This is a genomic window from Rhodobacter sp. P1_C2, from assembly GCF_056406375.1.
The window spans coordinates 1-56,451 of record NZ_JBFUAG010000012.1; the positions used below are offsets into that span (position 1 = coordinate 1).

Annotated in this window: 53 protein-coding genes and 3 pseudogenes (1 of these 56 only partly in view); 14 read left to right on the forward strand and 42 right to left on the reverse strand. The window is 61.1% G+C overall.

The window, feature by feature from the left end; genetic code table 11:
• Together AC1DZT_RS18995 and AC1DZT_RS19000 are read right to left on the reverse strand one after the other, a co-directional pair.
• Window positions 1–345 (reverse strand): aldehyde dehydrogenase family protein (locus AC1DZT_RS18995; RefSeq protein WP_478008219.1); only part of this gene is annotated, 345 nt, incomplete at its 3' end.
• A 51-nt stretch (window positions 346–396) separates the two neighbouring features.
• On the reverse strand, window positions 397–1,314 hold the full coding sequence (locus AC1DZT_RS19000; RefSeq protein ID WP_478008220.1) for an NAD(P)-dependent oxidoreductase: 918 nt from the start codon (window positions 1,312–1,314) through the stop codon (window positions 397–399).
• A gap of 217 nt (window positions 1,315–1,531) precedes the next feature.
• On the opposite strand from AC1DZT_RS19000, the gene AC1DZT_RS19005 reads away from it, so the two are divergent.
• On the forward strand, window positions 1,532–2,914 hold the full coding sequence (locus tag AC1DZT_RS19005) for an MmgE/PrpD family protein (protein WP_478008221.1): 1,383 nt from the start codon (window positions 1,532–1,534) through the stop codon (window positions 2,912–2,914).
• 70 nt (window positions 2,915–2,984) lie between these two features.
• On the opposite strand, the gene AC1DZT_RS19010 is transcribed toward AC1DZT_RS19005, so the two are convergent.
• Genes AC1DZT_RS19010 through AC1DZT_RS19025 form a run of 4 tightly spaced genes read right to left on the reverse strand, consistent with a single transcriptional unit; the run spans window position 2,985 to window position 7,645 of the window.
• The gene (locus AC1DZT_RS19010) at window positions 2,985–3,761 is read right to left on the reverse strand and encodes a glucose 1-dehydrogenase (RefSeq protein WP_478008222.1); all 777 of its coding nucleotides are present in this window, start codon (window positions 3,759–3,761) and stop codon (window positions 2,985–2,987) included.
• A 55-nt stretch (window positions 3,762–3,816) separates the two neighbouring features.
• On the reverse strand, window positions 3,817–5,058 hold the full coding sequence (locus AC1DZT_RS19015; protein WP_478008223.1) for an ABC transporter permease subunit: 1,242 nt from the start codon (window positions 5,056–5,058) through the stop codon (window positions 3,817–3,819).
• Window positions 5,024–6,592, reverse strand: coding sequence for a sugar ABC transporter ATP-binding protein (locus AC1DZT_RS19020; RefSeq protein WP_478008224.1), 1,569 nt, complete (start codon window positions 6,590–6,592; stop codon window positions 5,024–5,026). The genes AC1DZT_RS19015 and AC1DZT_RS19020 overlap by 35 nt, the downstream gene beginning before the upstream one ends.
• A gap of 45 nt (window positions 6,593–6,637) precedes the next feature.
• Window positions 6,638–7,645, reverse strand: coding sequence for a sugar ABC transporter substrate-binding protein (locus AC1DZT_RS19025; RefSeq protein WP_478008225.1), 1,008 nt, complete (start codon window positions 7,643–7,645; stop codon window positions 6,638–6,640).
• Between the two features lie 614 nt (window positions 7,646–8,259).
• Here AC1DZT_RS19025 and AC1DZT_RS19030 point away from each other — a divergent pair.
• The gene (locus AC1DZT_RS19030; protein ID WP_478008226.1) at window positions 8,260–9,885 is read left to right on the forward strand and encodes an MFS transporter; all 1,626 of its coding nucleotides are present in this window, start codon (window positions 8,260–8,262) and stop codon (window positions 9,883–9,885) included.
• Between the two features lie 24 nt (window positions 9,886–9,909).
• Here the strand turns inward: AC1DZT_RS19030 and AC1DZT_RS19035 are convergent, their stop codons facing one another.
• Both AC1DZT_RS19035 and AC1DZT_RS19040 read right to left on the reverse strand, forming a co-directional pair.
• Window positions 9,910–11,553 carry an aldehyde dehydrogenase family protein gene (locus AC1DZT_RS19035; protein ID WP_478008227.1) on the reverse strand — a complete coding sequence of 548 codons (1,644 nt, stop codon included), beginning with the start codon at window positions 11,551–11,553 and terminating at the stop codon, window positions 9,910–9,912.
• Between the two features lie 120 nt (window positions 11,554–11,673).
• Window positions 11,674–12,519, reverse strand: coding sequence for a fumarylacetoacetate hydrolase family protein (locus AC1DZT_RS19040; protein ID WP_478008228.1), 846 nt, complete (start codon window positions 12,517–12,519; stop codon window positions 11,674–11,676).
• A gap of 317 nt (window positions 12,520–12,836) precedes the next feature.
• Between AC1DZT_RS19040 and AC1DZT_RS19045 the strand changes: the two genes are divergently transcribed.
• Complete coding sequence (locus AC1DZT_RS19045; protein WP_478008229.1) at window positions 12,837–13,595, forward strand: HpcH/HpaI aldolase family protein; 759 nt, start codon at window positions 12,837–12,839, stop codon at window positions 13,593–13,595.
• Between the two features lie 63 nt (window positions 13,596–13,658).
• Here AC1DZT_RS19045 and AC1DZT_RS19050 read toward each other — a convergent pair whose 3' ends face one another.
• The 3 genes from AC1DZT_RS19050 to AC1DZT_RS19060 all read right to left on the reverse strand — a co-directional run bounded on the left by AC1DZT_RS19050 (window position 13,659) and on the right by AC1DZT_RS19060 (window position 17,586).
• Window positions 13,659–14,873 carry an ABC transporter permease gene (locus tag AC1DZT_RS19050; protein WP_478008230.1) on the reverse strand — a complete coding sequence of 405 codons (1,215 nt, stop codon included), beginning with the start codon at window positions 14,871–14,873 and terminating at the stop codon, window positions 13,659–13,661.
• The gene (locus AC1DZT_RS19055) at window positions 14,870–16,438 is read right to left on the reverse strand and encodes a sugar ABC transporter ATP-binding protein (protein WP_478008231.1); all 1,569 of its coding nucleotides are present in this window, start codon (window positions 16,436–16,438) and stop codon (window positions 14,870–14,872) included. Before AC1DZT_RS19055 ends, AC1DZT_RS19050 begins: the two co-directional genes overlap by 4 nt.
• Window positions 16,439–16,593: 155 nt before the next feature.
• Window positions 16,594–17,586, reverse strand: a complete 993-nt coding sequence (locus AC1DZT_RS19060) for a sugar ABC transporter substrate-binding protein (RefSeq protein ID WP_478008232.1) — start codon at window positions 17,584–17,586, stop codon at window positions 16,594–16,596.
• A 663-nt stretch (window positions 17,587–18,249) separates the two neighbouring features.
• Here AC1DZT_RS19060 and AC1DZT_RS19065 point away from each other — a divergent pair.
• Window positions 18,250–19,149, forward strand: a complete 900-nt coding sequence (locus AC1DZT_RS19065; protein ID WP_478008233.1) for a LysR family transcriptional regulator — start codon at window positions 18,250–18,252, stop codon at window positions 19,147–19,149.
• 288 nt (window positions 19,150–19,437) lie between these two features.
• Here AC1DZT_RS19065 and AC1DZT_RS19070 read toward each other — a convergent pair whose 3' ends face one another.
• The 6 genes and pseudogenes from AC1DZT_RS19070 to AC1DZT_RS19095 all read right to left on the reverse strand — a co-directional run bounded on the left by AC1DZT_RS19070 (window position 19,438) and on the right by AC1DZT_RS19095 (window position 22,947).
• Window positions 19,438–20,124 carry a hypothetical protein gene (locus AC1DZT_RS19070; RefSeq protein ID WP_478008234.1) on the reverse strand — a complete coding sequence of 229 codons (687 nt, stop codon included), beginning with the start codon at window positions 20,122–20,124 and terminating at the stop codon, window positions 19,438–19,440.
• A gap of 15 nt (window positions 20,125–20,139) precedes the next feature.
• Window positions 20,140–20,541: a cytochrome P460 family protein gene (locus AC1DZT_RS19075; RefSeq protein WP_478008235.1), complete on the reverse strand. Its 402-nt coding sequence runs from the start codon at window positions 20,539–20,541 to the stop codon at window positions 20,140–20,142.
• Window positions 20,542–21,369: 828 nt separating this feature from the next.
• Window positions 21,370–21,516: a transposase domain-containing protein gene (locus tag AC1DZT_RS19080; RefSeq protein ID WP_478008355.1), complete on the reverse strand. Its 147-nt coding sequence runs from the start codon at window positions 21,514–21,516 to the stop codon at window positions 21,370–21,372.
• Between the two features lie 33 nt (window positions 21,517–21,549).
• A pseudogene (locus AC1DZT_RS19085) lies at window positions 21,550–21,939 on the reverse strand (IS66 family transposase); the annotation flags it as partial.
• Window positions 21,940–22,055: 116 nt separating this feature from the next.
• Window positions 22,056–22,567: pseudogene (locus tag AC1DZT_RS19090) on the reverse strand (IS66 family transposase).
• A 41-nt stretch (window positions 22,568–22,608) separates the two neighbouring features.
• Window positions 22,609–22,947 (reverse strand): transposase domain-containing protein, encoded by a 339-nt coding sequence (locus AC1DZT_RS19095; protein ID WP_478008236.1) that lies wholly within the window; start codon window positions 22,945–22,947, stop codon window positions 22,609–22,611.
• 139 nt (window positions 22,948–23,086) lie between these two features.
• Between AC1DZT_RS19095 and istA the strand changes: the two are divergent.
• Both istA and istB read left to right on the forward strand, forming a co-directional pair.
• A pseudogene (gene istA, locus AC1DZT_RS19100) lies at window positions 23,087–24,449 on the forward strand (IS21 family transposase).
• Window positions 24,439–25,233, forward strand: coding sequence for an IS21-like element helper ATPase IstB (gene istB, locus AC1DZT_RS19105; protein WP_478008237.1), 795 nt, complete (start codon window positions 24,439–24,441; stop codon window positions 25,231–25,233). The pseudogene istA and the gene istB overlap by 11 nt, the downstream one beginning before the upstream one ends.
• A gap of 224 nt (window positions 25,234–25,457) precedes the next feature.
• Here istB and tnpB (AC1DZT_RS19110) read toward each other — a convergent pair whose 3' ends face one another.
• From tnpB (AC1DZT_RS19110) to AC1DZT_RS19220, 23 genes are all read right to left on the reverse strand, one after another.
• The gene (tnpB, locus tag AC1DZT_RS19110) at window positions 25,458–25,622 is read right to left on the reverse strand and encodes an IS66 family insertion sequence element accessory protein TnpB (protein ID WP_478008238.1); all 165 of its coding nucleotides are present in this window, start codon (window positions 25,620–25,622) and stop codon (window positions 25,458–25,460) included.
• Window positions 25,613–25,849, reverse strand: a complete 237-nt coding sequence (tnpB, locus tag AC1DZT_RS19115) for an IS66 family insertion sequence element accessory protein TnpB (RefSeq protein WP_478008239.1) — start codon at window positions 25,847–25,849, stop codon at window positions 25,613–25,615. Before tnpB (AC1DZT_RS19115) ends, tnpB (AC1DZT_RS19110) begins: the two co-directional genes overlap by 10 nt.
• A complete protein-coding gene (locus tag AC1DZT_RS19120; RefSeq protein ID WP_478008240.1) occupies window positions 25,846–26,172 on the reverse strand; it encodes a hypothetical protein in 327 nt (108 codons plus the stop codon). Before AC1DZT_RS19120 ends, tnpB (AC1DZT_RS19115) begins: the two co-directional genes overlap by 4 nt.
• A 402-nt stretch (window positions 26,173–26,574) precedes the next feature.
• On the reverse strand, window positions 26,575–27,858 hold the full coding sequence (locus AC1DZT_RS19125; protein WP_478008241.1) for a TRAP transporter large permease: 1,284 nt from the start codon (window positions 27,856–27,858) through the stop codon (window positions 26,575–26,577).
• Window positions 27,858–28,463 carry a TRAP transporter small permease subunit gene (locus AC1DZT_RS19130; RefSeq protein WP_478008242.1) on the reverse strand — a complete coding sequence of 202 codons (606 nt, stop codon included), beginning with the start codon at window positions 28,461–28,463 and terminating at the stop codon, window positions 27,858–27,860. The genes AC1DZT_RS19125 and AC1DZT_RS19130 overlap by 1 nt, the downstream gene beginning before the upstream one ends.
• Before the next feature lie 70 nt (window positions 28,464–28,533).
• Window positions 28,534–29,592: a TRAP transporter substrate-binding protein DctP gene (gene dctP / locus AC1DZT_RS19135; RefSeq protein WP_478008243.1), complete on the reverse strand. Its 1,059-nt coding sequence runs from the start codon at window positions 29,590–29,592 to the stop codon at window positions 28,534–28,536.
• 895 nt (window positions 29,593–30,487) lie between these two features.
• Window positions 30,488–30,673, reverse strand: coding sequence for a transposase (locus tag AC1DZT_RS19140; RefSeq protein WP_478008244.1), 186 nt, complete (start codon window positions 30,671–30,673; stop codon window positions 30,488–30,490).
• Window positions 30,674–30,850: 177 nt separating this feature from the next.
• Window positions 30,851–32,245, reverse strand: coding sequence for a conjugal transfer protein TraH (locus AC1DZT_RS19145; protein ID WP_478008245.1), 1,395 nt, complete (start codon window positions 32,243–32,245; stop codon window positions 30,851–30,853).
• Window positions 32,245–33,102 carry a conjugal transfer protein TraF gene (locus AC1DZT_RS19150; protein ID WP_478008246.1) on the reverse strand — a complete coding sequence of 286 codons (858 nt, stop codon included), beginning with the start codon at window positions 33,100–33,102 and terminating at the stop codon, window positions 32,245–32,247. The genes AC1DZT_RS19145 and AC1DZT_RS19150 overlap by 1 nt, the downstream gene beginning before the upstream one ends.
• The gene (locus AC1DZT_RS19155; RefSeq protein WP_478008247.1) at window positions 33,095–33,508 is read right to left on the reverse strand and encodes a TlpA family protein disulfide reductase; all 414 of its coding nucleotides are present in this window, start codon (window positions 33,506–33,508) and stop codon (window positions 33,095–33,097) included. Before AC1DZT_RS19155 ends, AC1DZT_RS19150 begins: the two co-directional genes overlap by 8 nt.
• Window positions 33,509–33,519: 11 nt before the next feature.
• On the reverse strand, window positions 33,520–35,214 hold the full coding sequence (gene traN, locus AC1DZT_RS19160; protein ID WP_478008248.1) for a conjugal transfer protein TraN: 1,695 nt from the start codon (window positions 35,212–35,214) through the stop codon (window positions 33,520–33,522).
• Window positions 35,215–35,228: 14 nt separating this feature from the next.
• Window positions 35,229–35,996, reverse strand: a complete 768-nt coding sequence (trbC, locus tag AC1DZT_RS19165; protein WP_478008249.1) for a type-F conjugative transfer system pilin assembly protein TrbC — start codon at window positions 35,994–35,996, stop codon at window positions 35,229–35,231.
• Window positions 35,981–36,967 (reverse strand): conjugal transfer pilus assembly protein TraU, encoded by a 987-nt coding sequence (gene traU, locus AC1DZT_RS19170; RefSeq protein WP_478008250.1) that lies wholly within the window; start codon window positions 36,965–36,967, stop codon window positions 35,981–35,983. The genes trbC and traU overlap by 16 nt, the downstream gene beginning before the upstream one ends.
• Window positions 36,964–37,620, reverse strand: a complete 657-nt coding sequence (locus tag AC1DZT_RS19175; RefSeq protein WP_478008251.1) for a hypothetical protein — start codon at window positions 37,618–37,620, stop codon at window positions 36,964–36,966. Before AC1DZT_RS19175 ends, traU begins: the two co-directional genes overlap by 4 nt.
• On the reverse strand, window positions 37,599–38,147 hold the full coding sequence (locus AC1DZT_RS19180; protein ID WP_478008252.1) for a S26 family signal peptidase: 549 nt from the start codon (window positions 38,145–38,147) through the stop codon (window positions 37,599–37,601). Before AC1DZT_RS19180 ends, AC1DZT_RS19175 begins: the two co-directional genes overlap by 22 nt.
• 146 nt (window positions 38,148–38,293) lie before the next feature.
• Window positions 38,294–38,767, reverse strand: coding sequence for a TrbI F-type domain-containing protein (locus AC1DZT_RS19185; RefSeq protein ID WP_478008253.1), 474 nt, complete (start codon window positions 38,765–38,767; stop codon window positions 38,294–38,296).
• Window positions 38,764–41,238: a TraC family protein gene (locus AC1DZT_RS19190; RefSeq protein ID WP_478008254.1), complete on the reverse strand. Its 2,475-nt coding sequence runs from the start codon at window positions 41,236–41,238 to the stop codon at window positions 38,764–38,766. Before AC1DZT_RS19190 ends, AC1DZT_RS19185 begins: the two co-directional genes overlap by 4 nt.
• Window positions 41,235–41,684: a TraV family lipoprotein gene (locus AC1DZT_RS19195; RefSeq protein WP_478008255.1), complete on the reverse strand. Its 450-nt coding sequence runs from the start codon at window positions 41,682–41,684 to the stop codon at window positions 41,235–41,237. The genes AC1DZT_RS19190 and AC1DZT_RS19195 overlap by 4 nt, the downstream gene beginning before the upstream one ends.
• Entirely contained in the window at window positions 41,681–42,988 is a 1,308-nt protein-coding gene (locus AC1DZT_RS19200; protein WP_478008256.1) for a TraB/TrbI/VirB10 family type IV secretion system protein, read from the reverse strand. Before AC1DZT_RS19200 ends, AC1DZT_RS19195 begins: the two co-directional genes overlap by 4 nt.
• Entirely contained in the window at window positions 42,985–43,719 is a 735-nt protein-coding gene (locus AC1DZT_RS19205; RefSeq protein WP_478008257.1) for a TraK domain-containing protein, read from the reverse strand. Before AC1DZT_RS19205 ends, AC1DZT_RS19200 begins: the two co-directional genes overlap by 4 nt.
• A complete protein-coding gene (locus tag AC1DZT_RS19210) occupies window positions 43,716–44,291 on the reverse strand; it encodes a TraE/TraK family type IV conjugative transfer system protein (RefSeq protein ID WP_478008258.1) in 576 nt (191 codons plus the stop codon). Before AC1DZT_RS19210 ends, AC1DZT_RS19205 begins: the two co-directional genes overlap by 4 nt.
• Window positions 44,291–44,581 carry a type IV conjugative transfer system protein TraL gene (gene traL, locus AC1DZT_RS19215; RefSeq protein WP_478008259.1) on the reverse strand — a complete coding sequence of 97 codons (291 nt, stop codon included), beginning with the start codon at window positions 44,579–44,581 and terminating at the stop codon, window positions 44,291–44,293. The genes AC1DZT_RS19210 and traL overlap by 1 nt, the downstream gene beginning before the upstream one ends.
• A 111-nt stretch (window positions 44,582–44,692) precedes the next feature.
• Window positions 44,693–45,073 (reverse strand): hypothetical protein, encoded by a 381-nt coding sequence (locus tag AC1DZT_RS19220; RefSeq protein ID WP_478008260.1) that lies wholly within the window; start codon window positions 45,071–45,073, stop codon window positions 44,693–44,695.
• A 307-nt stretch (window positions 45,074–45,380) separates the two neighbouring features.
• Here AC1DZT_RS19220 and AC1DZT_RS19225 point away from each other — a divergent pair, with 307 nt between their 5' ends.
• The 8 genes from AC1DZT_RS19225 to AC1DZT_RS19260 all read left to right on the forward strand — a co-directional run bounded on the left by AC1DZT_RS19225 (window position 45,381) and on the right by AC1DZT_RS19260 (window position 54,905).
• Window positions 45,381–46,076, forward strand: coding sequence for a helix-turn-helix transcriptional regulator (locus AC1DZT_RS19225; RefSeq protein WP_478008261.1), 696 nt, complete (start codon window positions 45,381–45,383; stop codon window positions 46,074–46,076).
• Between the two features lie 231 nt (window positions 46,077–46,307).
• Window positions 46,308–47,675, forward strand: a complete 1,368-nt coding sequence (gene repA / locus AC1DZT_RS19230; protein ID WP_478008262.1) for a plasmid partitioning protein RepA — start codon at window positions 46,308–46,310, stop codon at window positions 47,673–47,675.
• 28 nt (window positions 47,676–47,703) lie between these two features.
• Window positions 47,704–48,603, forward strand: coding sequence for a ParB/RepB/Spo0J family partition protein (locus AC1DZT_RS19235; protein WP_478008356.1), 900 nt, complete (start codon window positions 47,704–47,706; stop codon window positions 48,601–48,603).
• Window positions 48,604–48,790: 187 nt separating this feature from the next.
• Window positions 48,791–49,885, forward strand: a complete 1,095-nt coding sequence (locus AC1DZT_RS19240) for a helix-turn-helix domain-containing protein (RefSeq protein WP_478008263.1) — start codon at window positions 48,791–48,793, stop codon at window positions 49,883–49,885.
• Window positions 49,886–50,004: 119 nt separating this feature from the next.
• Window positions 50,005–52,191, forward strand: a complete 2,187-nt coding sequence (locus tag AC1DZT_RS19245) for a ParB/RepB/Spo0J family partition protein (protein ID WP_478008264.1) — start codon at window positions 50,005–50,007, stop codon at window positions 52,189–52,191.
• A gap of 99 nt (window positions 52,192–52,290) precedes the next feature.
• Window positions 52,291–52,764, forward strand: coding sequence for a hypothetical protein (locus AC1DZT_RS19250; protein ID WP_478008265.1), 474 nt, complete (start codon window positions 52,291–52,293; stop codon window positions 52,762–52,764).
• 387 nt (window positions 52,765–53,151) lie between these two features.
• Entirely contained in the window at window positions 53,152–53,316 is a 165-nt protein-coding gene (locus tag AC1DZT_RS19255; RefSeq protein WP_478008266.1) for a hypothetical protein, read from the forward strand.
• 1,184 nt (window positions 53,317–54,500) lie between these two features.
• Entirely contained in the window at window positions 54,501–54,905 is a 405-nt protein-coding gene (locus AC1DZT_RS19260; RefSeq protein WP_478008267.1) for a single-stranded DNA-binding protein, read from the forward strand.
• A 134-nt stretch (window positions 54,906–55,039) separates the two neighbouring features.
• Here AC1DZT_RS19260 and AC1DZT_RS19265 read toward each other — a convergent pair whose 3' ends face one another.
• Window positions 55,040–56,254 (reverse strand): NnrS family protein, encoded by a 1,215-nt coding sequence (locus AC1DZT_RS19265; protein WP_478008268.1) that lies wholly within the window; start codon window positions 56,252–56,254, stop codon window positions 55,040–55,042.
• Window positions 56,251–56,451, reverse strand: partial view of a 5-formyltetrahydrofolate cyclo-ligase gene (locus tag AC1DZT_RS19270; protein WP_478008269.1) — the 3' end only. Its footprint extends 459 nt past the window's final position; only the last 201 of its 660 coding nucleotides appear in the window; the start codon falls outside the window, past its right edge — the gene reads right to left on this strand; it ends in the stop codon at window positions 56,251–56,253. Before AC1DZT_RS19270 ends, AC1DZT_RS19265 begins: the two co-directional genes overlap by 4 nt.

Below are 56,451 nucleotides of genomic sequence, written 5' to 3' on the forward strand. Positions count from 1 at the left end.
GAAGGTGGCCGAGCGTTCGATCTCGTTGCGCACCTCGGTCAGGGTCCGGCCGGATTCCAGCACGAAGATCGGCGCGATCGCCTCGGCCCGTTCACGCACCAAGGCCGCCGCCCGGCGCATCAAAGCCGCGCGCGCCGAGGGCAGCGTCTTGCGCCAGACCTCAAACCCGCGCGCCGAAGACTGCAAAGCCGCCTCCAGATCCGCCGCACTCGCCCGCGGCACGGTGCCCAGAATGGCCTCCGTCGAGGGATTTTCCACATTGGCCAGCACTGGACGGTCGTAAATCCACTCCCCATCAATCAAAAGACCAATGCGCGGATAGGGCGTCAGGGAAAGGTCGGTCATCGCGGGAGACTTTCTTCGGTTCCAGGAAAGAGGGGCTATTCGAGGGTTCGGCTAAAGCCCGTCCAGGTATGACAGCACTTCAACCTCGGCGATCTCGGCGGCGCGGGCGCGCTGGCCCCAGGTTTGCGCCCCAATGTGGGGGGTCAAGACGACATTTGGCAGAGCGGCCAATCGGGCCGGCACCTGCGGCTCGGTCTCCAGAACATCCAGGGCCGCACCGGCAATGGTCTTCTGCTCCAGTGCTGCGATCAATGCGGCGGTGTCCACAAGACTGCCACGGCCGACATTGACCAGCCGGCCCTTCGGCCCCAAAGCGGCCAGAACCGGCGCGTCGATGACATGGTGCAAATCATCCGAGCCCGGCACCGCCAGCACAAGAACATCGCTCGCCGCTGCGAGCTCGGCCCAGCTGCCGTACAAGACCGCCCCCGTGCTCCGATTGGAGGCGCGGTCCAATCCGGCGATCTTCATGCGCGACACCGTCGCCCGTGCGGCAATGGCCTGGCCGATGCGACCGCTTAACCCCGCGATGCCCATCGTAATGCCGACAAGACTTTCGCCCAGATCAAACCGCATGGTCTCCCAAGCGCCGTTGCGCACGAAAGCATCGGCCTGCACCAGCCGCCGAAACAGCATCTGCGTCAGAACCATAGCCAGATCGGCGACATCATCGGTCTGGGTCTCTCCGATCGAGCGCAGCTTGATGCCGCGCGCGGCCAGAGCGCCGAGGTCGAGTTTATCCTGACCGACGCCTTGCGAAACCACGAAGCCAAGGTTTGGCAGCCGATCCAGCATGGCCGCAGTGCAGCCACGCGACGCGCTCGTCATCAACACGCGGATTCGCCGGCGCTCGGCCTCTGTCAGCGCGAGGATGGCATCGACAGAGTCCACGATCCGCAGGATGCCGTGGCCCTGCAGTTTGGGGTAGGACATGCCCGCGAGGGCGGGAAAACCGAGTACCGTCTGCATCTGATTGGCTCCCGTATCCTTCCATGATCCTGTCGCGAACCTAGAGGCCAGGATCATGATCCGCAACGCAGCCACCCGCCTGTGGCTCTTCGGGCTAGAATGTTTTGTTATAGGGGGCTCCCCTCGTCAGCCGCAGCGTCCGATGGGGAGATGGAGCAAAGCGGCGGGTGCGGTATGAAGGCTCAACGCCTCGCCCTCTTCACAGGATAGCCTTGCCATGATCGATAGCCGCGACATCGTCCATCACTTCGCCGACCATGCGGCTGGCCTCAGCTTCGACGACCTTTCGGACGAGGCGCGCGAGGCGGCGAAGAAAAGCATTCTGGACACGTTGGGGGTGATCCTCGCTGCAAGTGGCATGGAACCTGCTGTGCGCGGTGTCATCGACATGGTGCGCGAAGCTGGAGGGACGCCGCAAGCCACGCTTCTGGCCTTTGGGGGCAAGGCCCCGGCGATCATGGCGGCGCTGGCCAATGGAGCGCTGGCCCATTGCCTTGATTATGACGACCAGACACCCTGGGGGCAGCATTGTGCCAGCTCGATCATTCCCGCGGTTTTTGCCTTGGCCGAGCGGCGCGGCGGCGTGACGGGACGTGAGTTCATCACGGCTGTGGCTGTGGGTCAGGACATCTTCGCCCGACTGCGCTGCAACGTGGCCTGGAAGAAGGACTGGAACCTTTCGACCGTGCTGGCCGTCTTTGCGGCGACGGCGGCGGCGGGACGAGTGGCGGGGCTTTCAGCGGCGCAAATCGGGCATGCCATCGGCATCGCCTCGATGCAGTCCAGCGGCATCATGGAGATGGTCGCCGGACGCGGCAGTGATCTGCGTGGCATGTATGCTGGCTTTTCCGCCAAGGGCGCGGTGCTGGCGGTGCTGATGGCCGAAAAGGGCATCTCCGGCATCGACCGGATGTTTGAAGGCAAATACGGCTTCTTTGCCACCTATTTCGGCGAAGGCTATGAACGGCAGGCCATGTTGGCGGGCCTTGGCACGGATCTTCTGGGCAGCGGCACGCTTTACAAACGCTGGCCCTGCGTCGGGACGGCACATAGCCATATGAAAGCGGCCATCGACATCGTGACCGAGAACGCTTTGAGCGTCGATGACATCGCCGAGATCAAGCTGCATGTCGGCGACTACCACGACCTGATGTGCCAGCCTTTGGCGGAGCGCCGGACACCTGCCACCCTCGCGGATGCCAAGTTCAGCCTGCCTTTCCTGGTCGCAGTGGCAACCGTCCGGCGCGGCATGAGCGTTGCGGATTTTTCAAGCGCGGGTCTGCACGACCCCGAGATCCTCGCCGCCGGGCGCAAGATCAGCCTTGTCTCCGATCCCAGCCTGGATTGGAAACTGGAGCTGCCACCCGGTCGGGTGGAGATTGTAGCCAAGGATGGCCGGCGCTGGCTGGTAGAGGGTAAAGCCGTGCCGGGCAATTCCGACAACCCGATGAGCTGGGACGATATCTGCGCCAAGTTCCGCGAATGTGCCGCAGTTTGCGTTACGCCGCTGCCCGCCGACAAGGCGGCACTGGCCAAGACCTTGGCCCAAAGCCTGGAAACCCTCGAGGATGCAACGGTCTTGATCCGAAGCCTGGCCTGAAAACACTCTGGGCGGGATGGAGGCTTCCATCCCGCCCAAAATCTCGGCCATCGCAAATGGCAACCCTGGGTCAAATGCCGGCGGTCTGCGCGCCATCTGCCACCAAGGCGTGACCGGTGATAAACCCGCCCGACTCCGAGCACAGGAACAGAACGGTCGCGGCGATTTCCTCGGGGCGGCCCATGCGACCGACGGGTTCCTGCTTGATGATCCGGGCGCGCCCCTCTTCGGTGCCCCCGGTGTAGCGGGCGATCATCGGGGTGTCGATGATCCCGGGGCAGAGAGCGTTGACCCTGATTCCCTGGTCGGCATATTCCAAGGCCGCGACTTTTGAGGCGACCGTGACGCCGAATTTCGACGCGCAATAGCCCGACTGGTTGCGGATCGCTATAACCCCTGCCCCCGACGAGGTGTTGACGATAGCGCCGCCGCCGTTCTTCAGCATCAGGGGAATCTGATGCTTCATGCAGAGAAAGACGCTTTTGAGGTTCACGCTCAGCACGCGGTCCAGCATCTCTTCGGTCAGGTCCACAATGGAGGCGCCGGGCTGTTCGATCCCGGCATTGTTGAAGGCCGCATCCAGGCGCCCAAAGGCCGCAACCGTCTGATCCAGCGCGGATTTGATATCGGCCGACTTGGTCACATCACACCGCACCGACAGCACCTTGGCATCCAAGGCCGTCAACTGGTCTGCGGTCTCTGCCAGACCAGCGGCGGAAATGTCGGCGATCGTCACACTTGCGCCGGCTGCGGCAAAGGCCAGGGCGGTTGCGCGTCCGATGCCACTGCCAGCGCCCGTCACGAATGCGACTTTTCCCGTGAAATCGAAGGTTGGAGCTTGGCTCATATTGCAGTCCTCAAGGTTGGATGCCCGGAGCCATTGGCCCCGGGCGGGGTGTTTGTCACTGTGTCTTGGACTTGCGAGCCTTGCCGCCTACCGTATAGATCCCGGCCGCGACGACAACGACGATGCCCTCGACCAGACCTTGCCAGTTGGCACCCAGGTTCAGGATATTGAACCCGTTGGTCAGCGAGTAGAGCAACAGCGCCCCCGCCAGCGTCTTGATCACGCTGCCGGCCCCGCCGAAGAGCGAGGTTCCGCCCAGAATGGCCGCGGCAATGACCGTCAACTCGGCCCCCTGCAGACCTGCCGGGTTGATCGACCGCAGGCGGCTGGCGAACAGAACGCCGGAAAAGCCCGCCGCACCGCTGCACAGCACGAATGCCATCAGCTTGTAGCGCATCACGTTGATGCCCGAGAGGCGCGCCGCCTCGGCATTGCCGCCCGCAGCATAAAGCCTGCGGCCCACCATGGTGAAGTTCAGGACGAACCAGACGATCGCCGTGAAGATCCCCATGTAGATGACCGGATTGCGCAGGGTCACTTCGCCGCCAGAGGCCACGGCCACGGTCAGCAGAGCAAGCCCGCCGACAACCATCCCCGGCGCAGTGGCGCGCAGTGGCTTTTTGGCACTGCGGGACCTGATCGCATCAACCACCCCGAGCGCGACCAGCAGCATGCCCACCGCAATGACCAACCAGTAGCCATTGATCTTGCCGGTTTCGAAGGCTTTCATCGTTGCAATGACGCCCGGATCGGACACTGCGATGGACCGCCCGCCGGAATAGATCAGCACCAACCCGCGCACCGCCGTCATGGTTCCAAGCGTGACGATAAAGGCGTTGATGCCAACATACTGCACGATCACGCCGTTCAGCAGCCCCATCCCCATGGCCACAACCATGGCCAAGGCGGCAGCGGGCCAGAACCCCAGCGCATCGGCGTTGCCGATCAGTACGGCAGCAGCGAGAGCCGCTACCGATGCGACGGAAAGGTCAAAGTTGCCGCTGATCAGGATAACCGTCATCGCAACGGCCATGATGCCAATCAGCGAGGATTGATAGATCACATTGGTCAGGTTCGTGACGCTCAGGTAGTTTGACTGGCCGGTATAGGTGGTGATTGCCGCCAAAACTCCGATCAGCAGCATCAACGCGTAGTAGACACCCATTTCGCGCAGGCCAAACACCCGCCGCCACTCGGTTTTCGATGTCGCGGGTGGGCGCTGGTCTTGGGTCAGTGCTGGTATTTCCATAGCCGTGGTCATGTCAGTTTCCCGCTTGCGAAGGGTGGTCAGTGTCATGGATCGCGCAGTCTTCGACGGCGTTCTTGCCGCCGGCGAGCAGAAGCAATTCATGTTCGGATGTCTCAAAGGCAGCGCGCTCGGCGATACATCGGCCATCGCGCATCACCAGAATGCGATCGGCCACCGCCAGGAGCTCTTCAAACTCGGAGGAGACGATGATCACCGATTTGCCCGCGTCGGCAAGTTTGCGGATCAGGCGCAGGATGTCCGTCTTGGCCCCGATATCGATGCCCGCCGTGGGCTCGTCGAGCAAGAACAGCTTCACATCAGAGAACATCCATTTGGCGATCGTCACCTTCTGGGCATTCCCGCCGCTGAGCTCGCTGACAAGAATGTCAGGTGAGCTGGCTTTGATCCCCAGCATCCTGATGGCGTCCCAACCGCGAGCGCGCTCGCGCTCAGGTCTGGGCAGCATTCCCAAGGCAGAGACGCCTTGCAGGGCGGTCAAGGTTGTGTTCCGCCAAATCTCGAAATCGGGCACCAGCCCCTGGCCCATCCGGTCTTCGGGCACCAGCCCGATCCCCGCATCGACCGCAGCCCCCGTGGTGCGACCGACCGGCTTTCCGTCCAGGATGACAGCACCGGTGGCGTGCTTGTCGGACCCGAAAATGGCGTGAAGAAGCTCGCTGCGCCCCGATCCCAACAGGCCGGCCACACCGATCACCTCGCCAGGCGCCAGGCGCAGCGAGATCGGCTGAAGCCTGCCCGGAGAGGCGAGGTCGCGCAACTCAAGACGCAAAGGCGCGTCTTTTGGCGAGTGGGCGTTTGGGGCGCGCCGTCCGGCCGCGCGTTCAAGCGCCACGATCTGCTTGCCCACTATGGCCTCGGCCAATTGGTTTTCATCCAGATCGCAGGTGTTGGCGCGCAAGACGGCCTGACCATCGCGCAGAACTGTGACCTGATCGGTCAAGGCCATCACTTCATCCAGGAAGTGCGACACAAACAGGATCGCCTTGTTCTCACCCTTGGATAACTTGCGCACCGTAGCATAGACCAATTCGCGTTCATCGGTCGCCAGCGAGGCGGTCGGCTCGTCCATGACAATCAGGTCCGCCCCGGTGCCGAGGGCCTGCAGGATCGACACCATCTGCCGCTCGCCAATCGAGAGATCGGCGACAAGAGCATCCGGATCAGGCCAATAATTGACCCTCTGGCACAGGGCCTCAAACTGCCTTCGGATCGCCGCCGAACGCCGCCAATGGCCGCCGCCGCCCAGAAATACGTTCTCCAGCACGGAAAGTGTGGAAACCAGCGGGATATGTTGGTGGATGGTCGCGACACCCATGTCATTGGCCGCCTTGGGGCTGGTCCAACTGACCGGCAGGCCACGCCAGATGATCTGGCCGCCCGAGGCCGGAAAGGCCCCGGACAGGATCTTGATCAATGTGGACTTGCCGGCGCCATTCGCGCCAAGCAGCCCGTGAACTTTGCCCTGCGCGATTTCCAGGTCGACACCGCGCAGAGCAACCGTGGCGTTGCCGAACGTCTTTGCGACGGATCGCAGAATCATGATTGGGCTTTGCTGATCCATCGCTTCAACGCTCCTCCTTGTTTCAGATCAGATGGGATTTACAGATCACCACTGCTCGGGGCAGGCGTCGATCGTTTCCTTGGTGATCTGCGGCATGTCATAGGTCACATAACGGGCCTTGGGCGTTTCAGGCTTGGTCACAGCCTCGTACATGGCCTGAAACATTAAGGCGCCCAAGAGCTTGGGGCGGGTGCAGACAGAGCCGTACATTTCGCCAGCCAGAATGGCGTCGTGGCCAAGCTTGGAGCCGCCGCCCGTCGCAATCAAAGGCACCTTGGCGCTGACTGCGTCAATTGCACGAGCGCAACCGATCGCCATGTCGTCGGCCTGGCTGAAGATCAGGTCCAGATCAGTATGGGCCGTCAGGAAGTTCTGACAGACCGACTCGCCCTGTTCCGGGGTCCAGTTGGTGGGCTGTTCGGCCACAATTTCATACTTGGCTCCAGCCTTGTCCAGCGCAGCCTTGAAACCATCGGTGTCGAGCTTGACGACAGCATAGGCCGGATCGCCCTGAACGATCGCGATCTTGGCGGTGCGGTCTTTCGGCAGCAAGCCGACAGCCATTTCGCCAGACGCATAACCGGCCTTGAAATTGTCGGTGGCCACGAAGGCGGACAGGCCGGGATAGGGATCGTTAACTGCGCGCTTATTGGGATCACCGACCTGAGCGGCGATGGCCACTGCAGGCATGCCGGCGGCGTTGATCTTGTCCACAAAGGATTCCGCCACAACCGAATCCAGCGGCAGGAAGCCGATGGCATTGACCTTCTGAGTGATCAAATCGTCGATCGAGTTGCCTTGCTTTTCCACGCTGCCTCGCGGGTCAAGCACGACGGTCTTCACACCCGCCTTGTCCGCCGCCTCTTTGAAGCCTTCGGCCGTCGAGACGTTGTAGGGGTACTCTAGGCTCGCCGGCACATAGCCGAAGACGAGGTCCTCGGCCTGAGCGGCACCGGCAAGCAAGAATGCTGCGGCCATAAGCGTGGTGGAACAGGCAAAAACTTTGGCGACGCTTTTTTTGATGGGGCTGGCGCCCATGAACGTGATGTACATTTTCTTCTCCCTTTGACTTGCGCGTGTGATCGTTACTGGCTGGCCACTAAACTGCCCGCCAGGCATGCCCTTTCGTGCGGGGCCTAATGCTCCGCCTCGTTCTCTAAAGTTCTCCGGCCTTGCAGCTATTAACCGATGGATCTTTGCCGCCCTTCGGCACAAAGATGCGTCTTGGCAGATACCGCCCCGCTCGTGCTGAACATATCCGCCGTGATCTCTCTCCCGTCGCTGGGCTAACATGACAACTTCGGTTCACATAGAGGTCTGCCGCACCCACCACCTCGTGGTTATAATAAAATTCTATATGGTAATTTGCGCAACGCACGCGGCATCGGACGTCGATTGCGGCCAACCGACAAGATCCTGAAGGAAGCTACGGGCATTTTCTGAAAACTAACCTGTTGATAAATAGGCATACTTATGAGGTTTGGCATATTGTCTTATGCCGCACCCATTATAATTTTTTTCTATACCATAGGCCGCCGAGAACACGCCTCAAACGGAACCGGGATTGCGACACAGCACGCAATATGCGCGCAACTCAGGTACTTCACATTGCAACGCCCCAGACCGAAGAGCCGGTCTGGCTAGACGAAAGCAAGGAATAGAAGCACATGACGAAGCCCTCGCTCTATGCCCCCCTCGCCATTCGCGATTATCGCATGCTCTGGATTGGCGGGCTGGTTTCCAATTTAGGGACCATGGTGCAATCCGTCGGGGCCGGGTGGCTTATGGCAACGATTTCCACCTCGAACGACATGGTCGCCTTGGTGCAATCCGCGACGACGCTACCGGTCATGTTGTTCTCCATCGCGGCAGGCGCCCTTGCTGACAGCTATGAGCGGCAGCGCGTCCTGATGGTCGCGCAGCTTTTGATGATGGCCACCGCGACCGTGCTGGCATGGGTCGCCTTCAATGGCGAGATCACGCCCTGGCTGCTCTTGGCCTTCACCTTCCTGATGGGATGCGGAACGGCGTTGCACACACCGTCCTGGCAGGCCTCCGTGGGCGATGTGGTCCCCCGTGAGGATATTTCGGCGGCCGTAACGCTCAACAGCATGGGTCTGAACCTGACGCGCAGCGTTGGGCCAGCCTTGGGCGGTCTGATTGTCGCCACGGCGGGGGCGGCAGCGGCTTTTGCCTTCAATGCCTTGAGTTTTCTGCCAATGATCCACGCCCTGGTGCGCTGGAAACCGAAATCCAAGGAAAACGCGCTGCCCCGCGAGGATTTCCGCCGTGCCATGTCCTCTGGCCTGAGCTATGTCGCCATGTCGCCCAACCTTTTGTCGGTGATTGCGCGGGGGGCGGTGTTTGGGCTTGTGGCCATCTCGATCCTTGCCCTGCTGCCGGTGGTCGCGCGCGACCTCGTTCATGGCGGAGCCGCCGTCTACGGCTTGTTGCTGGGTGCCTTCGGGATCGGAGCCGTTGGCGGCGGGCTATCCAATTCGCGGATGCGGCGTCTGTTTAGCAACGAAGCGATCGTGCGCGGGGCTTTCATCGGGGTGGGCGCCAGCGCCGTACTCATAGCCCTCAGCCGCGACGTCTGGCTGACATGCCTGTTCCTTTTGCCGGCGGGGGCAAGCTGGGTGCTGGCGCTTTCCCTTTTCAACGTCGCGGTGCAGTTGTCAACTCCGCGCTGGGTTGTGGGGCGGACATTGTCGATCTACCAGACGGCCTCTTTCGGGGGGATGACGGCGGGCGGCTGGCTTTGGGGAGCCTTGGCTGAGGTTTATGGCGCTTCGACCGCGCTGCTGGTTTCCGGGGCCGCTGCCCTGTCGGGTGTGCTGATCGGCTTTCGCTATGCCTTGCCGGGTCTGGCGTCGCTCAATCTGGACCCGTTGAACCAGTTCAAGGAACCGTCTCTGCTGCTTGATCTGCAACCGCGTAGTGGCCCCATCTTGATCACGGTCGAATATGCAATCGAACAGGACAATGTCCAGAAATTCCTCGATGCCATGGCAGAACGGCGGCGTATCCGCATCCGCGACGGGGCGCGCCAATGGTCGCTGTTGCGCGATCTTGAAAACCCCAGCCTGTGGAAGGAAGCCTATCACTTTCCGACCTGGGTCGAATATGTGCGGCACAATCAACGCCGCACGCAAGCGGATGCCGAGATTTCAGAGAGGCTGCTTGCGCTGAACGCCGGCGGAAAGCGGGTCGTCGTTCAGCGAATGATCGAACGCGATACCGTCCCGCCACGGGACGATATCGCGATCAAACCGCACTTGCACCTGCCCTAGGCCACCGATGCGCACTGGCCCGGCTTACGCCATCGGCAACTGGTGGGCCTCGTCTTCAAACCCGTAGACGGATTTGACCTCGAGATATTCCTCCAGCCCGAAGACCCCCATTGAGCGCCCGATGCCGGATTGCTTGTAGCCGCCCATCGGCGTGAAAGAGTTTGTGTTGGCCCCGTTGAAGGAAATCCGGCCCGCCCGCAAACGGCTTGCAAAGTCATAGCCCCGGTTGCGGTTCTCGCTGAACACATAGCCTCCCAGGCCAAAGATCGAGTCATTGGCAATCTGCAGGGCCTCTTCTTCAGTCTTGTAGGGAATTACCGACAGAACCGGACCAAAGATCTCCTCCCGGGCAATCGTCATCTCTGGGCGGACATCGACAAAGACCGTCGGTTTGACAAAAAAACCTCGGTTCAGGCCATCCGGTCGCCCGAGCCCCCCTGCGACAAGTCGCGCGCCCTCGGTGATGCCAGACTGGATATGAGCCTGAATGCTGTCGAACTGGGCCTCATGGACCACCGGACCCAAGGTCGTCTTTGGGTCCAGCGGATTGCCGATCTGGTAAGAGTTCACCTCGTCCACCAGATAGGGAATCACCGTTTCGACCTGGCTTTCATGCACCAGCATCCGGCTTGGCGCATGGCAGGATTGGCCCGAGTTGCTGAAGCAACGCTGGATGTTCCAGCGCGCCGCCTTTTCCAAATCAGCATCCTGCAGCACGACATTGGCTGATTTGCCACCCAACTCAAGACAGACCCGTTTCACTGTTCGGGCAGCGGCCTCGCCGACCTTGATGCCAGCCCCGGTCGACCCGGTGAAAGAGATCATGTCAACATCGGGATGGTTCGACAGCGCCTCACCCACCACCCGGCCCTTCCCGACCACAAGGTTGAAAACGCCTGGCGGCACGCCTGCTGCCTCCATCACCTCGGCCAGAAGGATACCGCTGAGCGGGGAGGCGTCGGACGGTTTCAGCACCATTGTACAGCCCGCAGCGATCGCATAGATCGCCTTGATGACCGAGGTCTGGATCGGCCAATTCCACGGCGAGATCAGGGCGCAGACGCCGATAGGCTCGCGGCGGATGATCGTATCGGCAAGCTGGGTTTCAAAGGCATAGGTCTTCAGCAGATCGCGCGCCACTTTCATATGGCCGGCCGGGCCGCTCACTTGGGCGCGAAAGCTGACGGGGATCCCGACCTCTTGGGCGATCAACTGGGAAAACGCCTCTGAGCGCGCTTCATAGGCGGCAATGATCCGGTCGAGCAGGGCAATGCGCTCCCCCACGAAGGTGGTTGAAAACGTCACAAAGGCCCGTTTTGCGGCAGAAACGGCCAGATTGACCTCTTCTACACCGCCGCCCGAGGCGATGGTTGCGTAAGCGTCTTCCGTGGTGGGATCAATCAAGGAGCGCTGACCAGCGGCCTCGGGTGCAACCCATTTGCCATCAATGTAGAACTGACCGAAGTGTTTCACGTCTTGTCCCTCCCCTTTTGGTTTGCTGGACGGCTTGTGTAATGTCACAGGGGCGAACCTTGGCAAACACGCCGCATCGCCGCGCCGCAGATCGCTATAACAGTTACCTATAGGCAGGCGCTGCGTCGATGCAGACCGCTTTGCATCTGGCGGAAAGATCAATTGCACCGCCCCATGCTTGACGCAGCCGGTCATCCGCTTTTTCACATCGGCCCGAAATCGCCCGGGCCAATCCCAAGTTCCGATGGGGGAGCGCCACCGGACCTTGGGGGCTTCACAGCGCTACGGACGCCGCCCGTGGCTACTGTTAGAAGGTCAGCCGAAGCTGTTGCTCAGCGTCCCGATGCCAGAGATCGTGACCTCGACCCGATCCCCGGCTTTCAGGAAGCGCGGCGGGTTAAAACCGATGCCGACACCCGCCGGTGTCCCAGTCGAGATGACATCGCCGGGTTCCAGTGCCAGCCCCGCCGAAATCGTCGCAATCAGGCTCGGAATGCTGAAGATGAGGTCGCTGGTATTGGCATTCTGCCGAAGCTCACCGTTCACCCGGCACGCGATGTCAAGGGCGTCCCCCTTGATCTCATCCACCGAAACGGCCCAGGGCCCCATCGGGCAGAAGGTGTCCAGCGCCTTGCCCATGAACCATTGTTTGTGATCCTTCTGCCGATCTCGGGCTGTCACGTCATTGATGATCGTATAGCCCCAGACATGACCCCAGGCGTCGGACTCGGCGATATTGCGCCCGGGCTTGCCGATGATGACGGCTAGTTCGGCCTCGTAGTCCACCGCATTGGTGACGCCGGGGTGCATGTCAACCACAGCATCCGGTCCGATGACAGAACTTGGCGGTTTGGTGAAGATTGCCGGATAATCGTCGACGGGTTTGTCTTTGCTTGCCCCGGCCTCAAAACCGCTTTGCGAGAATTCTTTGGCATGTTCGCGGTAGTTCTTGCCAACGCAAAAGATGTTGCGCTGCGGCACGATGGGAGCCAGCAGGGTGAGCCCAGCAAGGGGACGCGGGGCTCCGGGTTCCACGGCTGCGCCTTCGATCAGCTGCTGCAACCGGGTGATTTCAGCAGGCAAGGGCCGGACCGTTCCGGCTGTGTCATCAACGAGGCAGAGACGCGGAGCGCCGTTCAGGACTACGCGGGCAATTTTCATGGAGCCACCTTTCTTAAAGGTTAGAGAAGACCGCCGCCCTCGCGGGCGGCAGAAGGGTTCAGAACGTGGGCAAGGCCACGGTCCGAATTCGGTTGGCGTCAGTTAAGGTCAAACCGTGATATTCTGAAATCCTCGGAAAATGCGGCCTATAACATCCGGTTATTCCATCTGGCAGTGAACCTGCAGCCACGCTTGATTACCCGGGGCTGGAAATTCAGGGTCTCATCCAGAAAAGCCGCCCTTGCTGCGGCCTCAAACAGATCGGAACCACCATGCGCCCTGCCCCTTCCCCCCAACCCAACGCGATGAAGGCCCGAATGGCTTCCGGCGATCTGACGGTCGGCATGATCGTCCGCCTGACCCGGGCGGTCGAGATCGCGGCCATCGGCAAAAGCGCGGGCTTTGACTGCCTGTTCATCGACCTCGAGCACAACAGCTTCTCGCTCGACACCGTCAGCCAGATTTCCCTGACAGCCACCGCGCTTGGCCTCACACCCCTGGTGCGCGTGCCGAGCCTGGAACCCGGCGAGATCGGCCGCGCGCTTGAGGCCGGAGCGCAGGGCATCATCGTGCCCCATATTGAAACCGCAGATCAGGCCCGCGCCGCAGTGGATGCTGCGCTTTTCCCGCCCATGGGCAACCGCTCCTTCGTAGCGACCAGCGTGCACACGCTGTTCCAGCCGGGCAAAGCGGCCGAGATGATGCCGCGCCTCAACGCCGAAACCTTGGTGATGGGTGTCATCGAGTCGGTGCGGGCGCTTGAGAATGTGGATGAAATCGCGGCCGTTCCGGGGTTGGACGTTCTTTTGGTCGGCACAAATGACCTGAGCAACTCCATGGGTCTTTTCGGTCAGCTCGATCATCCTCGCGTCATCGAGGCCTATGAGACGGTCGCCGCTGCCTGCAAGGCGCATGGCAAACATCTGGGCGTCGGCGGTCTGGTTTCACGCCCGGATCTTGCGCGGACATTGATCGCCCGGCTGGGCGCAACCTATGCCACAGCGGGCAGTGATGCGGCCTTTTTGCTGAATGGCTCCACCGCGGCCTGCACCGCGTTTCGGCAGGGCAACCAGTAAAACAAACCAAGACAGGGCATCCCGGTCCATTGACGCCGGAATGCCCTGAAGCTTTTTGGATCCTCAGCCGCCGGTCTTGGATTTGCTGCGCTTGTCACCGATAGTGTAGATGGCGGCAGCGGCCACGACGACACATCCTTCGATCAGACCCTGCCAGTTGGCGCCGAGATTGAGGATGTTAAACCCATTGGTCAGGCTGTACAGCAACAAGGCACCAGCCAGGGTCTTGACCACGCTCCCCGCGCCGCCGAAGAGCGAGGTGCCTCCCAGAATAGCCGCCGCAATGACAGTCAATTCGGCCCCCTGAAGGCCCGAAGGGTTCATCGACCGCAGCCTGCTGGCGAAAAGGATGCCCGCGAATCCGGCCGTCATGCTGCAAAAGACAAAGGCCAGGAGCTTGTATTTTGTCACGTTGATTCCCGATAGGCGCGCCGCCTCGGCATTGCCACCGACAGCATAGAGCCGGCGTCCGATCTTGGTGAACCTCAGTGTGAACCAGACAACGGCGGTGAAGACCGCCAGATAAATGACCGGGTTGCGGATCGCCAGATCCCCACCCGAGGCCCAAGCGATGAAGCCAAGGAAAGCACCTCCGGCGACATAGCCAAGCGAGGCTGGCCTCAAGGGGCGTTTGCCCCCGATGTCCCGGATGCCGCCATAGATGCCAAAGGCAAGCAAGAACAAAGCCACAGTCAAGATGAACCAGAATCCATTGTGAACACCGCTCTCAAATGACTTCATGACATCCGTCACATCGGGCGTGGTTACAGCGACGGAACGGCCGCCCGTGTAAAGCAGGATCAACCCGCGCACTGCCGTCATCGTGCCAAGCGTGACAATGAAGGCGTTGATGCCGACAAACTGAACGATGGCGCCATTCAGCAGGCCCAGTAACATGGCGGCCCCCATGGCGAGGGCCGCAGCGGGCCAGAACCCGAGCGCGCCTGCATTGCCGACCAGAACCACCGCCGAGAAGGCGGCCACTGAAGCCACCGAGAGATCAAAGTTGCCGCTGATCAGGATGACAGTCATCGCAACCGCCATCATCCCAATCAGGGATGTCTGATAGATTACGTTCAAAAGATTCTGCACGCTCAGGTAGTTATCCTGTCCGATGTAGGTTGTGATGGTGGCCAGCGTGGCGATCAGCAAGGCAAGAGCGTAGTAGACCCCCATTTCCTGCAGGCCAAGAGCCTTGCGCCAATTGGAGCGGGAGGGCATGGCTTGCGGCCCCGGCATCCCGGTGGTTTCAACACTTTGATTTTTACCCGCGCTCATTCGCCTGCCCCACCGTTCATTTCACTCTGTCTTTCCATTGCGGGTCTCTGTTCCCCTGCCCCGCGGCCACCAGCCAGTAACAGCAACTCGTGCTCCGATGTCTCGGCGGCGGATCTCTCTGCGACGCAACGCCCATCGCGCATCACCAGAATTCGGTCGGAAACGGCCAGGAGTTCAGCAAATTCCGACGAGACGATAATGACCGACCGGCCTTCGTCTGCCAGTTGCCGGACCAGGCGCAGAATGTCGGCCTTGGCACCGATATCAATGCCCGCCGTAGGCTCATCCAGCAGGTACAATTTCACGCCACTGAAGAACCAGCGGCCGATCGTCACCTTTTGCGCATTGCCACCGCTGAGATCTCTGACCAAGATGTCGGGAGAGCTTGCCTTGATCGACAGCATCCGAATTGCTGTCCGGCCACGCTCGCGTTCCAGCGCTTCGGACAGAACGCCCCCAAGGCCACAGACGCTGTCCAGCGCAGGCAAGGTGATGTTGCGCCAGATTTCAAAATCCGGGACGATACCCTGTCGATTGCGATCTTCGGGGACGAGTCCGATACCTGCGGTAACGGCGGCACCTGTCGAGCGGCCATAGGGTTTTCCGTCCAGAAGAACCTCTCCTGTCGCCGAAGTATCGGCACGAAAGATGGCGTGCAGCACTTCGCTGCGCCCTGATCCCAGAAGGCCAGCAAGACCCACAACCTCTCCCGGAGCGACCTCCAGCGTCAGCGGCTTCAGCTTGCCAGGAGATGCCAGGCCCCGCAGCGTCAGGCGCGCCACAGTAGTATCGGCGCGCTTGACGGCTTGGTGTCTTGGCGCATGCTCCAGTGCGGCAACCTGCTTGCCCACGATGGCTTCGGCGATCAGGCTTTCATTCAGGTTGCAGGTCTCGGCGGTCATGACGACAAGCCCATCGCGCAAGACCGTCACCTGATCGGTCAACGCCATGACCTCATCAAGGAAATGCGAGACGAATAGGACGGCTTTGTTCTCGACCTTGGACAGTTGTTTGACAGCTTTGTAGACCAGATCTCGCTCGTCGAGCGCCAGTGACGCCGTTGGTTCGTCCAAAACGATCAGATCGGCCCCCGTGCCCAAAGCCTGAAGGATCGCCACCATCTGTCGCTGGCCGATGGACAAGTCACTGACCGCGATGCCGGGGTCCAGCCAATAGCCCATGCGCTGGCAAAGCCCATCGTAGCGCTTGCGAAGATCGGAGGACCGCCGCCACCAGCCCTTGTCGTCCAGAAAGACGTTTTCTAGAATGGTCAGCGTCGGCACCAGGGGAATATGCTGGTGAACCGTAGCAACACCCATGTCATTTGCGGCTTTCGGGCCGTCCCAATGGGCCGATTTGCCGCGCCACAGGATGTCCCCTTTGGAGGCGGAATAGGCGCCTGACAGGATCTTGATCAATGTGGACTTGCCCGCGCCATTGGCCCCCAGCAATCCGTGGACCCGGCCGGGCGCGATTTCGAGGTTCACACCCCGCAGCGCTACCGTTCCGTTTGCGAAAGTCTTCTCGACGCCGCGCAATTGCATGATTGGCTCTACGCCCAGCATAGGTTTCTCCACCTCATGGCTCGAGGCCCTCCAATGTCATTCGGTTTGGCCACCGACATGCGGCCCAACAAAGGGTGGGTTTGGACATTACACTCTGGAAAGAAACGACGCTCTTTAAAGCGCCGCCCTTTCGCGATTTTGCAGTCAGGCAAAGCTCACCACTTGGGGCAGCTGTCCACGTTGTCCTTGGTCAGGGCAACCATGTCGTAGGTGATGTACTGGCCCTTCTTGGCGGCCTTGGGATCTTTGGCAGCTTCAGCGAGAGTCTCGGCCGAGAGTTTGCCAATCAACCCCGGCTGCGTGCAAACAGAAGCTTCGATCTCGCCGGCCTTGATGGCGACAGCCCCAAGGGCTGAACCACCGCCGGTTGCGATCAGACGGGCCTTGGACCCAGCGGCAGCGATGGCCTTGGCACAGCCAAGGGCCATGTCATCCGCATGGCTGAAGATGGCGTCGAGGTCGGGATTTGCGGTCAGTGCATTCTGGCAGATGCGCTCACCCGAATCCGGGGTCCAGTCCGACGGCTGAGACGACACGATCTTGTACTTGATCCCGCCTTCTTTCAGCGCGGCTTCAAAACCGTCCTCGCGCTGTTTGACGACAGCAAAGCCCGGCGCGCCTTCGACGACCGCGATTTTGACCTCACGGTCTTTTGGCAGCACGCTGGCGGCATAGGCACCAGCCACATGCCCTGCAATAACGTCCTGAGTCGATACCATCGCATTCAGGTTCGGATAGGCATAGTCGACCGGGTTCACGTTCGGGTCGCCCACCGGCACAGCGCTGGCCACAACGGGAACCCCGGCTTCAGAAATCTTGTCGACCAGCGCCATGATGGCAACCGAGTCATTCGGCATCAGGGCGATGCCCGAGACACCCTGCGACAACAGATCGTCAATCTGATTGGCCTGAGTATCCATGCCCATTTTCGAGTCCAGGATGACAGCCTTGTCGCCCGCCGCCTCGACCGCCGCCTTGAACCCATCGGCCAGCACGACATCGTAGGGGAATGCCATGCTGTTGACGATCATGCCGTAAACCTTGCCTTCGGCCAAGACCGGACCGGCCAGAAGAGCCGACGAGGCAAGTACGCCTGCGGCCAGTTGGGCCGCGACTTTTGATGCGAAATTCATAATAGTTTCCTCCATTTGCGGCGCTCCTTACAGATGCAGCCGCCCTCCCCTTGTAGCTATTCTTCGCGACAGCGCTGCTACTTCACGCCATTCGCCGGATGTTGTGAACACCGCGGCCAATCTGGCCTCCTCCCGGTGCAAGACCACAACCCTCCGAAACCTCCGCACTTTCCGAGTTTTCGGCAAACCTGCCGTTTGCGCATTACGGCCACTGACTTCGCTCATCCCGTCTGAGGCAGGACATCATGAAACCAGCTCCCAGAACGCTATCATTGCGCCGCCTTGGCGGTAGCTGCATTCTGTGAAAACCACTTTCTCGCATCTCGCAAAGCGTCGAGCGCTGCACGCCGCAAAAGCCGCCTGACCCGCCTGTTTCATTCAGTTGATCGTCACTTGGCCGATCAGCAAGAACAGAGATAGGTTCCTCGAAACGTGAACCGACATGTAGATTGGTTTTTGCGATTTTTAAGCCTAATGCGCCCCCAACATATCTTGGCGGTTTTGCGGTTAGGTCAACGGGACTTGCCCCGGAGCTCGTCCCAGGCATCAACAGGCAAATATTATTATTAAGTCCTGAGAGGATGGCCCCCTTCGGGTCGACCTGCGACGCGCCAGTTGCATCTTTGCAAAATTTGCAGATAATACTCCTGCTTTTGCAGGGCTTTGGGAGGAGCGCGCATGGATGAAATCTTGACAAATCGGGCATTCCTGCAGGTTCTTGACAGTGGGAGCTTTTCTTCCGCTGCAGCCGAACTTGGTGTCTCGGTGGCCACTGTCGCACGGCAGGTCAACAGCCTAGAAGCGAGGTTGGGCGTGCATCTTTTGCACCGCACGACGCGAAGCCTTTCATTGACCGAGCCAGGCAAGCACTACTGTGACCGCATCCGGGAGGTCTTGCGCAGCTACGATGCCGTCAAGCGCGAGGTCGCTTCTTTTCAGAAAGATGTCAAAGGTCTGCTGAGGGTGCACCTGCGCCATTCCGTCGGCAATCACGTCATTGTGCCGGCTTTGCCAAGCTTTCTGGAACGGCATCCCAACATCAAACTTGATGTGACCCTGACAGATGCCCGCGAGGATCTCGTGGCGCAGGGCGTCGATGTTGCTGTCTGGCTGGGGAGTCTGGAGGATTCCAATTTGATCGCGCGACGCCTGTCGCCCGGCAAACGGCTGGTGTGCTGCAGCCCGACCTATGCGACCAAACGTGGCTTGCCCAACCATCCCACAGACCTCGAACAGCACAACTGCATCGTCTATCGCGCGAAAAGTTATGACAATTCCTGGCGGTTCACCAAAGATGACACGACCATCTCAGTTCCAGTGTCCGGCAATCTGGAGTCCGATAGCGCCGCTGTGCTGATGACATCGGCGTTGAACGGACTGGGTTTCGTCATGCTGCAAGAAGCGGTAGTCCGCATCGCGATAGAATCCGGCGATCTAGTGAACGTCTTCTCCGACTATCAGGTCAGCTCCACCGCCGCCGATATCGCCCTTTACGCCGTCTATCCTGGCTCCAAGCAAACTTCGCCGAAGAACCGAGCCTTCATTGACTTTCTAGTACGCCTCTTCAAAAGCTATTGACCGGCTTGCCGCGGAGGAGCGTCTCCTCGCCAGACAATTGTGCGATCAGCTTGGATGGCAGGCGCGTCTGCCGCGATAGCGCCCCCGTCAAGCGCAGGTGGTGGGCCACTTCCAAGGCTGCGGCAGATCTGCGGCGGCTTGCCCTTGCCGCAGCCGTCCGTCAGTGCGGGGCAAAGCCGACCTCGGCGGGGTGGTGCAACTTTTCAGGGTCGCACCCAATACAAGCCCCTCACGCGGCCAGTGACGTCAGGCGCGGATATCACTTCCACCTGCCGTTCGGACAGGCCTCTAACGTCGCGATGCAAGTCGGCGCCGCGTCAGCTTCATCATATAGTGGGTCGCAACCGCTGGAAGGGCTAGAACACCGATCAAATGCGCAAAGAAGGGTGCAACGGATGCCGTGAAGTCCCAGAAATTCAAACTGTAGTTCCAGGTCAGTTTGATGCCGATACCCATGACGGAAAAGCTCCAAAGACCAAAAGCAGCCAGACAGACCGCGGCGAAGCGCAGCGCGGCTCTGGGAACCGCAAGGGGTAGAGCGGGCCGCAAGGCCGAACCCAGCATGGACATCACGCGCGCCCAGTGCAGCCCAAGGTGAACCCCGACAGTCATGACAAGCCAGTAAGCCGCGACCCAATGCAAGTCCCGGATCGTGACGGTATCCGGAATATTCAGGACTGTGAAAACCGACCGCGAGATCGCGAGACTGGTTCCAAGCAGGACCAGCATGTTAGCGATCAGTCCACCATGCAGGGCCGTCACCAGCATCCGCCGCGCATCGTAGCTGCCGCGAAACAGCCGGACGAACCACCCGCGGTTCAGAAAGACATGGCGCGCGACCAGACCGAACATCACGGTGCCCGCAGCCTCATGCACAAGGTTATTGAGCCACCAATATGCCAGTGCCAGCAACAAAAGCGCCGCAGTTGCCAGGGTAAGTACCAAGCGCCGTGCCAAATTCCAATTGATCATCATGCGTGCCGATCCGGTTCAGCCACCAAAGCCCACGGCGTCATCATGGGTGAACATGAACTGGTTGCCTTCCCGCGACCGGTGGCAGGCATAGCACTGATCGACCCGCTCATCGGCCTTGATGGTCTTGTTGGGCCAGAACCACTGGTACTCCCACTCATCCGAACCGTCACCGACCTTCTGCGCCACCAGATAGCGCGTCAGAACACCACGCTGGTAGTCCACGAGAACAACCTGAGTGCCGGTTGGTACGGGCTTGCCAGCCTTGAGCGCCGCCAGCGCCTCGCCGCTGGTCAGCATATGCTCCACCGTGATGCCACGTTCCACGGTCGTGTAGTCGGTCAAATCGTCGATGGGTGGGAAGACCACCTTGTTCTGGTCGGCATTGGCCTGCAAGGCAAATCCTAGGGCGCAAGCCACAGCTGCGGCCAAAAGGGCGAGATGAGTCGTCTTTGCACTCATAGTGCTTCTCCTGTTGAAATGGGGATCCGAATCCGGGTGCCACTGTCACCTGCCCCCGCTCTGCAATCAGTTGGGGGCAGGTTCAGCCAGCGAGCTCCATGCGAACCTTGGATATTCCTGGGGTTCTTCCCGGGGCATGACAGACGAGGCCGACTGCGGCCGGACAGTCAAACCGACCGTTGACCTTTGCGACAGTTCGCACGGCAGATAGACGGTCCTTTCAGGGATGCCATAGTTTTCGGTGTCCCAATCAAGCGACCGTGTCGACGCGAATCCTGCTGCGGAGGGATTGTGATACTGGACCGCAGTCGGGTTGGTCCGCTGAATTCGATGAGCTCCTTCGACGCGGTTTTTCGGGCCGGCTCAGTTTGGGCGTTTCGCAATTGGCGGCCGGATCTGCCGTACCGGTCGCGCTCAGCCGGCGACGGCTGACAAATTTAACGATTTCCGACAAGATTCGGATCTCCTCTGTTGAGCGCCGGGCCGCGACGGCCCGCAACGAAACACCGCCCCAAAGAACGGCATCAATGACAAAGGCGCTCCTCCCGAAGGCGCAAAACCACGTGGCGCCCCTCGCTCGGTATGACATGGGGACCGCAAGCTCCGGGAATTAGATGTCCCCAACCGCTAGGTCCTATCGGCCTGCGCCATAAGTGATCTACGGGCGGGCCGGTCGTCGCTGCACTGTATGCGACGGCTCCGCCCCATTGGGTTTTCGCTTGCAAAATGGTTGTAGCGGCATCGGCTGCAGCGCGTTCGTAGCTCACAATGGACTAGTTGCTGAGCTCATTGAGCCGGATGTTGTGGTCTTGGCTGCGCCCATGGCATCAGCGCATTGATGTCTTTGTCGAGGTGCCCGTTTGCCAAGCGGGTAAAGAGATCTCGCAGATAGGCATAGGGTTCGACGCCATTCATCTTGCAGGTGTCGATCAGGCTGGCGAAGCGCGCCCCGTTTCGGCCGACTTCGTCATGGCCAGCGAAGAGGGCGTTGCGGCGGTTCATGGCGGGGCTGCGGATCGCGTTCTTGACGAGGTTCGAGTCCATGTCGACGTGGCCGTCTTCCAGAAACAGACGGAAGCCGTCCTGGCGTTTCAGCAGGTAGACTATGGCCTCGCCGAGGTCCGACTTGTGCGAGACGCGGGCGGGCTGGGCCTTTAGCCAGGCGAAGAACTCATCGACCAGCGGGCGAGAGAGTTCCTGCCGGATGCCGCGACGGTGGGCCGGGTCGTGACCCCTGATGGCGTCCTCAACCTCGTAGAGGGCGGCGATGCGCAAGAGGGCCTCGTCCACGATGGCCGAACCATTCTGGGATCTGGCCCTGATCAGCTTGCGCCGTCCGCGGGCCCAGCAGTAAGCTAGGCTAGGCGTAGCGGATCGCCTCCGGTGCGTTTCGGCGTTGCCAGATGGGAATAGCCGCCATAGGCATCGACTTCGATCGAGCCGTTGAACCCATCGAGGATTTCAGCGGCGTATTAGCCTCTGCGCCCGGGTCGATAGTGGAACACCACCCCTGGCGGGGCAGAACCACCCCAACCCAGGTCGTCCCGCAGCATGGCCCAGAGATATCCGGTCTTCGTTTTGCCCTTTCCCGGATCCAGGACCGGGGCGGTGGTCTCATCGACATAAAGTCGCGTGCTGTCCGCCATCAGCTCCTTGGCCATATGATCGACCACCGGGGAGATCAGCGCGCCGTTCGCCCCATCCAGTCGGCCAGAACTGACCGGTCGATCGGCACGCCATGCCGCGCCATGACCGCGGCCTGGCGGTTCAACGGCAAATGCTCGGAATGCTTGGAGACGGCGATCTGGGCGAGGAGCGCCTCGGTTGACCAGCTGCCCTCCAGCAAATGCGCCGGAGCTTTGGCCTGCACCACGCCGGTCCTGCCTTTGGGGCAGGCATGCTTCGGGCGGATCGTGACGATGACCTGATAGCGCGCGGGGATGCAATCGAGCCGTTCGCTCCGGTCCTCGCCAATTTGGACCATGTCGCCGTACCCGCAAGGACAGGCAATGCTGGCAGGCTCAATCACCCGTTCGACCCGAGGCAGGCTGTCCGGCAAGGCGAGCGACTTGCGCGGAGGCACGGAGGTCGCGGCCGCCTCGGGATCGGTCGCGCGCGGCCTGCGATCTTCTTCTCGACGGCGGCAATCTGCGCCTGCGTCCCGGCGATGGCCGTTTTCAGATCTTCCAGTGCCAGTTCCAGCTGCGCAGGGTCGAGCTTCTCGGACTTCGGCCCGAACTTGGTGCGCCGGTAGTCCTGGACCTGGCTCTCCAGCTTCTCGATCAGCACCTTCAACTCAGTGATGAAGGCGTCTTTCTCGGCCACCACCGCCTGTTCGTGCTGACGGGCTGCGCGCTCGGCCAAGGCCTCGGACCGAGCGGCCTCCAAGGCTGTTGATTTCCACCCAGAAGTGACCCAGTTGGGCGCGTAATTTCCATTGAGAATTGACCCATGTGACCCTTCCCCAAGGCAGCTGGCCGCGGGGGGCAATGGAGTGATCAACATGGAACTTCTGAACGTGATCCGGCGTATGTCGCTGCGCCTGAAGCTGCCGATCCGGGAGATTGCACGCCGAACCGGTCTGTCGCGCAATACCGTCAAGAAGCATCTCAAGGCGGACACGGTCGAGCCGACGTTCGCCATTTCGGACCGTCCGAGCAAGCTCGACCCTTTTGCCGAGAAGCTTGCAGGCTGGCTGAAGTCCGAGGCTGGGAAGTCACGCAAGCAACGTCGAACGCTGAAGCAAGTGCATGCTGAACTGGTCGCGCTCGGGTTTACGGGTTCCTACAGCCGGGTTGCGGCCTTTGCGCGTGATTGGCGGGCGGATCGGCAACGAGAGCAACAAACAGCCGGGCGCGGGACTTTCGTCCCCTTGGCTTTTCGCCCGGGGGAGGCGTTTCAGTTCGATTGGAGCGAGGACTACGCCCTCCTCGGCGGCGAGCGGACGAAGCTTCAAGTCGCCCATATCAAGTTGTCGCACAGCCGGGCCTTTCTGGTCCGGGCCTATCTTCTTCAAACCCATGAGATGCTGTTTGACGCCCATTGGCACGGATTCCGTGTGTTCGGCGGTGTTCCGGATCGCGGCATCTACGACAATATGAAGACAGCGGTGGACCGTGTCGGCCGGGGTAAGGAGCGTCAGGTCAACGCCCGGTTCCTCGCCATGACCAATCATTATGTGTTCGAGCCCCAGTTCTGCAACCCGGCTTCGGGTTGGGAGAAGGGTCAGGTTGAGAAGAACGTGCAGGATTCACGGCCGCGCCTTTGGGTGCCGATGCCCAACTTTCCCGATCTGGCCGCATTGAACGCCTGGTTGGAACAACGTTGCATGGAGTTGTGGCGCGAGATTCCGCATGGCGCTCTGCCCGGCACGATTGCCGAGGTCTGGGCCGAGGAGCAGGCCGCGTTGATGCCGCTGCCTCAGGCATTTGACGGCTTTATCGAGAAGAGCAAGCGCGTGTCGCCGACCTGCCTGATCAGCTTTGACCGCAATCGTTACAGCGTTCCGGCGTCATTCGCGAACCGTCCGGTCAGTCTGCGGATCTATCCCGAGCGGATTGTCGTGGCTGCCGAGGGCAAGATCCTGTGTGAACATGAACGCCTGATCCAGCGCGGTCACCATCTGCCTTCACGCACGATCTACGACTGGCGGCACTATCTGGCTGTCGTTCAACGCAAGCCCGGGGCACTTCGCAATGGCGCACCGTTTGCGGAATTGCCCAAGGCTTTCCGACAGTTGCAAGACCACCAACGGCCCCACTCTCGACACCCCACAGGCGCTGATCCTGCATCGCGAACCCAAGGCCAATGTCGAACGTTACGACGGCCTGCGTGCCCAGATCGCCGGGGGCGGCCATGCGTCATGATCCCGCCGCCGCTGCTGTGGTCATCATGCTCCGCAGCCTGAAGATGTATGGCATGGCCCAGGCCGTCACTGACCTGGCCGAGCAAGGGGCGCCGGCCTTCGATGCCGCTGTGCCGCTGCTGTCCCAACTCCTGAAGGCCGAGATGGCTGAACGCGAAGTGCGCTCCATCGCCTATCACATGAAGGCGGCCCGCTTCCCGGCCTACAAAGATCTTTCGGGCTTCGACTTCATGGCCAGCGAGATCAACGAGGCCGCGCTGCGGCAGTTGCACAAATGCGAGTTCCTGGACGGCGCCCAGAATGTCGTGCTGATCGGAGGCCCAGGCACCGGCAAGACCCATGCCGCCACAGCCATGGGCGTCCAGGCCATCGAGCATCATCGCCGAAAGGTCCGCTTCTTCTCAACCATCGAACTGGTCAACGCCTTGGAACAAGAGAAGACCAAAGGCAAAGCTGGCCTGATCGCCGAAAGCCTCACACGGCTCGATTTGGTCATCCTCGATGAGCTCGGCTACCTGCCCTTCAGCGCCTCAGGCGGCGCGCTGCTCTTCCACCTGCTGAGCAAGCTTTACGAGCGCACCAGCGTCATCATCACCACCAATCTCAGCTTCAGCGAATGGGCCACCGTCTTCGGCGATGCCAAGATGACCACTGCCTTGCTCGACCGCCTCACCCACCGCTGCCACATCCTGGAGACCGGAAACGACAGCTTCCGCTTCAAGGCCAGCTCAGCCCTAGCAACCCGGAAAAAGAAGGAGATCACTCATGCCTTGACCCCAGCCTGACCCCCGTAACATAACCCTTTGGTGGGTCAGTTCTCGATGCAAATCCCGGGTCAGTTTTGCGTGGAAATTAACATCCAAGGCCGCCTGCTGGTCAGCAAAGGCCTTCACCACTTCGAGCTGGCCAAGTCGGGGAACTGGCGCAAGTCCGGGAGCTTCGACATGCGCTTTCCTACCCGATACAGGCAGGAAATCTCAGTAAAACAAAGACAAAATCAACTTCTTGATCATCCCGCCGAAGTCGGAGGCAATACCCTCTGGGCGATAACCCGCCGCCAGTCCAGGCCTTCGAGCAGCATCGACAACTGTGCCCGCGACACCCGCATCACCCCGTCCTGAACCTTCGGCCAGGCAAAGCTGCCCTGTTCGAGGAGCTTGTTGATCAGCACCATCCCGGTCTTGCGCCATGGCCGCTCGGACCAGTGGCGCGTCCATGGCCCACCCAGACCAGGATCTTCAACCGGTCCCCTCGCTTAGAACGAAAGACCACCGTTACTCCGGAATGCGGATCGGGCTTCAACTCGGTCTCCACCATCAGCGCCAAAGCCTGATGGCCGCAGCGGAAGTCCACCGGCTTCGTCGCAATCAGGATCGGCAGTCGTTGACCCGCGACGATCATGCCGCCCCGCGCAGCGCACGAACCAGCGCAACAACACGGTCTACCGCGACGCCGCCAGGAAACCGCACCACAACATCGGCCCCAATTTCCATCGTCACGATCTCAACTGATGGATGGCCAGTATCAGCAGGGAGAGCGGCCTCCGACGTCAAGTCAGAAGGTCCTTCAATCGCCAGCGGCACAAAGCTCGGCTCAGAGGGGAAATCGTAGAGTGATCCCCGTCCCTTCAAAGAAACCTCAGGCAGGACCAACAGCCCTAGCCGCGCCTGGCGACGCCACTCGGAAAGATGGTTGAGCTTGCATGTCATGACGCCGCGCGACATCTACCACCCGAACTCCGGGCCACAATCCGGGCCTTGACCTCATCAGGCCACCGACGTTTCCTTCGACGTGGCTCAACAACCTCACAGCGGCCGACAAACCCACTCCCACCATCGCGCATCTGAACCCTCCTTCAGCTTCAGTGATCCTTCTGAAGGCTGTGGTCGCGCAAGAAAACCCGCAAAATCAATGGGCCGTGGCAGGTCATGTCGCATGCTTGAACCACTTGGCCACAGTCTTCGGATTGACCCCCAATTTCTCGCCTTAGCCGCGCGTGCGTGCCTTGCAATCGCTGTGCTCCAGCCCTGATCGCGTAGCGTGGTCGTGGCGCTCCGCGGCTCACTTTTCCCACACTGCTCCCTTCCGGTGAAAGGCTCCCACGATCACCCCAAATGATCACACACCTAGTGCATTGTTTGGGGTAGCCAAAGAATGATCTGCGGGAACAGCAGAAGGACCCCCACTGCAAGAAGATGCGCGATGACATGCGGCATCGATCCACGAAAGATATCCGAGGTCGGAATTCCCGTGTATTTGGAAATGACGAAGACATTCATCCCCAGCGGCGGCGTGACCATCCCGACTTCACCCATCACGATCGTGATCACAGCAAACCAGATCGGATCGTAGCCGAGCTGAACGATCAGAGGGTGTACAATCGGAACCGTAAGGATGAGCATCGCCACGATGTCCATGAAACAGCCCAGGATCAGATACACGAACACCAGGAAAATGATGACGATCCAGGGCGGAATACCCGAATGAGCCAAGGTGTCGATGATGGTCTGGGTGATTTGCGACAATGTCAGGAAGTAGCCAAAGATCATTGCACTCAGCACAATGAACCCGATCATGCAACTGGCCTGCGCAGTCAGGATAAGCGCCTTGCGGAATTCACTGAGCGGAGTGCGTCGGACGGCTGCCAAGAACAGGGCCCCGACGGCCCCGAAGGCAGAAGCCTCTGTCGGCGTCGCGACCCCGGTATATATGATCCCCGTCACAGCCAGGAAGAGAAACATGAAAGTCCACGCGGACTTCAGGACGGCGATTTTCTCCCACATGGAGTAGCGTTGCCCAGGGGGTGCGTGTTCCGGGTGGCGCCATACCAGAAAGGCGACCGTTCCCATGATTGTCAGGCTGATCAAGATGCCAGGAATTACGCCGGCAATCAGCATATCCCCAACGCTCATATTGGCGAGCAAAGCATAGATGATCATCGCCACACTCGGCGGAATAAGCATCGCCAGCGTCCCCGAAATCGCCGCGACGCCTGTTGCCAGCTTGGTACTGTAACCCTGCTTCAACATTCCGGGAATGCTGGTTGAGGAAAGCGTGGCGGCCGCAGCGGTGCTCGACCCGGAGATCGCCCCGAAAGCTGCACCGGTAATCGCAGTCGCATGGGCGAGACCACCGGGCACCCGGCCCATCCAGACCTTTGCCACGTTGAACATGTCGTCGCTTACCCGACTGGCTATCACGAGATTCGCCATCAGGATGAACATGGGGATCGTGACGAACTCGTAGCTTTGGATCGAATTCGTCGGCGTCGTGCTGACAATGCCTAGCAGAAGTTGCATGCCTCCGACTAGATATAGCCCGAGCGATCCGGAGATGATCAGCGACAAAGCAACCGGGACCCCGATGACAAGCAGGATCAAAAGTACCGTAACTCCAAGCAATGCAGCCATCAGACCATTTCCTCTTCGGGGTTCGATTCCAGCGATGGCATGGAATAGGCGAGTGAATCATCATCCGTGACTGCGGCCAGGAAATCGAACAGGCCGAGATGCAAAAGACGAATCCCCATGAGGCACATGGACAGGGCGACGATCGCCTTGCTTGGCCACAAAGGCAGCGGGGTGATACCGACAAGGGCTTCACCTTGCAGCCATGAACTCCACGTCGAGAGCGCGATCGAGTAGGCCATGATCAAAACCAGCGGCGCGGCAATCAGAAAGGAAAGGCCGAGTGCGAGGTTTCCGAACCTTTTGCTCATATAGTGCGAAAAAAGGTCAACACTGATGTGAACGCCATTGCGAAGGTTGTAGGAAAGCGTCAGCAGGAACGCGGCCGAGGTAAGGTAGAGCGTTACCACATCGGGCGCGAAGGCCACAGGACTGTTCACGAAGTAGCGCATGCAGGCATCAGAAAAGATGAGTAGCATCATCGCAACCAGGGAAATGCAGGCGATGACCAGCATCACGGATTCGAGATGCTTTAGAATGCGATCTGCGAAAGCGCTGGCCGCGCGAAGGCGCCCGTTCCCTGACGCGGGGTTCTGAATGAGGTTCAAGAGGGGGCTCCATGGACAAGAGGAAGGCGTCAGGTGGCCGGAGTTTGATCCTCCCGCCACCTGTCACAGGTCAATTGGCCATTGCTGCCTCGAAGGCTTCGACCACGGCTTTAGCTGGCTCGCCGCGCTTCTCGATCTGATCGGTCCACTCTCCGGCAACCGAACTGGTCATGGTCTTCAGCGTGGCAATCTCATCCGCCGTCCAAGTATGGATCGACATGCCTGCCTTCTTGGAATCCTCGATATTGGCGGCTTCATGTTCATCGACATAGGAGCACCAGTGTGTGCTCGCCGCTTGGCCTGCCTTGATCAGCGCATCCTGCTGCTGTGCTGTCAGCGAATTGAACTTCGCATCCGACACGATAAAGATGTCGCCCGGGGTGCCGAAGCTGAACCCTGTGGTGCCAAATTTCGCAACAGAAGCAAGGTCGTAGTTCTTCACCGAAAGGTAAGAGAACATAACCGTGTCGATGGTGCCGCGCTGCAAAGCCTGATAGACCTCCGGGGAGCCCAACTTCACCGAAACCCCGCCGATCGCGGCGACGGTATGTTCCATCAGGCCGCCGGCCACCCGCATCTTCATGCCCTTGAGATCTGCAACAGAGTTGACAGCACTGCGCGCCGCGGCGGGGCCATAGGGCGGATAGGGCAGATAGGCGAGCACCCGGACTCCGCTGTTCTTAAGGTCGTGTTCAAAAATCGGCTGACCCGGCTGGCTAAGCTTGTCCATCTCTTGCGAAACCGAGCAGGCGCTTTTCGCCAGTCCGGGCAACTCCATCACGCCCAGCAAGGGCATCTTGTCAATGCTGAGATACGACGTGGCCGTGTCAGCAATATCCACGGCGCCAGCTTTCACCAGATCATACATCTGGAAGGCCTTGCCAGCCTGTTCACTCGGATAGAGCTGGATTTTCAGCGTGCCACCAGAAGCCTTTTCGGCGGTGTCGATGAAGATCTGCGCTCCTTGCATGACCCCGTCTGAGGTCGTGGCAAGATGGGTTCCCATGCGCAAAGTGACAGTATCGTCTGCCTGCGCCGCATTAGTCGATATTGCGGCGATGCAGCATGTGCCAAGAATCAAGGATAGCCAAGTTTTCATTCTTTCCTCCCTCATTTCGATGTCGTCCACGCTCTTGAATGCTCCTCCACGCGCGACCGACGAATTCGATCTATACACTGGGTCGGACACGATGGAAGGAACGAGCAATTGGAGCTATAATTCGTGGTTATATGCTGTGGCTGAGCGCATTATGTGCCACGAACCTGGTCTGCCGGAAGCGAATCGCCTTAGATTGGTCGGCCATGGCTGACTAGACCCGTGATTAGCGGGCGACTTCTTCGCTGACTTTGAGACAAGGCGGCCACGATAGGCACAGGAATATCAGCGACGATTTCAAACAGGGTGACCTCGCGCAGATCATCGAACGGGGCTAACCGATCAAGGAAATGTCGGAACGGTCGGGGCTCAACTTCCAAGCGCTCCATGCCTTCCGACGCAAAATTTGCGAAAGCGACCTCGGGCAACCCCTGTAGTGATGCCGGAATTCGGCGGCTGGGGTGAGAGCTTGAACAGGTTGAACGGGTGTCCGAGGTGCGTGACATCCTAGCAAAAGCCGTCGCGTATTTCGACTGGGATGCAAGCCAGAAACGCGCTCGTGACCTGGCGAGGATGGCCATTGTTATCCGGGCGATGTGTCGCTGCCTTTGCATGCCTATGAGCGGGTTCTTCGCTTGGCGGGTGGCAAAATTCTGAATCGGCAGTTAGACCGTGAGGTACCAGTCAGTGTGCACTTCTGGTGTACGCCTTGCCCTTCGTTCTGCAGGTGGCGTGTGATCTGCCGGACACCGTAGAAAAATGTGTCCAAGAATTGCCGATCGATCAACCTAATCAACCCAAGGTTTTGCTCCGTCTCGTGGACTGCCCCGCACAATTGAGTGGTCCGGGATGAATGGTAGTGCCCGGCGCTCGGATACGCTAAGGGTCTGCCGCACATGATCAATGCAACGGCGGCGGCGTGAAGGGCTCAGAAGTTTCCCAATGCGGCCTCGGTGGGAATCAGCTTGTCCAAGGTCGGCTTCGAGACGGTGCGCCGCAGACGCTGGTTCGCGACCTCAAGCTCTTTCAGTCGCCTCAGCTGATCACGGTTCATTCCGCCATGCTCTTTGTGCCATCGAAAGTAGGCCTGAACCGTGACGCCTATCTGACCCACCGCATCCTAACCGACCTGCTCCGGCCTTGCGGAACTTCAACCTGGCACAGCTTCAAAACGATGTTCTCGGGTTTCTCTCGCTTTCCTGTCATCTTCGTGTCCTCCAAAGAGTGGGATCATCATATCCCAGTTGGCGGACCACTTCAGTAGGGGCACTCCATCCGGTGCGGGCCCAGTTCACTCCCCATTCCCCATTTGCGACGCAAACTTCGCCGCCCCTGACGCCGCCAGCACCGACTTCGCCATCTGCAGCTTGGTGAGCGCAGCAATCGCATGGTCATATTTCTCCTGCGCTTCATTTCGGAAGGTCCCAAAGGCGTCGAGGGTCTTGGACACCGACTGCTGGAATTCCTCGATGATGGAACCAAAGGCATCGGTGTTGGACGCCGATTTCGCGAGTTCCTGCATGGCGTCTTGGGTGTAGCGCATGGCGCAATCTATCGCGACGAGTTCGGAGATGAGGGCGATCTCGTCGTCGGTGAACTGGAACTTGTAAGCGCGGGCAGTCTTGAGAGTGTCGTAGATCGGGACCGAGGTCATGCCGATCAGGCCTACGGCGTCAGGGGAGAGCTTGGTGTCATCGCGCAGCGCGTCGGAGATGCCCTGCAGAATCGTGCTGACCTTGGCGTAGAAGGCTTCAGATTGCGGGATGGTCACATCGACCAGCGTCGGGGCCAGACATTTGTCGGTCTCATCGCAGTGCAGCACCTTGAGGGTGCCTCCTTCGACGAAGGCTTCGATCATGTCGGGGGTAAAGGCGCGCGGCGTGATGACCTGATGGTGCGGTCCCTCGTTATCGTTGGCGGCGGCGCGGGTGATGATCGTGCCGGAGAGGGTCATGAAGAGTTCGCCGAGCTTGGGGTTTCCGGCGAGGAGGGCGTTTTTCTTGATGGCCTTCCAGGCGTAGTTCACGTCAACCGGCACCTGATCTTTCATGGCGCCGGAGGCTGCGGCGAGAGTCGAGGTGGTCTTGCCCTCGGAGCCGCAGCCATAGCGGGCGGAAAGGGCATCGGCAAAGCGCCCCGACATGGTACCGACGGTCTTGCACACGCTTTGCGTGTTGCCGTCGACCTCGGCCCAGAGCGAGCCCGACAGGAGCTGGCCCGTTTCGCAGGAATTGATGTTCAGTGCGTTCATCTTCTGGACGAGGTCGCGGAGCTTGACCATCTGTTCATGGACGGCGGGTGACAGGCTTTCGAGGGCCAGTTCAAAGGCGTAGGACGAGGCGTTCTGCATGATCGCTTTGGCCAGATCGATCAGTTCCTCCTTCGAGATGAAGGAAAACGCTCCGCCATAGATGTCGATGCCACCGCAACCGGCGCGGACGGAAGGAAGCTGCAGGTTGAAAAGCCCGGTGTTGCGCGGCCGGGTGCGCACGTAGAGCGAGCCCAGGGTGACGAAGCCGCCCATCTGGCCTTGATAGGCGGTGGGGCGGCTCAGGTTCACCCCGCCCCCTGCCCGCTCCCAGAAATTCTTGAGATCGGTGCCGATGTCATCGGCCCGAACCGCTTGCGCCATCTGGTTCAGCATCAGGGCAGCGAGGACCAGCCCGCGAAGGAGGGAACACAACATCAGGGTGTCTCCACATAGCGTTGGCCTTGTGGCACCTGGCTCACCACGAAGACGCGTTCGAGGATGACATCCTCGGTCAAAAGCCCGCTGCCCAAGGGTTCGACCCGACCCGAGCGCGGCTCAACGAGAGCGATGAAGGGGGTCGGGTGGGCATCGAGCCCCAGGGCGCGCAACTGGCCTCTGTCAGGTTGGGCATCCGGATAGAGCGGATGCTTCGAGCCATCCTTGGCTACGACCAGCGGGGTAATGCCGTAGTTCTTCTCTATCAGCTTGATGACTTCCAGCTCCTTGGCGCAGAGGGGACAGGTCTTCTCGTCGGTCACCACCACCATGAAGCCCAGATTGTCGGAAGCCTGACGCAGGGCCTCCTCCCACTTGACCCGCTTTTGGTCCTGGAAGACCTGACCGCCCATCTGGCTTAGAGGATAGGTCTGGTTGGCATCGAGATCCGGGGTGCGGAAGAGAACGCGCTCCCAGACATCGGCAAAGCGGCCGGCCTGATCGACCATGGCCTTCTGGGCGAACATATAGGCCGAGAGGTTCTCCGGGCTGGGTTCGAGGATGGCGCGGTTCTTCAGCTCATCAAGGTCCTTGCGGGCTTTGTCGATGGCATCGGTCGCAGGGTAGGAGGTTGGTTGCGGCGCGGGCACTTCCTCTTTCCGGGATTCCGCCTTTGGCGCCTTCGGATTCGGCTTGCGCGCCGGATCACAGTAGAAGTTCCATCCGACCTGGATTTTGTCGGCACAGAAGCCGAAAGCGTGGCCGTCTTCGGCCCTGGCCCCGGAGGAGATGGCGACGGCGCCAAGAGCCATCAGGCATATGACGGACGTGAAAGGGCGACGGCACCGATCAGCCATGGCCTGCGCTCGCGGCGGATAGAAGTGTGGATCGGACGGCGCCGAGATATTGACCGGGGCTTTGGAAGCCAGCGATCTGGCCCACGACCTTGCCTTCGGCGAGGTCGACGAACAGCAGCACCGGAATCGCATGGATGGCCGCGGTGATCGGATTGCCGCGTGCGTCGACGAAGGCGGTCCAGGGCTGGATCGGTTTGCCGTCTTGTGAGGCGACCAGAATGTCGATGCCGGAGCGCACGGCGGCTGGTGCCAGAACCGCCGCCGCCGCATGGCAAACCGGGCACCAGCTGGCGCCGACGAAGATCAGACCAATGCGGGGATGGCCCTCGGCTAGGGCGGACCCGGCACTCAGAAATGCCGGGATTGCGATTGAGGTCAGAAGGAGGGTTCGGCGAGTCAACGTCATCGGTTTTGATCTCAAAGACGGGTGGCGAGGAAACTACGGATGATCTCCATCGAGGGAACGGCGACATTCCCGGTCAGATCGGCGAAAGCCTCGGAGAGGTCGAACTTTTCCAGATCGAGGGCCTCCATCTGTTCCACGGTTGCACCGTCGCATTGCGGGCCAGTCCCCGGGATCGGCTCAAAGCGGATGATTGGATTGTCTTCGCCCGAGTTTTCCGCAACGAGGCGGTAAGAGACCTTGGTCGTTCCGAAGTCCGTGTTCGTTTGTGCGCGCATTTGTTCGGTAAAGACGCGGGCCAGCTTGGAATTGAAGGCGCAGTAGACGCGCTTGACCTGCAGGCAGGCAAAGAAGCGTTTTGCGCAGTAAGAACCGATGTAATGTGTGGCCCCCAGGGCCGCGCGATCCGCGAGCGCCAGTTCGTCACCGCTGCATTCGCCAAGGATATGGTTGCCCCAGCCGGAATCGTTGCAGCAGTTCAAAACCCCGATGGCGCCGACCCGGCAGCTTGACGCCGTGCCATTGAAGATCCGGATGATCTGCCCGGCGCTATCCCGAGTTGCATCCTTGGCCATGCTGCCCAGGACCCCGAGCCATGCTGCGGCAGGACCGAACCCGGGACTGGGCGGTTCAGGGGTAACCGTCTCGCAATAGCCACCCGCGCAGACCCGCAATTCCGAGCAGGAGGCTGACTGGGCATCCGACGTGCCGTCGCAGCGGTAGCGATCCTCCCATTGCAGGCAGGCCCCGTCATCGGACTGGACCACGCAGTCGCTCTGGATCTTGTGGCAGCTTTGATCGGCCTCGAAGACCCCGCAGGTGTTCTCGGAGCCCTCAGCCTGACAGGAGACGGGTTTTTCCCAAGCCCAACAGGCCCGGGTGATGGGAACACCATTGATGATGCGGGTCTCGGACCCCGAGGTGCAGCTTGCCTCGTCGGCGGCGCAACTTGCGCCGATGCTGTCACAGGTGCCGCGCTTGGTCTCGGCGATCTCGGTCGTGGCCTCGCCCACCTGCCGGGCCGGGGAGAGATCACCCGTGACATCGATACAGTCAAAACTCTTGCGGAGGGCAAGGCAGCTGCCATCCATCCCGAGGTTCAGACAGGTACTGCCGGTCTCGTGGCAGGAGAGATTGGCGGCAAGTGTGGCACATTCATGGGTATCCCCTGCCTCGTCGCACGCATAGCGGCTGGTCTTGATGACCGCGACATCAAGCGCAAGCTGGCAGGTACTGGCCGAGGTCGCGACAACACGCTGGCAGGAACGCTCGATCACGCCCGCGCTCTGCAGACCCTCGGCGGTGCAGCCCTCGCCTTGGTTTCCGGTGGCGCTGAAGAGACCTCCGGCGATTGCATCAGCTCCGGTCAGGGCAGAGTCGGCGCGCCGCAGTCCTGGGTCGGTTGCAGGAATATCCCGCCTGGGGTTGCTGGTGGTGGCGGTGGTCTCGGATTGCAGGGCTGCAGCTTCGGTCGAGGACCCGGCCGCGCGCAGTCGCGCCGCGTCCTCGATGGTGGTATCGGTCAGCGCGGTTTCTGGCGGTGCAACCGTGGCATAGGGCGTTACGGTCTTGCCGATCATCTCTTCGGTAAAGACCGGACTGCCGGGAGCGATAACCAGCGGTGCCGCCGCAGCGCGCCCGTCCTCTGCGGCATCCGTCATCGGATCGGCAAAGACGCCGGCGGCCATGAGGCTGAAGATCGGGGCCAAGACCCAGGAGAACCTCATGGTGCTGCACCCAACTCGGCGGCCCGGTCCGACCCTGCTTGGTCGAGGATCGCTTTAGCGGTGGAAGCTGCATCCCCCTGCCCTGCCGCCACGAGGTTGAGTGCTGTCTCGAGCGGGATATTGCCTGACAGCCGGTCATGGGCGGGGAGCGGGTCCTGGAGACAATCCTCGGTCTCGCAAGTGGCCAGAGGTGTACTCAAGACGACAGCGACCGGCACCGCGCTCACATGGAACCGGCTGAAGAGCGTGGGATCGATGGCAAAACCCTTCGGCGCCTCGCCATTCCCCAAAGCCGCGCGCAGGGCATCGCCAGTCTTGAACACGGAGTTTTCAAGGAAGCCGCGGAAGACGACCACGCCATGCAGGCGGTCGGCATCCAGAAGGACTTGGCGCAGCGATGAGCTGGGCATCGCGAGGCTCGCAAAGACCAAAACGCGGGCCTCGCCGTAGCCCGGTTTGTCGTCTTCCCTGACGGCGGCATCCGATGTGATCCCGAGCAATTCGCGCAGCCTCGGGTCGTTCATCGCATGACCTTCGATTGCTTTCAGGCTGGAGGCGAAAGCACCGAGATCCTGCGGTGCGGCTGTTGTCAGGCTTTCCTTCAAGGCCTCGGCATCCTTGGCGGCCTTGTTCATGAGACCCGTCACATCGACGCCCACAGAGCCAGTGGCCCCCGGCGCAAATTGCGGCATTGGCTCGTCTGCCAAAGCCACTCCGGACAGGAATTGCAGGACAAGGCCCGCCCTGATCAAAGCGCGCAGCAATTGTGTTTCCTCCAGGTGAGCCAGCCGAAGCTTTCGCCTTTGAAAGGATATGCCCGGCCGGAGTCGACGAACTGGGTTGAGGAGCCCAAGGGTCCGCAGGCATAGCGGCCGGAGGTCTTGGCCTTGGGCCGGGTGATTTGGAACCGGTATTGCGATTTGGGCAGGATCGGCGCCGGCTTCGGCTGACAGAGCGCGCCCGATCCGGAGGTACGGCGCGCCAAGCCGAAACGGTGCATGCGCGCCAGGAGCTTGGCTGCCACGGTTTCCGATGCCTGCACCCCGCCGTAATGCTCATTGGCGTCCCCGGTCATCGGGTAGAGCCCGCCCTGACAGCCGTTGCACCAGAAGAGCTTGTCATTGCCGAGCTGGCCGGAGGAGGCCGCCACGCAATCGGCAGCACAGGCGGCCTGTGCCACCGGATTGGCAAAGAGGACCGCCTCGGGGTTGATCAATGTGGCCAGTTCCGGATCCTGCCAGAGCGGGTCGAATTCGCTCATATAGGCCACATCAAAGGTGGAGCTTTCCAGGCAAAGCCCGTCGATCAGCGTGCCGAGCCAGGAGAGCAGCGGGTAGTAATAGTAATGCGCCTGCCAGCGGGAACCCTCGGAACCGACATCATCGACGGTGACGGCATCCTTGCCCAAAGCGAAGAGACCCATGTTCATCTTGAAGCCGAGGTTCACAAAGCAGCCCGCCTCATCGGCGACATCGGTCAGCCGCACCGGCTCCCAGAGGCCGATGGCGAAGCCGACCCGCGGCGGGACCCCGCCACAGATGCAGAACGGCGAACCGGGGTTCGGCGTGTCGGGCCGCGAGCCGAAGAGCGAAATCGACCCGATGGAAATCGGAAAGATGCAATCGAAGCAGACTTCGGTCAGCGGATTGAGGAACTTCGCATTGCATTTGGCCAAGGCCTGATCCGTAAGGCCCATGACGGCGAGGGTGAGTGTGAGGAGGAGGCGGGCAATCATTTGGTCGGCGCCTCCGATGGTGAGCCATCTTGCGGCAGCGCCACCTCATCCACCCGCATGACCGGGTCGGCACGGGTTACCCGGGAGGGGAGACGGGCAATCTGGAAGCGGTTGGCCAGAATGCCCGACTGGTCGAACCAGAAGCGGCGGCCCCAGGTCTTGCTCAGATCAAGCGGTGCGCCTTGGGTCAGGACGATCAGACTGTCCAGCTCATTGCCTTGGCTAACGGCCCAGGCCACTTGATCCGGGTCGTCGCCGTCGATGAAAAGGATCGTCTTGTCAAACCCCGACCAGGCCAATGGGTTCACCACCGTGCCTGCCGCCGCAAAGACCACGCCGTTCTGATCGGCCAGATCGTGGTCAACCCGGATCGACAGATCGAGGCTGAAACTGCGGTTTTCGGTTGCCCTCGGCAAGGCCAGACCTTTGGGGCGGTTGGCATAGGTCTGCGCCTTACCCTGCATCTCGGCGGTCAATCGCTCCATCCCGCCATCGGCAATCATGGCGCTGATCTTCGCCTTGATCAGGGCCAGAAGATCGGGTTCGGCAATCGGGAAGACCTCGCCGAAATTCCCAAGGTCGCGTGCAGACGACGGGACCGTGGCGCCAAGTCCGATCGCTAGGCTCAGGGTCACCACTCTTGCCCAAGCCATGTGGCCACCTCCTGCCAGGAGGGGAAGCCGGGAAAGGGCACGCCTACGGCTTCGACATCGGCCATAGGGACGAAACCGAAAGTCTGGTAACGGCTGTCGAGTGAATTCGGCGCTTCACCAAAGACCGCCAGCATGCCCTCCGGCACCGTGCCCGAGGGCAGAAGCTCGGCAAAGGCCCTACCATCCCGCATTTCGGCGGCATAGCAAGTGCCGGCCACACAGACCTGATCCCCGAAGTTGCGGATCGGATCGCCGGGCATTCCGCCCACTTTCTTGACGATGGAATAGCCGTCGAGCTTATCCCCAAAGATCGCAGGCGGTGGCACGGCCACCACGGCGCCATGCCAGTAAACCTTGGGCCAGTGCCATTGCAGATAGGCCGTTTCCGGCAGGCTCTCTGAACCATTGAGCGTGAGCTGCAGATCGGCCAGCGCCCCGTAGCCCAGAACCACGATCCCGCAGGCCACCGCGATGAGACCGCGCCGCAGCCAGCGCCCGAGGAGCGACGAGCGGACATGAGGCTGCAACCCCTCCCCTCTTTCCTGAGATGCTTCCGCATCAGCACTCACCGCGACCAAAGGATCGGTCCAGATCGCATTATCAGGCCCCTCCCCCCATCCCGGGATATCCCCCGGATCAAGAGGCGCGAAACCCGCCGCTTCCGCCCCGCCCTTCACTTCATTCTCCGGATGGCGTTCTGGGTCAGAAGATCCGTGACATCCGGCACCTCTCCCGCAAGGACCGCCGAATTGGAGAGCACCACCGTCCCCGTCTTGGCGCCGTAGCGCAGCATTTCCTTCAGGAGCGCGCCATGAAAGCGCGTGACGGCATCGCCGAAGGCCTGCTCGTCTAGGTCGGAGATGCCGGGCGAGCGCACGAAAGTCTCTGCCGCGCGGTCGGCGTCCAGAACCGCCAGGGGCTTGGAGCCCGCGTGGTGGCTCGGGCTGAGTGCCGTCACCAGCGCCAGCGTGGCCGCCATGCTGATGATCCCGGTGACCGCCAGTTCCAGAAAGCGCTGCAGCTTTTGAGACCTCTGCGCTTCGGAAGACGTCCCCGGGACGGGGGAAGAGGGGGCAAAGACCGGCGCCTGTCCCGTCGCGGTCGGTGCGGCAACCTGGGCCGCCACAAGGTTTGTCCTGTCGTTCATCTCGCATTCCCTTCTTCCGCCACCCGGCGGATTGCATCGACCATGGAAAGCCCGCCCTCCTGGCGGAGGCGCCGGATCCGCTCGACCGTCTCGCCCCGGCTGGAAAACATCGCGAGCGAGAAGGGATCGAGGAGGAGCCGGCCAAAGACCCAGCCTTCCGGCCCCTTGATCGCCATCTCGGAATAGAGGCCCTGAACCGGGGCGATGGATTTGAGCTGGTGCAGCATGCCGGAGGTGACGGCGAGGCGCTTTTCCGAGGCCAGAAGGTCCAGGGTTTCGGGCTTCTGGGCCATAACCACGGTCCAGTCCGAATTTTCCAGACAGACCCGGGCGGCGGCGTTTTCTTCATAGTCGCGGAAGCTCTGCGTGCCGGTGATCAGCGCCGCATTGTATTTTCGCGCCCGCCGCACCAGGGCTTCGATGAAGCGCGCCGTGGCCTCGGTCTTGAGAAGATCCCAGGCCTCGTCGATGACCAAGGCCACCGGAATATCGCGGGCCGTCTTGTACATGAGCTCGGAGGACAGAAACATCACAATCTGCAGAACCACATCCTGCAGGATGCGCTGCCCCTTGATCCGGCTCAGTTCCACCACCGTGAAATCCGCCCCGAGCGAAATCGTGGCCGGCCCTTTGAGGTAAGCCGCATAGACCCCTTCGCCCACAAAGGGCGCCATCTTGGTCAGGACATCCGCCATGCGCGGATCAGAAGCATGGGCCTGCAGAAGCTCATGGACGTGGCCCACTTCCCCCTCCCGGCCCTTCATGTCCCAGACCCGGGCTACCGCTTCGGCGATATGGCTCTCTTCCAGTTCTTGCACCCGACCTTGGGCGTTCTTGCCCAAGGCGGCCATCGAGGCCACGATCCGGGTCAGAAGCTCGATCGCTTCGGCGCGGTATTCCGGGGCGGCCATCGCCTCTTCGGAGAGCATCGAGAAGGGGTTGAGCCGGATCGTCCAATCGGCTTCGAAATCGACGAAGGTGCCGCCGAAGAGCTCGACCGTGTTGCGAAACGAATAGCCGTCGTCGATCACCACGATCTTGCCGCCGCGGGCATAGATCGAGGCCACAAATTCCTGCATGAAGACCGACTTGCCAGCACCCGACTTGCCGAGCACCGCCACGTTGAAGTTGCCGCTCGAGCGGAAATTGTCCCAGTCGAAGATCCCACCCTGACGGCCGAGAAGGAGCACGCCCTTGCCCTCCCCCGCCCCAAGCCATTCACCATGGATGGGGGCGAAAGCGACGGCGGCTTCCGCCTTCAAAAGCCGCATTCGCTGCAACTTCCTCAGGTCCGTCATCCGGTTGCCGGAGGCCGTGAAGGGAAGCGAGGACAGGAACAGCGGCAATTGCAGATAGGTGTCATCGCCAAGGGTCAAGCCTGCAAAGCGGTAGATCTTGGCCAGTTCGGCCAGAGCCGACTTGGCCTCGGCATCGCCGCCCCTGGCATAGGCCGAGATCAGGAAGACGCATTCGAGAAGCCGCTCATTGCCTTCGACCTGGGCCACAAGCCCGTCGAACTCCGCCTTCTTCTCCGCGAGGTTAGAAGCCCATTTGGCGAATTCCGTACCCATGGTGTGCATGAGACCGGCGCGCTGGCGGTTGAGGAAGGCCAGGGTTTTGTCCTTGGGGCGCAGCCGCATCACGAGTGAGGTCAGGACCGGTCCGATTGGGCGATGCGCGGCATTGTCAGGGACACCGTTCAGGACTGCGCCGAAGGCCGCAGACCATTCCTTCGGGAACCGCGTGACAGAGGCCGAGGCCACCGACAGTTCCGGCTCCCCCTGAAACCCGAGCGAGGCGCGCCGCACCTTGAGGCCGGCGCCGGGCAGTTGGTGGTTAAGGAACTGATCCGGCATGTAGTCCGGCCAGCCGCGTGAGCCCGCGTGCAGGATTTCGGCGATGAGCTTCAGGAACTCTTTCGGGGCCACCTTGCGGACGCCATCTTCACCGCCAAAACCCGCGATCAGGGCGCAGCGGAATTCCAGAAGCTCACGTTCGCCGGTGAGATCCCCGCTGCCGTCGATCCAGACAGCGAGGAAGACCCGCCGCACATGCGGGATGGCTTTGACGCCATGATCGGTGCCAAAGCGCGCCCCGCGCAGGTGCCGCATGCGCGACCCGGCCATTTCGCGGACAAGATCGCCATGGCGGAAGCGGTGCTGCGCCCAGGTGAGCAAAGGCGCGTCGATGTCATGCGAGGTCCAGTTCAGGATCTGGATCGTGGCCTCGCGCGGCGCGCGGGACTGGATGATCGAGGTCAGCGTCGGGGTCAGATCGGCGGTGCCGACCTGCGGGGTTACCTCGAAGATGAAACCCGTCGAGTCCACATTCACGAAGAGCTCGTTCTTGGCCTCGTAAAGACGCCAGGGCAAAAGGTCCGAGACGACTTGCCCAGCCAGGACCTCGGGTGCGCCTTCGCTCCAATCCGGATCGTCAAAGAGGCTGGCGAAGAGCCCATTCAGCGCTTTCATGGCCGATCCCCCCAGGTGGCGGGCAGGATCAGGAAATGCACGAAAGTGGCCTCATAGAGGGTCTCGCCCTCGGCATGGGGGGAGATCCAGAGCGTGCCGACCTTTTCCGGCAGGCGGTAGGAGCCGGCATCATAGGCAAAGCCGCCATCGCCCATGGGGGCCGCGGTACCGGCCTTCCCGGCTTTGCCATGCGAGAGCGGGGATTGGGTCAAACTGCCCGCGAGCGTGTCTTCGCCACGTTCCTGCACCGGCTGGCCCGAGGACCCTGCCCCATCGGCCGCAGCAATCGTTGTGCAAGGCGAGCCCATCTGGGCCGGGCAGAGGAAATCCTGCTCGGTGTTGGAGGACGCGCAGGCGCCGAGCGTCAAGGCCAGGCAAAGCGCAAGGGTCGGGCGGAGTACCTGGGCGATACCCGATGCCGTTTTGCCGCCAAATCGCGGTGTCATCGCAAATCCACTCCATCGAGGAAGACCACTTCGACCGAGGTGCCGCCATAGAGCGAAACCACCGGCTGATATTGTTCGGCGCGCTGGATGTAATATTGCGCCAGCGTATTGGCGGCGCCGGAGATGCCGCCTCCGAGCGCGCCGGCCGCCGAGGCGCCGGCAATTGCGCCCACCGTCGTATCGAGACTGTCCGATCCGGTGACCGATTGCGCCGAGCCCGAGGCCGTCTGACCGATGCCCTGCAGGACGCCGGCAATGGCGGCGTTGCGGACCAGGGTGCCCTCGCGCGAGACGACCTTGCCGCGCACGCCCGCCTTACCTGAGCCGACGACGATGCCGGCCACCGGGACTTCCAGCACTTCGCCACGATGGTTGAGGCAGGTGAGCGTGGTGAGCCGGACATAGACCCGCTCGGACGAAAGATCGGCCGCAGCCGACCCCACAACGGTGCAACCGGTGAGATCCACCCTGCTGCCCGGGCCCGCGCCTGCCGCCGCCGTGGTGACCGGACCGGTCAGCCGCAGCAGAACCGGCACCGGGTTCTCCTGAGATTTCACGCCGGCGGAAGCATCGACGCCTGCGATGACCATGGCCGGGGCATAGCTGCCCGCCGGAACATAGCTCTCAAGCTTGCGCACATGCGAGTCCTGCGCGGCCGCAGCCGCCACAGTGCCGTCTGCGGGATCACCGCCATTGACGCCAGCGGCTTGCGCCGGCCCCTGCAGCCCGGAGGCTTTCTCGCTTCCCGGTGCTGCCGCGAGCGTGAAACTCGTCCCGAACCCGTCAGAAGAAGCTCCAGTGCTGCTGGCAACTCCCCCCTTCCCGGCATTTCCTGACCTCACCCCCGGAAGATCCCCTGCCCCATGCGGCACCGCCGACACGAAATCCTGCCCGAGCCCGGCATCCTGGGCCGCAGTATCGGGACCAGCGGCAGCCTCGCCACCCTTCAGGGTATTGATGTCCTGCTGCTGACGCAAAAGCGCGTCATCATATTGCGCCGTCAGATCCGCGATCTGCTTTGTCTGTTCCTCTTTCAGCGCCGTCACCGATGAGGTCAGTTCGGTGACCTGTGCTGTCAGCTTCTCGATCTCGGCTTTGCTTTGAGAAATCCAGGAGAGCTCCGGGCTCGCCGAGGAGGTGACATCGGCGATGATCGTCGGATCAATCGCGGGGCTATCACCCGATCCGACCAGATTGGCCTCCGAGGCATTCATCACCCAGCCGAGGATGCCCAGGAGTGTGACACCCCCTACCCCGGCGAGGCCCATGATCTTCCATTGCTGTACCTTGCGTAGATCGCTCATCGGGCACCCTCGACGATCAGAACCCAGGCGCGCTCGTTCGGCGTGAGCGTGGATTTCTCAACCCAGACGGCGAGGACATGAGACCCTTGGAAGTCCTGCGGCCGGACATAGCGACCCTTGGAGCCGCCACTGGCCACCAGGATACGGGCGCGAAAGCCCCCTGCCCTATCGCTTGCCACGACAGCGCCATGGCCGAGGCGCGGTGCGGGCTTGCGGTCGATGTGTTTGACGATCATCTCGCGGGCGAAAGCGACCAATCCTTCGCCATAGCCACCGCCTGAGATGTCCGTGGCACCCGGGTCGAGGAATGGAGCAGGTTCCGCCGCGCGCGAGTTGGCCGCACCGGTGTTTGGTATCGTGGCGGCGGGTTGGCCGGTGATTTCGATCACGACGGTCTCGGCATCCGACGTCGCACGCGGCGTGATCTCGTAGGCGATCGTCGTTCCGCTCTCGGTGATCAGATGGCCGGTTTCGGGCACGAGCTTCGCCTGATCCCCGGCGTAGCGGAAGAAGACGTCACCGGTCTCTTCATCGTTCATCGTCTCGAAAGCGCTGTCGCCATGCACGAGTTTGCGGATCCGACCGCCCTGCACCGAAAGCCGCGTCACGCCACCCACCGCGGCAGTGAAGTGAACCGTCTTGTCGATGCCGATCCTCAGATGCTGCTCAGCCGAAGCCGAGGTGCTCAAGGTGATGAGCCCCAGGCACAGAAACAGACCCATCCGCTTCATGGCTTGGCCTCCGGCACTTGAACTGGGTCGACCAGGCGCTCGATCCGCGCCACGCGGACCGAGCCGCCGAATTCGGAGAAGGTGACCCTGATGGTGCGGCGCTCTTCCGACACCCGGGTCGTGCCGAGGTAGGTCGCGAATTGCCCGGAGACGGTCAGGGTAAGCTTTGCCAGATCGTGGTCGATCTTCTCGGGCAGGAAGACCGTGGAAATCTCGCGTTTCTTGATATCCTCGGCCACTTCATCGAAGCGTTTCAGAAGGGCATCGCGTTCAATGGGGTTGGAAAGCCGCTCGATGACCTGACGGCTGTAAGTCGTCGTGGCGGGCGAGACCGTGTACATGGCCTGGGTCGCATCCAGGCTCAGCGCCTCAAGGTAACGCACATCGCCGCCGCCTTGCGCCACCATGCCATCGCTGACCCGGGAAGGTATCAAGATGGTCTGGCTGTGCGTCTGCAAGACCTGCCAGGAGAGAAGCAGGTTTGACCCGATCAGCGCGAGGCACACCAGCCCCAAGGCATTGCGAGCCCGGCGCAAGCGGCCCATCGATGTTTCCATCACCGCGAAATTCATCAGCCTCTCCAGACCGAAACCGCACTGTCGGGCAGGCTGCGGCAGAAGTTCATCGGGCGCGGCAGCACCCAGTAGAGGAGCGCCAGCACATGCGGCACGCCGCCCTCGCCCTTGAAGCGCTTCCAGAGCGCGAAGGAGATGAGGCCCATCGCGAGCCCCGGGATCAGATGCTGGGTCATGAGCCCAAAGCCCACCGGCAGCAAAGCCGCCAGACCCTCATCGATGGGGACGAGGAGAATGCGCGGCACATCCTGCAGATGCTGTTCGACGCGGATCACAGGGTCGGACATGGGGGATCTCCGGTGGGTAGAGTTTGGGACGAAACGGGATCAGGGATCGATCGGGGCGGCTCAGGTTCTGAATGTCGCGGCCCGGGGGCAGCACCCGGGCCGGGGTTCAGCTCAGATCGGGCGTGCCACGGCGTCGAATGCGACGGGCAACGGGGCCAGAGCCGGGACCTCAAAGCTGATCATGTCGGTCGTGGCGGTGATCCCGGCCACCGATTTGATGATCGTGATGCCGTAGCCAAGGAAGAGACCCACCGCGAGCGAGACGATGACCAAGGTCCAGCGCCCGGTCAGCGCCAGCGTCACACCGCCCACGATCACCGAAAGGATCAGGATCAGATAGCCACCCGCCCCCTTGATCAGCCCGTCAAGTGCGGTGTTGAGCGTGCCGAACCCGGCTGCGATCCCGGTGCCGGTGGTCGAGGCAATGGCCGCATCGGCCAGGACGATGAAAGCCCCCGCGAGGAGGATCTTGGCAAGTGTCGAGGTGGTCAAAATATGGCTCCCGAGTTGGTTTGAGCCCGCCTGAAACCATGAGCGATCTCGCCGCACAACACAGGGTCGGCAAAGGTGACATCGAAAGTTTCCCCGCAGCGGCGGTTGAAAGAATCTTCCAGGATTTTTCGCCCAATGGTTGTTGAGGGAAACGTCATTTTGCGACCTCTGCGCGTGTTTGAGTCGCAAAACGACCCCTTGCCGTTTTACGAATCTCTGCCTAAACGCCGCCGCCCATCGGAGTAGCCCATTTGGGAACCTGATATAGAAACCCTATGAACACACTGTAATTACGAAGATCACTGCCTTGAAGCAAAAGAAAACACCCCTGCCCTTCGTCCCGCTCGAAGCCATGATCGCCCGTGCGCCGGGCTTTGCCCGCCACGATCTGCGCATCGCCCAGATTGCAACCTCTGGTTACATTCTGGCCCTGCAAATGAACGAATTCTTCCGCCCCGAACTGGCCTATTCCTCCTTCCCGCGGGCCTGGTTCGAACACTACACGGCGATGGATTTCCTGCTCCTCGACCCGGTTCTGGCATGGGCGGCAGCGAATTCCGGTGCGGCTCGCTGGTCTGAAATCGCAGGCTCCCAAACCCCGCCGCGTTCGGTCAGGGTTCTCGAACATGCGGCCAAGTATAACCTGCGATTCGGCGTCATTCTCTCGACCAAGAATCAGATGATCGGGCTGAAGCGATCCTTCCTTTCCTGCGCCCGAGCCGATCGCGAGTTCACCGACGATGAGATCCGCGAACTTGATGTGCTGTTCCACGACACGCTTTCGCTGCGCTCCCTGACCAGCGATCTGACCCCGGCCTGCCGCGAGGTCATGACCATGCTGGCCATCGGCATGTCCCAGATCGACATCGCCCTGCATCTCGGCATCAGCCGCGACTCGGTCAAGAAACGCATCGAGCGGGCCTGCAAGGCGCTCGGCGCCCGAAACGCCGCCCATGCCCTCGCCATGGCCGTCGAGGGCAGCATCGTGAGCGCCTATGACTGACCAATCTGCAAAATCGGGATGCGAATTCGGGATCGACACAATGAAGAAGCGCTCTGCTCTCGGTAGGTTCACCGTCTCCCTCGCCATCCATCGACAGGCGCTGATGACTGGGGAGATCTGGGCGTGAGGAGGGAGAATTCTGACCTCGAGCCCTCCCAAAGCCGCGAATCGCAGAATCGCGATGCTAAGGCGCGAGTGCTGTCCACCGGTGCCACATCTAGCGAAAGCAGCATGGGCAGACACCAATCTGTTGACAGCATGGCAAAGGAGAATGCACTTAAGAAGCTGTTTTCCAACGCGTTTTCTCGAGGGGAAGAGCTAGCACTCAACGCCTCAGAACCCGCTCAACGGTTTTTCGTAGATTCATCCGCCTTTTCTGTTATTGTCGGGAAAAATATAAATACCCGGGGGCAGATGATGAACGGGATAAGAGCATCCCAGAGATTTGATGTTATGTCCAAGCGGCTTAGCACGCGCCTGCTTGAGCATACGCAGGAAACGTTTCCGCCCGATGCGCAGAAAGGTTTGCGTCGCTTCGCCATGCGCGAAGCGGCTGAACTCCTCCGGATCAACCAGAATACGTTCCGACACCATGTATCGAACCTCGAAGGCTTCCCAGCAGGTCTACTTGAAAGTGGCAGCCGTCGAAGCTTTTCGGCAAAAGAGATGGTCGAAGCACAGAGGATCCTCCTTGAAACAGGCAGGATGAAGCCCGAAGAACATCCGCATCGTCAGCCCGGCGAGGCATGTCAGGTGTTGACCGTTTTCAACCTTAAAGGCGGCTCCGCAAAAACGTCGACGGTCACGCACATCGGCCAACTTCTGGGCCTTCGGGGTTACAGAGTGTTGCTTGTCGACCTCGACAGCCAGGGAAGTCTCACCAGTCTTTTCGGGGTTACGCCCGAAATCGACCCGGACATGCCGACCTCCTACGATCTGATCCGAACCGAGAGCCCCCTGCCCGCTTCAGAGATCATCAGAAAGACCAATTTCCCAACGGTTGACCTCATCCCGGCTTCCATGGACATCATGGAATACGAATTCGAGGTTGCGCTAAGTTTCCGCCACGGAACAACGACTTTTCACAGCCGGATCCGCGATGCACTCGAGCCGATCTTGGACAACTACGACATTGTCATTTTTGACACCCCGCCGCAGCTAAACTTCACTGTGATCTCTGCGCTCTTCGCATCCACCGGTGTCGTTATCCCGCTTAACGCGTCGATGCTGGACGTCATGTCACTGGCCAGCTTTCTGGGCATGGCAAGCAACCTGATGGCGGTTGTCGAATCACATGCGCCGGAACACGGGCTTAACTTCGTGAGGGTCCTGATCACGCGCTACGAGAACACGGATGGGCCACAAGTGCAGATTTCCTCGCTTTTGCGCACGGTCCTCGGAGATGCGGTGCTTCCCGCCGAATTCTTGAAGTCAACGGCGGTCGGTGATGCTGCAAATACCCAGCAAAGCATCTTCGAGGTCGAACCGCGCGATGTGAATCGCAAGACATACGAACGCGCCATCGAGTCCGTTTCTCGCGTAACAGACGAAATCGAAAAGGAAATTTTGAAGGCTTGGGGGCGGACCAATGGCGCGTAAGGTTTTCGGGGACTCATTGAAAAACGCAATGGTCCAGGGGAACACCTTGGACGAACCCTCAGATTTGGTCCGCACCAGTCCGACAGTCGTGAGGGCCCAGGCATCGGTTCTGGAAGAAGACAAGCACGCCACAAGGCTTCTTGATCCAGGGACAATCCGAATGTCTGCCGTAATGGACCGGATTGATCCGTCTGACGGCCTCGACGAACTCATTGCCTCAATCCGTGAACATGGTCAGAAAGTGCCTGTACTCGTGCGCCGGGTTCAGGATGGCTACGAAATCGTCTATGGGCGTCGCAGACTGCTTGCGTGCCGTGCACTGGGCCAACGTGTCCGCGCAACTGTAATGGAGATGACGGACGAAGAGGCCATCATCGCTCAGGGCGTGGAAAACAATGCCCGCTTGGACCCATCATTCATCGAGCGCGCTCTATTTGTTTCGGGAATCATTCGCGAACTGGGCAAGACAGACGACGGACGGAAGAATGCACAAACCGTCGCCTATCGTGCTCTTCAGATTGACGAGTCGCTCGTCTCTCGGATGAACCGAATCGCCAATGGCATCCCGATCGAATTGATCCGCGCCATAGGCCCGGCCTACGGGGTCGGACGACGCATCTGGGAGAAGCTTGCAAAGCTCTGTGAAGCCAACCCCAAGGGGGCCATTTCGGTCGCTGGAAAGGTGCCGCATGGCTTTTCAGGTCCCGATCGCCTCGACGCCGCAATTGCCTTGCTCTCGCCGCCGCCCCCTGCCCCACCAACACCCAAAATGGGTGAGCGCGTAAGAATCAGCCGGAAGGGCAACCGCATCATTCTGGATGTGGACGCAAGCCTGATGGAACGCGTCGAAAATACCCTTCGAGAGATTTTGCGCGACCTTCTTGATCTAGGCCCAGATGGCACCGAGCGAGACACCCCCCGGTCTTGACCGCGGTCAAGACCACAAATCCACAACAAACGAGCAGAAAGGAGGAACGGACCGAAAAAGAAAGACCCCCCGAAAGCGGTGCTTCCGAAGGGCCTCAATTAGTCTGGACAACTGATTGATACCCCCATCACGATTCCATTTCAACACCGCTGCCGGTGATCGGGGAAGCTTTTTCGCCGAAAACATCATGAAACACGTGCTTCGCACCTCACCCGCCTTGGCGGCACCTACTAGTATTGGGTTTCGCATATCGTACGAACTCCTGACCCCGGTCAAAACCCTCCGTCGCGAGCTCGGCCTTACACCGAATGACCTGGCCGTTCTGACCGCCTTGATCAGCTTCCTACCGCGAGACAAATCCGGCAGACAGCAAGCTGTGGCCCCTTCAATCACGATCGTCTTCCCATCAAACGAGTCCTTGTCCGAACGCGCAAACGGCATTGACGAGCGCACCATTCGCCGTTGCATCACTAGACTCGAGAATGCAGGTCTGGTCAGCCGCAAGGCATCAGCAAATGGCAAACGATTTCCACTGCGCTTCGGCGGAGTGATCAAGGATGCCTTCGGTTTCGACCTGCTCCCCCTAGCGAAACAGTTCGCCGCCTTGACCGTTCGAGCGAAGGCACTCACTGATGCGCGCAGGGACCTTGGTTCTCTTAAAGCTCAAGCGATGTCTCTGCGTGTGAAAGCTGCAAAGAGGACTGATCTCTCTGAAGCCGAAGTGGCCCAATTGGCAATTGCAAGGAATGCATTGCGTCGTGCAACAATTGGTGCGGATCAACTCTCAGACATGATCACAGCACTCCAAGCTCTCGTCGACAGAAAGGCTAACAAAATTAGGGTTTTGGTAGATGTGACAGGGGACACCGAACCTGTTCACCAAGACTCAGAATCGCACCAAACGACCGCCAAGAACGGTCAATTTGTCCGGCACATAGAGTCACAAAAAAGAGATTCATTAGAAGACGGGAACGGCAAGCGTGAGGACAACACCGCAATCCGTAGCAGGAAAGGTTTCGAGCATCAGAGAACAGAACCAATTCTATGGAATGACTATGCTCAGCTCGCTTCGTTTTTTCCTGACCCACCAATTAGCGCAGATGGGTTTATGCGTCGTCTCTCGGACATCGGCAGCATGCTTAGAATTCGCTACGAAAGCCTGATGCAAGCGTTGAGACATGCCGGGCCCGAGAAAGTGCTTCGGACATTGGACTATCTGCTGGCGAAGGCCGACTCGGTCCAAAAACCAGAAAGCTACTTTGCCAAGGTCGTATTCGGGTAAGGACGTTCGGGTTTCTTGACCGCGGTCAAGTTCTGTTCGGAGGAAGAGTTTGGTCGGTTGAGTGTGACGGTGAGTGAGATCGGGAGAGTGGCTCCTGACGCCCGTCGCGGAGATGATCTATGGCCAAAGCTGCCCAGAACGTGACTCTGTCGCCCTCGCGCGATATACCCTTCGACCGGCTGGTGCTGAGCCAGTCCAACGTCCGGCGCATCAAGTCCGGCGTCTCGGTGGAGGAACTGGCGGAAGACATCGCGCGCCGCGGCTTACTACAGAGCCTGAACGTCCGCCCTGTGCTGGACGAAGCGGGTGCTGAAACCGGAAAGTTCGAGATCCCGGCGGGCGGTCGCCGCTTCCAGGCACTGTCCATGCTGGTGAAGCAAAAGCGTCTCGCCAAAACTGCACCGATCCCCTGCATCGTTCGTGACGCAAGTTCGGCTATCCTCGCCGAGGATGACTCTCTGGCTGAAAATATGCAGCGCGTGGCCTTGCATCCGCTCGACCAGTTTCGCGCCTTCGCTGCCCTCCGGGAAAAGGGTCAGGGCGATGAAGCGATTGCGGCGGCCTTTTTCGTGACGCCCCAGATCGTGCGGCAACGCCTGAAGCTGGCCTCTGTCGCTGACCAACTGCTCGACGTTTATGCTGAAGATGGCATGACGCTGGAGCAGTTGATGGCCTTCACCATCTCGGGTGACCAGGGGCGGCAGAATCAAGTCTGGGACGCGATCAAAAACTCCTGGAATAAAGAGCCCTATGCGATCCGCCGCATGCTGACAGAAACCTCAGTACGGGCCACCGACCGCCGGGCGATCTTCGTCGGGATCGAGGCCTATGAGGCGGCGGGCGGGACCGTGGTCCGCGACCTGTTCCAAGGCGATGACGGTGGGTGGTTGGAAGATCCGGCCCTGCTTGACCGCCTTGCCAATGAGAAGCTCAAGGCCGAGGCGCAGGCGTTGGTATGCGAGGGCTGGAAATGGATCGAGGTTACCACCGACCTGCCCTATGGCTTCAGCTATGGTATGCGCCGCCTTCACGGCGAACCTGCTCCGATGTCGGAAGCAGAGGCCGCAGACCACGCCAGACTGCTGGCCGAATACCGATCGCTGGATGCCGAATGGTCGGAAGCCGACGATATCCCCGAGGACGTCGACGCCCGCCTTGCGCAGCTCGCGGAGTCGATGGAGGCTCTTGAAGCGCGTCCGATGATCTTCGATCCGGAGGAGATCACGCGGGCAGGGGTCTTTGCGACCTTTGACAGGGATGGACGGCTTGTCCTCCACCGTGGCTTCGTTCGTCCCGAAGACGAGGCGCAGGTTGAGGTGTCGGAAACCGGCGACACGGTGGGGCAGGGTGGTGAACCCCAGCCCCTTTGCTCGGATCGGATGCCGGCCTACGGCAACGGCGTAACGACGACCGTGGTCACATCAGGTGGCCAGCCGCTTTCCACTGCCTCCGAAGATGACGACGACGGGGTGCTGAAGCCGCTCTCGGAACGCCTGGTGATGGAGCTCACCGCCCACAGGACACTGGCGCTTCGCGAAGCCGTTGGCCGCTCCCCTGAAGTCGCCCTGACCTTGCTTCTGCTGAAGTTGGTGACCGACACGTTCCGCAGCTCGTCCGCCACCGGCTCATGCCTCGAAGCTTCGGTGCGTCAGGTGTATATGACGGTCCAGGCGCCGGAGCTGAAGGACAGCGCGGCGGCTGAGGCCATCGATGCCCGTCATGCTGCTTGGGGGGCAGAATTGCCCTTGGGCGATGAACCTGCGCTCTGGGAGCGACTGTCGACGCTGGATCAGGCAAGTCGCCTTTCTCTTCTCGCCCATTGCCTGAGCTTTGGCGTCAATGCCCTGCATGAACGGGTGAGCCCCTATGGTGCGGGCATCTCGGCTTCCGGCCTGACCCGCCGCATGAAGCATGCCGACATGTTGGCCAAGGCAGTGGATCTCGACATGGTCGAGGCGGGATGGGAACCGACTGCAGAGACCTATCTCTCGCGTGTGCCGAAGGCGCGGATCATCGAAGCCGTGCGCGAGGCAAAGGGGGAGGGCGCTGCCCAACTCATCCACCACTTGAAGAAGGGCGATATGGCTGTCGAAGCTGAGCGCTTGCTCAAGGGCACCGGCTGGCTGCCGGAGGTGCTGCGCCGGGCGGACCTCGTGGCACTTCAGGGTGAAACATCGGAAGGGCAGGGCGACGATATCGGGGATGAGGCTGGGATTGCGCCAGAGGAAGAGGATATGGTCGACCTTCCGGCCTTCCTCGTCGCTGATTTGCCCGCCGAACCGGCACAGATGATCGCTGCCGAGTGATATTTGCCCCCGAGGGCGGGGAAACCCGCCCTCATGTCACACAAAACACAACAATATCAATGATATGAGCGAAAAACTTCGCGCTCAGGATGAGGAATCATGTCCGCAACGACCATTATCGACACAGCACCTCTGGGTGCCCTGATCCGTTACACTGACGGCAGCCCCAAACCGCCTGCGCGCTTCACCAAGAAGCTTGCCGCCTGGGAGCGCTCCAATGGGATCGGCCGTCTTGTGAAGAAGGAACCGCCCAGGCCCTATCAGACTTGGACCGCACCGGCCTCCTTCACGCTTCACGAAGGTAACTTCTCTTCCGATGGGGTCATCCTCGTCACCATCATGCGCAGCCATTCCGCCGATAGCGCCCTGACCTTCGACGTCGTCGAGGTGCCGCAGCCGGGTCAGGTCAAGATCCTCCTCGATTTCGGCGGGGCGACTGAGCTACTCAACCTCGCGGCCAACCAGATGGCGGCGGAGCTCTGGATCGCCAGAGAAGGGTATCGCAACGCAAGGCTGGAAGTGGTCGGCGCCAGCGACGACGGCAGGGCAGGGAAGGCGAACCTCGCCGCCTGAGCCTTTACGACAGAAGCTTGAGGCCCGCCCAAGGGCGGCGATCTCCCAAGATGACCCTGTCCCCCAAAAAGGGGGGCAGGGCGCCACATGTCCCATCCCCGTCTCGTCTGCTCGGACCTTCATCCTGGCAGTAGTCTGGCGGGGTGTGCATCAGCGGGTCCATCGGCTCCTGAGGCTCGAGCCCCATCCCCCCGTTCGCCCGTCCCTTCCTTGGCCCGAGGCCGGTCTTCGAGATCAAGCCGCGAGGGCTCGGACTACGGGGCAAGCCCGTGCCGCCGGGCGGATTCGAGCAAGTCGAACGCACCCGGTGATGTCAGACCGTCTCGGGCCTTCGGGGTCCTGTCGCGCGGAGGATGGTCCTCCGCCTCCAAGACAGGAGCCGAAAAGATGTCCCGCAAAGATGCACACGCTTACGCCGCCAGCCTCGCCGCCACGCTGATGGTCGCCATCGTGGTCTTCCAGGCCGGGGATGGGTCCTATGGCGCCGTCCCTGCCGATGAAATCGACGGAGACGAAGTGGTCATCGTGGCAGAGCACGATCCATGGGCTTAAGGCTCAGGCCTCACGCAAAGGCTCGGGCGGCGCGGTGGCGCCACCCGGGCGCTTCGCCTGTCCGGCGCATACGTCCGACAGGCAAAAGGAGCCGACGCGAGGTCGGCATTCCGCTTGGTCCAGGCAAGGAGATCGCATATGGCCGCGACCTGTTTCCCCTACGGTTCTCCGACCAGCCACACGCGGGTTGATCCCGCGCTCGGCCGACCCTGGCCGCGTTGCATCAAAGCAGAGCCCGGCACCTTCGGCCATGAATTTCGCAGGCCCGCCGCCTTCATCGGCACAAAGATTGCGGCCGGCGCTTAAGCTTGCTTTTGCGCCGTCTGCAAGGAGCGCGGTCACGAGGCGCGAGGCTTCGGTACGTGGCAATCAATCGACGGGGCAGGGCAGGGTGCTCCGTGATCGGCCTCGCCCCCGCAACCGGTGACCCCGAATAGCCAGGGTCATCTTCGGATCACGGCTTTCGGACCGCCGCACGCCTCGAGGTGGGCGACGTGCCACCCAGACAGGTCTCCCCTGGCGGACCGAATGATGGTCAGGATCTAAGGATGACGGGAGGACATCGTCGAGGACCACCGCTCGCTCTTCTGTCCCTCGAGTTCCACCAATTCGGCAATTGAGTGACCCAACTCATGGGCGAGGATCGCCAGCTTGTTTCGGGCACCCGATTCTCACGCACTTCGAAGTGGACAAAAGCCCAGACCCCGCCCTTCTGCCCTTACCGCAGGTCTGCGATCGACATCGGTTCAGGTTGAAGCAGGGAGCCAGGTTCTGATCGGTATGCATCCGGGCGCTGTACTCAACAGGTATCGCGGCAGCTCGGACGGTGGGGCAGGGGACGAGGGTGGGCGTGGTGATCTCTTTCTCCCCGCCCGGGATGGTTCTCCCTGGGCCTGACATTGCCGGATGAGGTCGGCTGAACTTGTCTGCTTGGGTTCCTCCCCTGTGGCCTGGTTGAGGCACCTCCCCTTCGACTGACAATCCCCTAAGCCTGTTCGGTTTCCTGCCCGCAACCCCGCTCCTGTCCGGGCCGTGTTGGCCGCAAAGCGTCCTGCCCGCTCCACCCCATCCCCTCGGGGGTTTCCGGCTGGTCCCTTGGCCCAGCCGTGCAGGCGTCTCCCGACAGGCTTCTGCCAGGTCTTGTCGAAGGGATGGACCCTCGCACCAGACACAGGAGTTACACCATGCAGAACATCGTCATCCTCGCCGGCAACATCGGTCAGGCCCCGGAAGCCCGCGTCACCCAGGGCGGCACAAAGGTCACCCACTTCACCCGCGCCACCTCACGCCCCCGCCTGTCGGATGGCCGCCCGATCCGCGACGAGCACGGCTACCGCGTGATGGACACCGAATGGCACCGCATCACCTGCTTCAACGGCCTCGGCAAGTCGGTCGCCGAGAACTGCGAGAAGGGCATGAAGGTCCTGGTCCATGGCCGCATCCACTACACGAAGTGGACCGATGCGGCGGGTGTCGACCGCTACGGCTGCGAGATCATCGCCGAGAAGGTCGACTTCCTCAGCCGCCCGAAGACGGCCGAGGGCGAAGGCCCCGAGCTGGTCGACAACAACGACGAGGTCGGCTTCTAAGCCGAACATCACCCGGCCCGGCGGGGAAACCCGCCGGGCTGAGGTGGTTTCGGCCCATAGCTGCCGGTCGGCGGCCCTGGCGCGCTTTGGCATAGCTTCCCAAAACGGCCATTCGTGCGTCTTGCAGCGACTCATTAGGCCGATCCGTTGGCAGAGGCCGACCGACGTTGCATTTTCGGCCTTGCCAGGATTGGCAAATACAGAACGAAAAACCCGGCGAAGGCGATGATCCAGGCACAGGCTGCCAAATGAATGGGCCAGCTCTCTGCTGGCAAGGCTCCGGCGACAAAGCGCAGCAGAACGGCCGCGATGAGGCTTGCATAGATGGCAGTGATCGGCAGCGTGGCGTGCAGGGGCCGCCCGGTTTGGCCAAGACTGGCCCGGGTCATCACCGCCAGCGTCATCAGACCAACCGCGCCCGCCATCCAGACATGCTGCGCGGCGGGCCCCATGCCGGGCAGGAACGCGCCGGCGGCCGCGGCAAAGAACCCCAGCGGCACGCAGGCATAACCCACATGCAGCACCCAGACCAGCGCTTCGGCCCCGGTGTGCCATCCCGACCAGCGCGACAGTCGCCAGGCCTGTGCCAGACCTGCAACCGCACAGGCCACCGCCGTCAAACGCTCTTCAGGCCAGAGGGTCCAGATGACGAGCGCCGCCGCAGTCAGCGCCAGAACAATGGCATCGTTGCGGCCGAAAGGCACCGGCAAGTTCGGGTTTTGCCGTTGCGCCAGCCAGTTGCGGGTGAAGCTTGGCACGATGCGACCGCCGATCAGCGAGATCAACAGCACGGCAACCGCAAGGCCGATGCGCAAGCCAATGCCATGCGCCGGAAAGCCGCCCTTCGCCGCCTCCAGATGGAAAAGCCCATTGGCGAGCGTCAGGCCCAGCAACAGCGCCAGAACCGGCAGGTTCTTCCAGGTGCGCCCAGCCACCACCTCACGGGCAAGGGCCGCGAACAGGGCCAAAGGGAAGGCAAGGTCGATCAGCGCGACCAGGCCCCAGGGCAACAGCGCCGACACCGCCACGGCAAGACGCCCGGCGAGCCAGAGTGCCACCAGTCCGGCCAGCGGTTTTCCCACGATCGGCAGCGCGCCGGTCCAGTTCGGCACCGCCGTCAGCAGGAAGCCCGCGAGGATTGCCCCGAGATAGCCGAAGAGAAATTCATGCGCGTGCCAGGAGACCGGATCAAAAGCCGTCGCGACGACAGCATGGCCCGACAGCATCAAGACCCAGAGCACCATCGCCAGCGCGGCCCAGGCAGCCCCCAACAGGAAGAAGGGTCGAAAGCCATAGCTCAGGATCGCGGGTCCGGTCCAGGCGCGCATTTGTTCGGCGGAGGTGGTCATGTCTGCTCTTTCGGGATGTGAAGGCCGGTTTCGGTCACGATGACCTGCATGGGAATGTCATGCGGTTGCGGAAAGATCGTGGAGACGCGGGCGGCATCAAGGCCCACGCCAATCGCATGGGGGCGGGGTGACAGAGCGGCCAGAGTCCGGTCAAAATAGCCGCCGCCGTAGCCAAGCCTGTAGCCCTGCGCGTCCCA

What these genes read in the sequence shown, in the direction of transcription:
- AC1DZT_RS19000 (WP_478008220.1), bottom strand. Translation starts at nt 1,314, where the DNA reads ATGCAGACGGTACTCGGTTTTCCCGCCCTCGCGGGCATGTCCTACCCC.
- AC1DZT_RS19005 (WP_478008221.1), top strand. Translation starts at nt 1,532, where the DNA reads ATGATCGATAGCCGCGACATCGTCCATCACTTCGCCGACCATGCGGCT.
- AC1DZT_RS19010 (WP_478008222.1), bottom strand. Translation starts at nt 3,761, where the DNA reads ATGAGCCAAGCTCCAACCTTCGATTTCACGGGAAAAGTCGCATTCGTG.
- AC1DZT_RS19015 (WP_478008223.1), bottom strand. Translation starts at nt 5,058, where the DNA reads ATGACACTGACCACCCTTCGCAAGCGGGAAACTGACATGACCACGGCT.
- AC1DZT_RS19020 (WP_478008224.1), bottom strand. Translation starts at nt 6,592, where the DNA reads ATGGATCAGCAAAGCCCAATCATGATTCTGCGATCCGTCGCAAAGACG.
- AC1DZT_RS19025 (WP_478008225.1), bottom strand. Translation starts at nt 7,645, where the DNA reads ATGTACATCACGTTCATGGGCGCCAGCCCCATCAAAAAAAGCGTCGCC.
- AC1DZT_RS19030 (WP_478008226.1), top strand. Translation starts at nt 8,260, where the DNA reads ATGACGAAGCCCTCGCTCTATGCCCCCCTCGCCATTCGCGATTATCGC.
- AC1DZT_RS19035 (WP_478008227.1), bottom strand. Translation starts at nt 11,553, where the DNA reads ATGACCGGCTGCGTCAAGCATGGGGCGGTGCAATTGATCTTTCCGCCA.
- AC1DZT_RS19040 (WP_478008228.1), bottom strand. Translation starts at nt 12,519, where the DNA reads ATGAAAATTGCCCGCGTAGTCCTGAACGGCGCTCCGCGTCTCTGCCTC.
- AC1DZT_RS19045 (WP_478008229.1), top strand. Translation starts at nt 12,837, where the DNA reads ATGGCTTCCGGCGATCTGACGGTCGGCATGATCGTCCGCCTGACCCGG.
- AC1DZT_RS19050 (WP_478008230.1), bottom strand. Translation starts at nt 14,873, where the DNA reads ATGAGCGCGGGTAAAAATCAAAGTGTTGAAACCACCGGGATGCCGGGG.
- AC1DZT_RS19055 (WP_478008231.1), bottom strand. Translation starts at nt 16,438, where the DNA reads ATGCTGGGCGTAGAGCCAATCATGCAATTGCGCGGCGTCGAGAAGACT.
- AC1DZT_RS19060 (WP_478008232.1), bottom strand. Translation starts at nt 17,586, where the DNA reads ATGGAGGAAACTATTATGAATTTCGCATCAAAAGTCGCGGCCCAACTG.
- AC1DZT_RS19065 (WP_478008233.1), top strand. Translation starts at nt 18,250, where the DNA reads ATGGATGAAATCTTGACAAATCGGGCATTCCTGCAGGTTCTTGACAGT.
- AC1DZT_RS19070 (WP_478008234.1), bottom strand. Translation starts at nt 20,124, where the DNA reads ATGATGATCAATTGGAATTTGGCACGGCGCTTGGTACTTACCCTGGCA.
- istB (WP_478008237.1), top strand. Translation starts at nt 24,439, where the DNA reads ATGCGTCATGATCCCGCCGCCGCTGCTGTGGTCATCATGCTCCGCAGC.
- tnpB (WP_478008238.1), bottom strand. Translation starts at nt 25,622, where the DNA reads ATGGTGCTGATCAACAAGCTCCTCGAACAGGGCAGCTTTGCCTGGCCG.
- tnpB (WP_478008239.1), bottom strand. Translation starts at nt 25,849, where the DNA reads ATGATCGTCGCGGGTCAACGACTGCCGATCCTGATTGCGACGAAGCCG.
- AC1DZT_RS19120 (WP_478008240.1), bottom strand. Translation starts at nt 26,172, where the DNA reads ATGTCGCGCGGCGTCATGACATGCAAGCTCAACCATCTTTCCGAGTGG.
- AC1DZT_RS19125 (WP_478008241.1), bottom strand. Translation starts at nt 27,858, where the DNA reads ATGGCTGCATTGCTTGGAGTTACGGTACTTTTGATCCTGCTTGTCATC.
- AC1DZT_RS19145 (WP_478008245.1), bottom strand. Translation starts at nt 32,245, where the DNA reads ATGTTGTGTTCCCTCCTTCGCGGGCTGGTCCTCGCTGCCCTGATGCTG.
- AC1DZT_RS19150 (WP_478008246.1), bottom strand. Translation starts at nt 33,102, where the DNA reads ATGGCTGATCGGTGCCGTCGCCCTTTCACGTCCGTCATATGCCTGATG.
- AC1DZT_RS19155 (WP_478008247.1), bottom strand. Translation starts at nt 33,508, where the DNA reads ATGACGTTGACTCGCCGAACCCTCCTTCTGACCTCAATCGCAATCCCG.
- traU (WP_478008250.1), bottom strand. Translation starts at nt 36,967, where the DNA reads ATGATTGCCCGCCTCCTCCTCACACTCACCCTCGCCGTCATGGGCCTT.
- AC1DZT_RS19175 (WP_478008251.1), bottom strand. Translation starts at nt 37,620, where the DNA reads ATGGCTTGGGCAAGAGTGGTGACCCTGAGCCTAGCGATCGGACTTGGC.
- AC1DZT_RS19185 (WP_478008253.1), bottom strand. Translation starts at nt 38,767, where the DNA reads ATGAACGACAGGACAAACCTTGTGGCGGCCCAGGTTGCCGCACCGACC.
- AC1DZT_RS19190 (WP_478008254.1), bottom strand. Translation starts at nt 41,238, where the DNA reads ATGAAAGCGCTGAATGGGCTCTTCGCCAGCCTCTTTGACGATCCGGAT.
- AC1DZT_RS19195 (WP_478008255.1), bottom strand. Translation starts at nt 41,684, where the DNA reads ATGACACCGCGATTTGGCGGCAAAACGGCATCGGGTATCGCCCAGGTA.
- AC1DZT_RS19200 (WP_478008256.1), bottom strand. Translation starts at nt 42,988, where the DNA reads ATGAGCGATCTACGCAAGGTACAGCAATGGAAGATCATGGGCCTCGCC.
- AC1DZT_RS19205 (WP_478008257.1), bottom strand. Translation starts at nt 43,719, where the DNA reads ATGAAGCGGATGGGTCTGTTTCTGTGCCTGGGGCTCATCACCTTGAGC.
- AC1DZT_RS19210 (WP_478008258.1), bottom strand. Translation starts at nt 44,291, where the DNA reads ATGAATTTCGCGGTGATGGAAACATCGATGGGCCGCTTGCGCCGGGCT.
- traL (WP_478008259.1), bottom strand. Translation starts at nt 44,581, where the DNA reads ATGTCCGACCCTGTGATCCGCGTCGAACAGCATCTGCAGGATGTGCCG.
- repA (WP_478008262.1), top strand. Translation starts at nt 46,308, where the DNA reads ATGGGCAGACACCAATCTGTTGACAGCATGGCAAAGGAGAATGCACTT.
- AC1DZT_RS19235 (WP_478008356.1), top strand. Translation starts at nt 47,704, where the DNA reads ATGGTCCAGGGGAACACCTTGGACGAACCCTCAGATTTGGTCCGCACC.
- AC1DZT_RS19240 (WP_478008263.1), top strand. Translation starts at nt 48,791, where the DNA reads ATGAAACACGTGCTTCGCACCTCACCCGCCTTGGCGGCACCTACTAGT.
- AC1DZT_RS19245 (WP_478008264.1), top strand. Translation starts at nt 50,005, where the DNA reads ATGGCCAAAGCTGCCCAGAACGTGACTCTGTCGCCCTCGCGCGATATA.
- AC1DZT_RS19250 (WP_478008265.1), top strand. Translation starts at nt 52,291, where the DNA reads ATGTCCGCAACGACCATTATCGACACAGCACCTCTGGGTGCCCTGATC.
- AC1DZT_RS19255 (WP_478008266.1), top strand. Translation starts at nt 53,152, where the DNA reads ATGTCCCGCAAAGATGCACACGCTTACGCCGCCAGCCTCGCCGCCACG.
- AC1DZT_RS19260 (WP_478008267.1), top strand. Translation starts at nt 54,501, where the DNA reads ATGCAGAACATCGTCATCCTCGCCGGCAACATCGGTCAGGCCCCGGAA.
- AC1DZT_RS19265 (WP_478008268.1), bottom strand. Translation starts at nt 56,254, where the DNA reads ATGACCACCTCCGCCGAACAAATGCGCGCCTGGACCGGACCCGCGATC.